Source organism: Pseudomonas syringae pv. coryli str. NCPPB 4273 (assembly GCF_000972175.1).
GTDB classification, from domain to species: domain Bacteria; phylum Pseudomonadota; class Gammaproteobacteria; order Pseudomonadales; family Pseudomonadaceae; genus Aquipseudomonas; species Aquipseudomonas syringae.
Window position 1 is genome coordinate 341634 of record NZ_AWQP01000004.1, and the last position, 57671, is coordinate 399304.

The 57671-nt window shown below is 60.2% G+C and carries 49 protein-coding genes, 1 tRNA gene, 1 pseudogene and 1 riboswitch (2 of these 52 cut by a window edge); of the genes and pseudogenes, 25 read left to right on the forward strand and 26 right to left on the reverse strand.

Annotated features, from left to right (window positions below):
* Positions 1–18, reverse strand: the start of a protein-coding gene (locus tag P406_RS03385; RefSeq protein WP_046235334.1) for an efflux transporter outer membrane subunit. 1455 nt of this gene lie to the left of the window's left edge; 18 of the gene's 1473 nt are visible here — the first part of the coding sequence; its start codon is at positions 16–18; the stop codon falls past the left edge of the window.
* A gap of 98 nt (positions 19–116) precedes the next feature.
* On the opposite strand from P406_RS03385, the gene P406_RS03390 reads away from it, so the two are divergent.
* Together P406_RS03390 and P406_RS03395 are read left to right on the forward strand one after the other, a co-directional pair.
* Entirely contained in the window at positions 117–806 is a 690-nt protein-coding gene (locus tag P406_RS03390; RefSeq protein ID WP_003411441.1) for a response regulator, read from the forward strand.
* A 5-nt stretch (positions 807–811) separates the two neighbouring features.
* Positions 812–1987, forward strand: a complete 1176-nt coding sequence (locus P406_RS03395) for a sensor histidine kinase (protein WP_046235335.1) — start codon at positions 812–814, stop codon at positions 1985–1987.
* 23 nt (positions 1988–2010) lie between these two features.
* Here P406_RS03395 and P406_RS03400 read toward each other — a convergent pair whose 3' ends face one another.
* Positions 2011–3498 carry a SulP family inorganic anion transporter gene (locus tag P406_RS03400; protein ID WP_003411446.1) on the reverse strand — a complete coding sequence of 496 codons (1488 nt, stop codon included), beginning with the start codon at positions 3496–3498 and terminating at the stop codon, positions 2011–2013.
* 427 nt (positions 3499–3925) lie between these two features.
* On the opposite strand from P406_RS03400, the gene mapR reads away from it, so the two are divergent.
* Positions 3926–5335 carry a GntR family transcriptional regulator MpaR gene (mapR, locus tag P406_RS03405; protein ID WP_046235336.1) on the forward strand — a complete coding sequence of 470 codons (1410 nt, stop codon included), beginning with the start codon at positions 3926–3928 and terminating at the stop codon, positions 5333–5335.
* A 373-nt stretch (positions 5336–5708) separates the two neighbouring features.
* Here the strand turns inward: mapR and P406_RS03410 are convergent.
* The 6 genes from P406_RS03410 to P406_RS03435 form a co-directional block, all read right to left on the reverse strand.
* A tRNA-Asn gene (locus P406_RS03410) sits at positions 5709–5784 on the reverse strand.
* A gap of 130 nt (positions 5785–5914) precedes the next feature.
* Positions 5915–6772, reverse strand: a complete 858-nt coding sequence (locus P406_RS03415; RefSeq protein ID WP_046235337.1) for an energy transducer TonB — start codon at positions 6770–6772, stop codon at positions 5915–5917.
* Positions 6769–7215 carry a protein TolR gene (tolR, locus tag P406_RS03420; protein ID WP_046235338.1) on the reverse strand — a complete coding sequence of 149 codons (447 nt, stop codon included), beginning with the start codon at positions 7213–7215 and terminating at the stop codon, positions 6769–6771. Before tolR ends, P406_RS03415 begins: the two co-directional genes overlap by 4 nt.
* A gap of 9 nt (positions 7216–7224) precedes the next feature.
* Entirely contained in the window at positions 7225–7935 is a 711-nt protein-coding gene (gene tolQ / locus P406_RS03425; protein WP_046235339.1) for a protein TolQ, read from the reverse strand.
* Positions 7936–7990: 55 nt separating this feature from the next.
* Positions 7991–9925, reverse strand: a complete 1935-nt coding sequence (locus tag P406_RS03430) for a phytase (protein ID WP_046235340.1) — start codon at positions 9923–9925, stop codon at positions 7991–7993.
* A 37-nt stretch (positions 9926–9962) separates the two neighbouring features.
* The gene (locus P406_RS03435) at positions 9963–12479 is read right to left on the reverse strand and encodes a TonB-dependent receptor (RefSeq protein ID WP_046235341.1); all 2517 of its coding nucleotides are present in this window, start codon (positions 12477–12479) and stop codon (positions 9963–9965) included.
* Between the two features lie 574 nt (positions 12480–13053).
* On the opposite strand from P406_RS03435, the gene P406_RS03440 reads away from it, so the two are divergent.
* Both P406_RS03440 and P406_RS03445 read left to right on the forward strand, forming a co-directional pair.
* A complete protein-coding gene (locus P406_RS03440) occupies positions 13054–13968 on the forward strand; it encodes a GGDEF domain-containing protein (protein ID WP_003411459.1) in 915 nt (304 codons plus the stop codon).
* Positions 13969–13977: 9 nt separating this feature from the next.
* The gene (locus tag P406_RS03445; protein WP_046235342.1) at positions 13978–15015 is read left to right on the forward strand and encodes an AraC family transcriptional regulator; all 1038 of its coding nucleotides are present in this window, start codon (positions 13978–13980) and stop codon (positions 15013–15015) included.
* A gap of 7 nt (positions 15016–15022) precedes the next feature.
* Here P406_RS03445 and P406_RS03450 read toward each other — a convergent pair whose 3' ends face one another.
* The 3 genes from P406_RS03450 to pmrG are packed head-to-tail and all read right to left on the reverse strand — an operon-like array spanning position 15023 to position 17282.
* Complete coding sequence (locus tag P406_RS03450; RefSeq protein ID WP_046235343.1) at positions 15023–15697, reverse strand: response regulator transcription factor; 675 nt, start codon at positions 15695–15697, stop codon at positions 15023–15025.
* Positions 15698–15717: 20 nt separating this feature from the next.
* The gene (locus tag P406_RS03455) at positions 15718–16620 is read right to left on the reverse strand and encodes a phosphatase PAP2 family protein (RefSeq protein ID WP_046235344.1); all 903 of its coding nucleotides are present in this window, start codon (positions 16618–16620) and stop codon (positions 15718–15720) included.
* A complete protein-coding gene (gene pmrG, locus P406_RS03460; protein WP_003411470.1) occupies positions 16587–17282 on the reverse strand; it encodes a lipopolysaccharide core heptose(II)-phosphate phosphatase PmrG in 696 nt (231 codons plus the stop codon). The genes P406_RS03455 and pmrG overlap by 34 nt, the downstream gene beginning before the upstream one ends.
* A gap of 314 nt (positions 17283–17596) precedes the next feature.
* Positions 17597–17796, forward strand: a riboswitch (cobalamin riboswitch).
* Between the two features lie 130 nt (positions 17797–17926).
* Between pmrG and P406_RS03465 the strand changes: the two genes are divergently transcribed.
* From P406_RS03465 to P406_RS03480, 4 genes are all read left to right on the forward strand, one after another.
* Positions 17927–18940: an ABC transporter substrate-binding protein gene (locus P406_RS03465; RefSeq protein WP_046235345.1), complete on the forward strand. Its 1014-nt coding sequence runs from the start codon at positions 17927–17929 to the stop codon at positions 18938–18940.
* Positions 18937–19959, forward strand: coding sequence for a FecCD family ABC transporter permease (locus tag P406_RS03470; RefSeq protein WP_004417354.1), 1023 nt, complete (start codon positions 18937–18939; stop codon positions 19957–19959). Before P406_RS03465 ends, P406_RS03470 begins: the two co-directional genes overlap by 4 nt.
* Complete coding sequence (locus P406_RS03475) at positions 19956–20747, forward strand: ABC transporter ATP-binding protein (RefSeq protein ID WP_046235346.1); 792 nt, start codon at positions 19956–19958, stop codon at positions 20745–20747. The genes P406_RS03470 and P406_RS03475 overlap by 4 nt, the downstream gene beginning before the upstream one ends.
* 106 nt (positions 20748–20853) lie before the next feature.
* Positions 20854–22860, forward strand: a complete 2007-nt coding sequence (locus P406_RS03480; RefSeq protein ID WP_046235347.1) for a peptidase U32 family protein — start codon at positions 20854–20856, stop codon at positions 22858–22860.
* A gap of 56 nt (positions 22861–22916) precedes the next feature.
* On the opposite strand, the gene P406_RS03485 is transcribed toward P406_RS03480, so the two are convergent.
* On the reverse strand, positions 22917–23411 hold the full coding sequence (locus P406_RS03485) for a GNAT family N-acetyltransferase (RefSeq protein WP_046235348.1): 495 nt from the start codon (positions 23409–23411) through the stop codon (positions 22917–22919).
* 536 nt (positions 23412–23947) lie between these two features.
* On the opposite strand from P406_RS03485, the gene nirB reads away from it, so the two are divergent.
* Positions 23948–26509, forward strand: a complete 2562-nt coding sequence (gene nirB, locus P406_RS03495; RefSeq protein ID WP_046235350.1) for a nitrite reductase large subunit NirB — start codon at positions 23948–23950, stop codon at positions 26507–26509.
* The gene (gene nirD / locus P406_RS03500) at positions 26509–26895 is read left to right on the forward strand and encodes a nitrite reductase small subunit NirD (RefSeq protein WP_003411481.1); all 387 of its coding nucleotides are present in this window, start codon (positions 26509–26511) and stop codon (positions 26893–26895) included. The genes nirB and nirD overlap by 1 nt, the downstream gene beginning before the upstream one ends.
* Positions 26896–26963: 68 nt before the next feature.
* On the opposite strand, the gene P406_RS03505 is transcribed toward nirD, so the two are convergent.
* Positions 26964–27962 (reverse strand): alpha/beta fold hydrolase, encoded by a 999-nt coding sequence (locus P406_RS03505; protein ID WP_046235351.1) that lies wholly within the window; start codon positions 27960–27962, stop codon positions 26964–26966.
* Positions 27963–28178: 216 nt separating this feature from the next.
* Here P406_RS03505 and P406_RS03510 point away from each other — a divergent pair, with 216 nt between their 5' ends.
* Positions 28179–29108, forward strand: a complete 930-nt coding sequence (locus P406_RS03510) for a LysR family transcriptional regulator (RefSeq protein ID WP_046235352.1) — start codon at positions 28179–28181, stop codon at positions 29106–29108.
* Here P406_RS03510 and pstB read toward each other — a convergent pair whose 3' ends face one another.
* The 4 genes from pstB to pstS all read right to left on the reverse strand — a co-directional run bounded on the left by pstB (position 29109) and on the right by pstS (position 32871).
* Positions 29109–29888, reverse strand: coding sequence for a phosphate ABC transporter ATP-binding protein PstB (gene pstB, locus P406_RS03515; RefSeq protein ID WP_002553918.1), 780 nt, complete (start codon positions 29886–29888; stop codon positions 29109–29111).
* Entirely contained in the window at positions 29888–30772 is an 885-nt protein-coding gene (gene pstA / locus P406_RS03520) for a phosphate ABC transporter permease PstA (protein WP_003396464.1), read from the reverse strand. Before pstA ends, pstB begins: the two co-directional genes overlap by 1 nt.
* Positions 30769–31764, reverse strand: coding sequence for a phosphate ABC transporter permease subunit PstC (gene pstC / locus P406_RS03525; RefSeq protein WP_003371940.1), 996 nt, complete (start codon positions 31762–31764; stop codon positions 30769–30771). The genes pstA and pstC overlap by 4 nt, the downstream gene beginning before the upstream one ends.
* Before the next feature lie 81 nt (positions 31765–31845).
* Positions 31846–32871 (reverse strand): phosphate ABC transporter substrate-binding protein PstS, encoded by a 1026-nt coding sequence (pstS, locus tag P406_RS03530; protein WP_046235353.1) that lies wholly within the window; start codon positions 32869–32871, stop codon positions 31846–31848.
* Between the two features lie 518 nt (positions 32872–33389).
* Between pstS and P406_RS03535 the strand changes: the two genes are divergently transcribed.
* Together P406_RS03535 and P406_RS03540 are read left to right on the forward strand one after the other, a co-directional pair.
* Positions 33390–33677 (forward strand): hypothetical protein, encoded by a 288-nt coding sequence (locus P406_RS03535; protein WP_032698735.1) that lies wholly within the window; start codon positions 33390–33392, stop codon positions 33675–33677.
* Positions 33678–33770: 93 nt separating this feature from the next.
* Positions 33771–34073 (forward strand): hypothetical protein, encoded by a 303-nt coding sequence (locus P406_RS03540; RefSeq protein WP_046235354.1) that lies wholly within the window; start codon positions 33771–33773, stop codon positions 34071–34073.
* Here the strand turns inward: P406_RS03540 and P406_RS03545 are convergent.
* Positions 34049–35752 carry a VRR-NUC domain-containing protein gene (locus tag P406_RS03545; RefSeq protein ID WP_046235355.1) on the reverse strand — a complete coding sequence of 568 codons (1704 nt, stop codon included), beginning with the start codon at positions 35750–35752 and terminating at the stop codon, positions 34049–34051. The genes P406_RS03540 and P406_RS03545 overlap by 25 nt on opposite strands.
* A 169-nt stretch (positions 35753–35921) precedes the next feature.
* On the opposite strand from P406_RS03545, the gene P406_RS03550 reads away from it, so the two are divergent.
* Positions 35922–36440: a nucleoside 2-deoxyribosyltransferase gene (locus P406_RS03550; protein ID WP_046235356.1), complete on the forward strand. Its 519-nt coding sequence runs from the start codon at positions 35922–35924 to the stop codon at positions 36438–36440.
* A gap of 10 nt (positions 36441–36450) precedes the next feature.
* Here P406_RS03550 and P406_RS03555 read toward each other — a convergent pair whose 3' ends face one another.
* Positions 36451–37353 (reverse strand): LysR family transcriptional regulator, encoded by a 903-nt coding sequence (locus tag P406_RS03555; protein ID WP_003417523.1) that lies wholly within the window; start codon positions 37351–37353, stop codon positions 36451–36453.
* 106 nt (positions 37354–37459) lie between these two features.
* On the opposite strand from P406_RS03555, the gene P406_RS03560 reads away from it, so the two are divergent.
* Positions 37460–38548 (forward strand): AbrB family transcriptional regulator, encoded by a 1089-nt coding sequence (locus P406_RS03560; RefSeq protein WP_046235357.1) that lies wholly within the window; start codon positions 37460–37462, stop codon positions 38546–38548.
* A gap of 48 nt (positions 38549–38596) precedes the next feature.
* On the opposite strand, the gene P406_RS03565 is transcribed toward P406_RS03560, so the two are convergent.
* The 5 genes and pseudogenes from P406_RS03565 to P406_RS03580 form a co-directional block, all read right to left on the reverse strand.
* The gene (locus P406_RS03565; protein ID WP_046235358.1) at positions 38597–39841 is read right to left on the reverse strand and encodes a D-mannose isomerase; all 1245 of its coding nucleotides are present in this window, start codon (positions 39839–39841) and stop codon (positions 38597–38599) included.
* Positions 39842–39966: 125 nt separating this feature from the next.
* Positions 39967–40833: a methyl-accepting chemotaxis protein gene (locus P406_RS30075; RefSeq protein WP_370683550.1), complete on the reverse strand. Its 867-nt coding sequence runs from the start codon at positions 40831–40833 to the stop codon at positions 39967–39969.
* Positions 40822–41592 (reverse strand): annotated as a pseudogene (locus P406_RS30080) (MCP four helix bundle domain-containing protein); the annotation flags it as partial. The pseudogene P406_RS30080 and the gene P406_RS30075, both read right to left, overlap by 12 nt.
* A gap of 173 nt (positions 41593–41765) precedes the next feature.
* Positions 41766–42905, reverse strand: coding sequence for a glycerate kinase (locus P406_RS03575; RefSeq protein WP_046235360.1), 1140 nt, complete (start codon positions 42903–42905; stop codon positions 41766–41768).
* Between the two features lie 111 nt (positions 42906–43016).
* Positions 43017–44108, reverse strand: coding sequence for a sugar diacid recognition domain-containing protein (locus tag P406_RS03580; protein ID WP_046235361.1), 1092 nt, complete (start codon positions 44106–44108; stop codon positions 43017–43019).
* A 230-nt stretch (positions 44109–44338) separates the two neighbouring features.
* Here P406_RS03580 and P406_RS03585 point away from each other — a divergent pair, with 230 nt between their 5' ends.
* A complete protein-coding gene (locus tag P406_RS03585) occupies positions 44339–45430 on the forward strand; it encodes an alpha/beta hydrolase (RefSeq protein ID WP_046235416.1) in 1092 nt (363 codons plus the stop codon).
* A 194-nt stretch (positions 45431–45624) separates the two neighbouring features.
* On the opposite strand, the gene P406_RS03590 is transcribed toward P406_RS03585, so the two are convergent.
* Positions 45625–46338 carry a FadR/GntR family transcriptional regulator gene (locus tag P406_RS03590; RefSeq protein WP_003411521.1) on the reverse strand — a complete coding sequence of 238 codons (714 nt, stop codon included), beginning with the start codon at positions 46336–46338 and terminating at the stop codon, positions 45625–45627.
* A gap of 458 nt (positions 46339–46796) precedes the next feature.
* On the opposite strand from P406_RS03590, the gene P406_RS03595 reads away from it, so the two are divergent.
* The 5 genes from P406_RS03595 to P406_RS03615 all read left to right on the forward strand — a co-directional run bounded on the left by P406_RS03595 (position 46797) and on the right by P406_RS03615 (position 53011).
* A complete protein-coding gene (locus tag P406_RS03595; protein ID WP_003396445.1) occupies positions 46797–48122 on the forward strand; it encodes an MFS transporter in 1326 nt (441 codons plus the stop codon).
* A 64-nt stretch (positions 48123–48186) separates the two neighbouring features.
* Positions 48187–49539 (forward strand): glucarate dehydratase, encoded by a 1353-nt coding sequence (gene gudD, locus P406_RS03600; RefSeq protein WP_046235362.1) that lies wholly within the window; start codon positions 48187–48189, stop codon positions 49537–49539.
* Between the two features lie 151 nt (positions 49540–49690).
* Complete coding sequence (locus tag P406_RS03605; RefSeq protein WP_003396441.1) at positions 49691–50344, forward strand: DUF1345 domain-containing protein; 654 nt, start codon at positions 49691–49693, stop codon at positions 50342–50344.
* Positions 50345–50386: 42 nt separating this feature from the next.
* Entirely contained in the window at positions 50387–51343 is a 957-nt protein-coding gene (locus P406_RS03610) for a D-2-hydroxyacid dehydrogenase family protein (RefSeq protein WP_046235363.1), read from the forward strand.
* A 420-nt stretch (positions 51344–51763) separates the two neighbouring features.
* Entirely contained in the window at positions 51764–53011 is a 1248-nt protein-coding gene (locus tag P406_RS03615) for a cellulase family glycosylhydrolase (protein WP_046235364.1), read from the forward strand.
* Positions 53012–53121: 110 nt separating this feature from the next.
* Here the strand turns inward: P406_RS03615 and P406_RS03620 are convergent, their stop codons facing one another.
* Positions 53122–55248: a TonB-dependent siderophore receptor gene (locus P406_RS03620; RefSeq protein ID WP_046235417.1), complete on the reverse strand. Its 2127-nt coding sequence runs from the start codon at positions 55246–55248 to the stop codon at positions 53122–53124.
* Positions 55249–55440: 192 nt separating this feature from the next.
* Between P406_RS03620 and pncA the strand changes: the two genes are divergently transcribed.
* The 3 genes from pncA to P406_RS03635 form a co-directional block, all read left to right on the forward strand.
* Positions 55441–56085, forward strand: a complete 645-nt coding sequence (pncA, locus tag P406_RS03625) for a bifunctional nicotinamidase/pyrazinamidase (RefSeq protein ID WP_046235365.1) — start codon at positions 55441–55443, stop codon at positions 56083–56085.
* A gap of 141 nt (positions 56086–56226) precedes the next feature.
* Positions 56227–57162, forward strand: coding sequence for a formate/nitrite transporter family protein (locus P406_RS03630; protein WP_046235366.1), 936 nt, complete (start codon positions 56227–56229; stop codon positions 57160–57162).
* Positions 57163–57248: 86 nt separating this feature from the next.
* On the forward strand, positions 57249–57671 hold the 5' portion of the coding sequence (locus P406_RS03635) for a response regulator transcription factor (RefSeq protein ID WP_003343378.1). Its footprint extends 261 nt past the window's final position; the window shows 423 of its 684 coding nt (coding positions 1–423); it begins with the start codon at positions 57249–57251; its stop codon lies off the right edge, out of view.

Sequence of the window (57671 nt, forward strand, 5' to 3'; positions counted from 1 at the left end):
CGGTGTACTCATCGGCATAGGATCTGTCCGCGACAGTGGGCTCTGGACAGCATCCTGAACGTCGACTTTCAACAAACCGTTCGTGAATTATCAAGATTTGATCAAGAGGCGCGCTCGTGTCAGGAAAACGCATTCTTATCGTTGAAGACGACGCCGACAGTGCCAGCATTCTCGAGGCTTACCTGCGTCGTGACGGTTTCAACGTCGGGCTGGCCGAAAACGGTCAGCGCGGTATCGATATGCACCGTCAGTGGAAACCCGACCTGATTCTGCTGGACGTCATGCTGCCGCTTGTCAGTGGCACGGACGTGCTGTCGGCAGTCCGGCGCTGCAGCGACACGCCGGTGATCATGGTCACCGCCATGGGCGACGAACCGGAAAAACTCGGTGCCTTGCGCTATGGGGCCGACGATTACGTGGTCAAGCCCTACAACCCTCGGGAAGTGGTGGCCCGCGTGCATGCGGTTCTGCGGCGCTCCCAGCAGAACGGCAACAACGAGCGTCATTTGCGCTACCAGAACCTGCTGGTGGAGCTGGATGCCGTCACCGCGATCATTGAAGGTCAGGATGGCGCAGAGACCGTACTCGACCTGACACCTACCGAGTTCAAGATCCTCTCAACGCTGCTGAAAACGCCGTCCAAGGCCTTCACTCGCGAAGAACTGCTGGAAATCTGCCTTCCCGACAGCGAGGCGCTGGCCAGGGTTGTCGATGCGCATGTGCATAACCTGCGGCGCAAACTGGAGATCCATGGCGTGGACAACGTGCTGGTCACCGTCCGTTCGGTCGGCTATCGGTTCAGGTGACCCTCATGCGACATTTTTTCAGGCACAGACAAAAACCGTTGTGGCACTGGGTCGGCATGCGCATGAGCATGCTCGCCGTCGGTGCGGTCATCGTCATCGCGTTCTGCATGTGGCTGCACGTCACGGTCTCTGACTGGCTCACCCTGCAGGCCATGCCGGCCGACGTGCGCATGGAGTTCCTGCGGCTGCAGGCCGAGCCCACTCTGGACATGGTCAAGCTGCGCGAACTGTTCTTCGAGTATTACCCGATCGAAAACCTGCTGCCGGGCATTGCCAACAAGGAATGGTGGGTGCTGGCAGCGCTGGTGTCGATCGCGATCCCAATCATCATATTCTTCGGCTTTCTGTTTTCCCGTCCGCTTTCCAGCCAGTTCTCCTCGATTGCCAGGGGCGCACGTCAGGTCGCCCAGGGTGACTTCAAGACGCGCCTGCCGATGAGCACCAACGGCCCGGACGAATTGCAGGCGCTGGTCAGCGACTTCAACACCATGACCACTCAGCTCGGCCGTTACGAACTGGAAGTCAGCGAATCCAGCGCCATGATTGCCCATGAGTTGCGCACGCCACTGAATGCGGCCATGGGACGCATACAAGGCATGATCGACGAAGTGTTCCCGCGTGACCTGGCACAACTGGAAATGGTCCACCGCCAGCTCGGCCAGTTGAACAAGCTGGTGAGTGATCTGCACCTGCTCTCGCTCGCCAGCGCGGGTCAGCTGACCCTGGACAAGACGGAGTTTTCCCTTGAGAAACTGGTGGTCGAACGTCTGAGCTGGTTTGCCACGCCGCTCGATGAGGCAGGTGTCGCCGTGACGATCGATATCCCGCGGAAATTGACCGTCAACGCCGACCGTGACCGGATCGGTCAGGTGGTGAATATTCTCGTCGATAACGCGCTGCGCTATTCGGCGATGGGCAGAGAGCTGCTGATTGTCGGCAAAACCAGCGCTGGGCGCATGGAACTGACCGTCTCGGACCGCGGCCCCGGCTTTGATTCGGAGAACCTCGAACAGGTCTTCGACCGTTTCTGGCGTGCCGAACGTTCGCGGGCGCGCTATTCGGGAGGCAGCGGCCTTGGCCTGTCCATCGCCAGAGCCATTTGCCTTGAGCATGACGGCACTATCGAGGTCCGCAACAGGCCAGGCGGAGGATCCGTCATCCGCCTGGAGATTCCGGGCTGAGCCTGCCTGCCCGGCCCCGCAGATCAGTGCCCCATCAACGAGTCGATGCCGTCCGGCTTGTCATGCACACCAAACCGGTCCACCAGCGTGGCGGTGGCCCGGTTCATGCCGATAACGTCGACGCTGATGCCTGCCTTTCTCAGTTTCAAAACCACCTTGTCCAGTGCGGCCACAGCGGTGATGTCCCAGAAATGCGCCTCGCGCAGATCGATGACCAGTGTCTCGAGGCTTTCACGCAAGTCGAATGAGGCCATGAAACGGTCAGCGGAGGCGAAGAATACCTGGCCGGTTACGTAGTAGGTGCGATGGCTGTGGAAGGGATCACGGTGCGACGTGACGTCAAGGAAGTGAGCGATCTTGCTGGCAAAGAACATTGAGGCAAGCAGAGAACCGACCAGTACACCGTAGGCAAGGTTGTGGGTCGCCACGACCACCACCACGGTGACCACCATCACGATGTTGGTCGAGAGCGGGTATTCCTTGAGGTTGCGGATCGATCCCCAACTGAAGGTACTGATCGACACCATGATCATCACCGCCACCAGCGCCGCCATTGGGATACGCGCCAGCCATTCGCCCAGAAACAGCATCATGATCAACAGCAGCAAACCTGCGCTGAGGGTTGAAAGACGTGTTCTGCCTCCAGACTTCACGTTTATCATCGACTGGCCGATCATGGCGCAGCCAGCCATGCCGCCGATCAGACCCGTGGCGATATTGGCAATGCCCTGCCCTTTGCACTCACGGTTTCGGTCACTGGTGGTATCGGTCAGGTCATCGACGATGGTCGCGGTCATCATCGACTCCAGCAGGCCCACCACGGCCAGCGCGGCGGAATACGGCAGGATGATCAGCAGCGTGTCGAGATTGAGCGCGACGTCCGGCCACATGAAGGTCGGCAGGCTATCAGGCATTGCGCCCATGTCACCCACGGTTCGTACATCGAGCCCCATGTAAATGGAAATTGCGGTGAGTACCAGAATGCACACCAGCGGCGAAGGCAGCAGCTTGCCCAGCACCGGCACACGCGGGAACAGGTAGATGATTGCCAGGCCCGCTGCGGTCATCGCGTAAACCGGCCAGGTCACATGGGTCAATTCCGGCAACTGGGCCATGAAGATCAGAATCGCCAGTGCATTCACGAACCCGGTAACCACCGAGCGTGAAACGAAGCGCATCAACTCACCCAGGCGCAGATAGCCGGCGATGATCTGCAGTACGCCGCAGAGCAAGGTGGCGGCCAGCAAATACTGAAGCCCGTGCTCTTTGACCAGATTCACCATCAGCAAGGCCATCGCACCTGTAGCTGCAGAAATCATCGCCGGGCGTCCGCCCACGAAAGCGATGACCACGCAGATACAGAACGACGCGTAAAGCCCGACTTTCGGGTCTACTCCGGTGATGATGGAGAACGCGATGGCCTCTGGAATCAGGGCCAATGCAACAACCAGCCCGGCCAATACATCGGCACGAACGTTGGAAAACCACGTAGCTTTGATTTTTTCGAGCATGGAAATACCTGTGACAGACGCAGCAAGACGCACGGCAGCAGTTGCCGGACGAGCAGGAGCATCGGTTTTCGATTGAGTAGTCAGAGTGGGAGTGGCGGCGACCAAAAAACGGGCGCAGCAACGGGCGACTGCAGCAAGAAGGCAGTCAGGTGTTGCGAGGGGGGCGTAGCGCTAAGGCGGCGTAGGCAGCCAGTTGGAACGGGACACGTCTATTTCCTTCGATGGGTCGTAAGGCGCTGGCATCATAGACCTATCCGTTTGAGTGATTCAAGGGCAAGTCATCTCCCCGAACGACCTGAGTGACGGATGGCGCAACACCCTGAAACACGCAAAAAAGCCATCTGATACTGTTTTTTACAGCTGTTGTGTCTCTGTTCGTTATGACCTGTTTCGCTCATGATGCAGCCTTGCTCATTTGAAGCCGCTTATGAAACGCTACGAAAAATTCGCCGCCGACATTTCGGAAATGATTCGCAGCGGCGTCCTGCCCGCCGGGGAAAAAGTCCCGTCCGTACGCGTCGCGAGTCGCACATGGTCCGTCAGCCCCGCGACGGTCTTCAAGGCCTATTACATGCTGGAAGACAAGGGACTGATTCAGGCCCGCGCACGCTCCGGGTATTACGTGCGCGAGCATGCCGCCAATGCACTGACCGAGCCTGAACTGATCAGACACACCAGCGAAGGCACCGAACTGGGCGTCAGCGACCTGATCTTTTCAGTGCTCGGCTCGCTCAAGGACCCGGACACCGTGCCGTTCGGCTCGGCGTTTCCCAGCCCGCACCTGTATCCGCTGGCGAGCCTGGCAAAGTCAATGGCGTCAGCTGTGCGTGCGCTGACGCCTGCGGGCATCGTCAGCGACATGACCACCGGGAATCCCGAACTGCGCCGACAGATCGCCCTGCGCTACATGATCAGTGGCGTGCGCTTGCCGGCGGACGAACTGGTCATCACCAATGGTGCGATGGAAGCCCTGAACCTGTGCCTGCAGTGCGTCACCGAGCCCGGCGACCTGGTCGCCATCGAAGCCCCGGCGTTCTATGCCTGCCTTCAAGTGCTGGAGCGTCTGAAGCTGAAAGCCGTCGAAATCCCCGTGCATCCGCGTGACGGCGTGGACCTCGACTCGCTGCAGGACAGCCTGACACGCCTGCCGATCAAGGCTTGCTGGTTCATGAGCAGCTTTCAGAACCCATTGGGCGCGAGCATGACTCAGGAAAACAGGATCAGGCTCTACGACCTGCTGGAACAGCATCAAATCCCGTTGATCGAGGACGATGTGTACGCCGAACTGTATTACGGCGCCAAGGCGCCTCACCCGGTGAAAAGCCTGGACCGCAGCGGACTGGTGATGCACTGCAGCTCGTTTTCCAAAACCCTCGCACCCGGCTATCGGGTCGGCTGGGTGGCAGGCGGGCGTTACACCGAGCAGATTGACCGCCTCAAGCTCATGACCACCCTCTCCCCTTCGGTCCCCGCCCAGGCCGCGCTCGCCGACTACCTCAAGCACGGTGGCTATGACCGCCATCTGCGTAAACTGCGCGACACCCTCGAACTGCAACAAGGCGCGATGCTCGCCGCTGCCGCCCGCTATTTCCCGGCGGCGACACGCGTCACCCGCCCCGTCGGCGGCTACTTTCTGTGGTTCGAACTCCCCGAGCAGGTTGATTCGCTGCAGCTCTTTCAACTCGCGCTAGCACAGGGCATCAGCCTGGCACCCGGCCCGATCTTTTCCGCGTCACAGCGCTTCAAGAATTGCGCGCGTCTGAACTACGGCACGCCCTGGGACGAACGCAGCGAGCAGGCCATGGCGATGCTGGGCCGTATCATCGCGTCGTTCTGAGCGTTTTCATGCCTTGCATAAAGGCAACTGATCCGTATTTTTAAGCCGTTTCTGAATCTGTACCAGAATCTGTATGAGCACGATAATGGCAGCGCTTTCAAACGCGCAGGCCAACCGCCAGAAGCGGCGCCTGCGGCTCGTTACAGACGGATCGATCAGCAGGAGACGCTCATGGGCAAGCTCGGACTTTCTTTGATAGGTTTTTTATTGTTGGCAATCGCGGTGGGTTTGTTGGGGACTATTTCGCCGTATTGAGGCGCCGCGAGCCAGGAATGCTGAAGCCGCGTTGCATTAGCGCCAAAACGAAAAAACCCGCCATTAGGCGGGTTTTTTCTTGTTCAAAGGCTTTACACATCGCCTTTGAAATATCGTCTGGCTCCACGACCTGGACTCGAACCAGGGACCCAGTGATTAACAGTCACTTGCTCTACCAACTGAGCTATCGCGGAATGAGCGCTATGTTACTGATTCGGAAAAGGAAGTCAAGCAGAGCAGAAAAAAATCCTGCTCGTTCATCCGGATGCCATTTCCGGCCATACAGGGCACAGTTCGATAGACTGCCTGCCAGACACGGTAGTCCTACTTGATCCGGTAGTGAAAGGTATTCTTCACCCTGGACACTGTCACCGCCCTGCCCTCGACGATCCTTGGCTGATAACGAAAGGTCTGCGCTGCGGTCAGTGACGGGCGCATGAACAAAGGGTGGCAGGCACCCTGCACTTGCGGGTTGACCACTGTGCCTTGCGGTGACACGTCGTAGACCACCGTGCAATCACCCTCGATGCCTTTGTCCAGTGCCCGTTCGGGATAGTCCGGGGCCTCCTTGCTCAGCGGCTGGTACTGGCTGCTGTCGGCAGCGGCAGCCTGTTGCTGTGCTGACTGCTGCGCCTGACGGGCACGCTCGGCGGACTGGCGTGCCTGTTCAGCCTGACGCTGCTGCTCGATCTGCTGACGTTGCTGTGCGGACAATTGCTGTTCCTGTTGCTTGCGCTGCTCGGCCTCGCGCAGGCGTTGGGCATTCTGCAGTCGCTCGCGCTCGTGCTTTTGCTCTTCAACGCGCTTGCGGGCCACTGCAGCCTGTTCAGGTTGACGCTGCGGCTCTGCCTGCGGTTTCGCAGCTTCGAGCGGTTTGCTGACCGGCAACGATGCCGGTGCAGGGGGTAACGGCGCCTGCACCGGCTCGGTTACCGGTGCCGCCGCCACCGCGACTGGCTCAGGTGCGGGCGCTGGCGCTGGCGGCAGAATCAGTAATTGGGTGGTCAGGGTTCTGACCTGTTCGGGCGGTTTTTCCCGGGCGCTCCAGCCGAGCATCAGACCGCTCAGCAGTGCGCCATGCAACGCCAGCGCGAACGCCGCCGCGAGGCCATTGCGGCGCAGCCAGGGCCCGGTCACCCATTCGCGGCGCGGCGGCTGATAGTCGAGGGTCAGGGTGTTCATTGCGGCGCCTCGGTCACCAGCCCCAGTTGCGCCACGCCACTGCGTTGCAGAGCCGCCATGGCAGCGACCACACGACCGTAATCGGCTTTATCATCCGCACGGATGAACACTTGCGTGTCGTTGCGCTCGGCCACCAGTTGAGCAATGCGCGCCTGCATGTCCTCCAGGCTCGCGGCCTGATCGGTCTGCGCCTGAGTGTCGACGGTGTCGCCCAGGTTCCAGTAGTAGCCGCCCTGCGCCTTGACGGATAACGTCACGATACGCTGCCGGGTGTCGGTGACGAGCGCTTCGCTGGCGACTTTCGGCAACTCGATTTTCACGCCTTGGGTGAGCATCGGCGCCGTCACCATGAAAATCACCAGCAGCACCAGCATCACGTCGATGTAAGGCACGACATTCATTTCGGCCTTCGGGCCATGTTTGCGTTGCGGTTTGACCAGCATGACAAGTCCTCAGGCCGCAGCGGCCATGTTGCGTGTCAGGCCTTGCAGGGTGCGGTTCAGGCGCACCTGCAGTTCGTTGCCGAAGCTGTAGTAACGCGCCGTGAGGGTCTGGCCACGGGCGGCAAAGCGGTTGTAGGCGATCACCGCCGGAATGGCCGCGAACAGGCCGATGGCGGTGGCGATCAGCGCTTCGGCAATACCCGGCGCCACCGTCGACAGCGTAGCCTGCTGCACCTGCGACAGGCCGATGAACGAGTTCATGATCCCCCAGACGGTGCCGAACAGGCCGATATACGGACTGACCGAGCCTACCGTGGCGAGAAACTGCAGGCCTTTTTCCAATTGCAGCTCTTGCTCGCTGATGGCGACCTGCAGCGAGCGCTCGACGCCGGAGAGCACCACATCAGGCTCGATGCCCGGCCGCTGCTTGAGCTGCATGTATTCGGCGTACCCCGCCTGAAACACGTCCTCGATCCCGCCCGCATCGCGCTGCGCAGCGGATGCCTGGGCCTGCAGCGGCGCCAGGTCGGCGGCACTGCGAAAGCGTTGCTGGAAGGCATCCAGTGAGCGTTCGTAATGACGCAGCGCAAGGCTGCGCTGGATGATCAGGAACCAGCTGACCAGCGAGGCGAGCAGCAAAATCAGCATCACGGCCTTGACCAGCAGGCTGGCATCACTGATCAGGCCCCAGATGGTCATGTGTTCGAGAGTGGCGTGCATCGGGGTAGTCCTCTGTAATGGAACGAATGATTAGCACCGCTTGATGACAAACGACTTACGGCAGCTTCAAGGTCTTCATGACCTCGGCCCACGGCACAAACTTGAAGTTCTGCGCCTGCTCGGGCATGCGCTTGCGTCCGTCCTGAACCACCAGCATGCCTTTGCTCCAGGGGCCGCCGAGGTTCATGGCAGTCACTTCGATGCCGTCGGTTTCCGAGGTGCCGTCGATCCCCGCCTTCGCGTTCAGGCCGACCCGAAAGGCGCCGCGCAGTGCATAAGGCGGCTCGGCATCCACCACCACATAGCTGTCGTTGCCCTGGCTGGAAATCAGCAGATAGTCATGGCCATCACTCTGGTACAGCGCCAGCCCCTCGACGTCGGCGTGCACCACTTCACCCACCTTGATCACACTGGACAGCGTCGCAGGCTGATCCGCCCGCGCATCGACTTCCCAGACGCCAACGTCTTCTTCACCGAGAAACAGGCGCTGACGCTGGTCATCGGCCACGCAGCCTTCCGGTTGGGTGTCGACCTTGAAGCGGCGCACCAGCTCGCCTTTGGCTTTGCCGTCCGGTGCACTGAGCCGGTACTGGAGAAAGCTGCCGTCCTTGCCATTGGCGAAGGCATACAGCTCGCCACTGGCTGGCTTGAACAGGCAGACGCCGTAGATTTCCGCCAATGGCGTGGCAATTTCCCCCGCCTCATGAAGCGTGCCGCTGGCCCGATCGATGCTGAACAGACTCAGGCTGTTGCGATCGCGATTACTCGCCACCGCCAGATCGACGTTCTTGCTACCCAGCATGAAACCGGGGCGCACATCGACATTGTTCAAACGCCCGACCGGCAGCTCCTGTAACTGCTTGCCGCTCAGGTCGTAGGCCAGCAGACCCTGCTTTTTGTTGGTGCCCAGCACCCGGCTGAGCGCCGGATTTTTCGGGTTGACCCAGATCGCCGGGTCGTCGGCAGCGTCACCCTGACGCCCGACCGACTGGCTCTGGCTGGCCGGCATGACACTCGGCAGCGGCGCAGCAACCGCGACCGGTTTAGGCGCCCAGTTCAGCGCCCCCTGATACAGACGCTCGCCGTCTTTGTCGTTGACCAGCACCTGCAAACCGCCCTGGTCCTGATGCACCGAGAAACCTTCGGGCTTCTTCAGGTTCATCAATGACAGATCGGCCACCGGCGTCCAGGCTGCCTGCTGTTCATCATCCTGCTGCTGATAGAGATGCAACGACTTGCCCTTCGGATCCAGCGCCAGCAGACCGCCAGGCACCACGGCCATCGCCCCGGCGGCCTGTTTCAGCTCGCCAAACGGCTCGCGCAATGCCACCGGCTGCCGGGCGACATCGGCCTCGGGATGCGCCGGGTAGGCCCACCAGCCGATGTTCGCTTCATTGACGAACAACCTGTGCGCGGCATCGTCGACCTGACAAAACTCGGCGTCGGGAGGCAGCGGCAGATTGCGCACCAGGCGCGGCTCGCCGTTGAGCCGGTTGTTCGCACCAATCAGCCATTGCTCGCCCTTGCCCTCTTCGCCCACCAGGAACACAAACAGGTTGCTGGCATCATCGCGGTACAGACACAGGCCGGCCACTGAATAGTCGCGTGTCGGCAGGTAGACCGGCTTCGACCAGTGCATGTTCGTCGGATCGAGCTGGGTCAGCAGTGCCTGTTGACGTGTGTTGTCCAGCGTCGCGACCAGGACGTTGTCGCCCGTTGAGCGACTGTCGAGCCCTTGAAATGAACCCGGCATTTTTGCCAGTTCGCGGCCCTGTTCATCCAGCAGCAACAGGCCGGCCTTGACGCTCGCGGCCAGACGCCGACTGCCGTCACTGTCCGGCAAGAAGGCGACAGACTGAGCCTTGAACGAGGCGTTTTCAGCCCAGCGCGTCAGGTTCAGGTCCATCGGCGACGCGGCCTGCGCAGTCCCGGCTGCCAGGCAAAGCAAGAGCGCCAGGCACACTGGCTTGGGTGATAGCGAAATCATCATGAACGGTTGAATCCTTTGAATGAGCGCTTCAGATCGATCAGAAATGGGTGAAGGTCAGGCCGACCTTGTAAGTCGGGCCGTACTCTTCGTACTGGCCGTTGTAGGCACGATGGCCGCTGTAGACGAAGTACGGCTGATCGGTGAGGTTCTGCGCCTCGAAGCTGACCTTGAGGTTCTTCGTCAGTGAGTAGCGCGCGCTGAAATCAACGAAGGTCTGCGCGTCCACGTACTGGTCATGGTCCTTGTCGCCGATCGCCGCCAGCTCGTAGAGGTAGGCCGACTTGTAGTTGGCGGACAGACGCAGGCTGAGCTTGTCGTTCTCCCAGCCGAGCATGACGTTACCGACGGTTTTCGACTGGCTGGGCAGGTCGATATCGCGTTTGCGATTGGTGCCGGTGCTCTGGTCGAAACCGTTGATGCTGGCGTCGGAACGGCTCAACGTGGCGTTGGCGCCCAGCAGCAAACCGTTCCACGGCGAAGGCAGCCAGTCGAGCTTCTGCGAGTAGGCCAGCTCCAGGCCATACAGCTTGGCCTTGTCGCCATTGGCAAAGGTGTTGGCTTCGGAGAAGTTCGCCCACTGCCCGGTGCCTGCCAGGTCGGTGTTGTAGACGAAATTCTGGATGTCCTTGTAGAACACGAACGCCGACACCGTGCCGGCGCGGCCCATGAAGTGTTCGATGCCCAGGTCCAGATTGCTCGACTCCAGCGGCTTGAGATTCGGGTTGCCGAAAGACGCTTCGTCATCGTCGATCACAAAACCCGGTGCCAGTTGCCCGAAGGTGGGACGTACCACGGTTTTGGTCCACGCGGCGCGCAGTTGGGTACTCTTGTCGATCTGATAACGGGCATGCAGGCCCGGCAGCCAGTGGTGATAGCGACGGTTGGTGGTACTGGACTCAAACGCGCCATCACGCACACCGGTGCCCTTGGCGTCCATTTCCGTGCCTTCATAGCGCAGGCCGGCGATGAAGCGCCACTTGTCGACATCCAGGGTATTCATGAAGTAACCGGCGTTGATGTCTTCGTTGATCTTGAAGTCATTGGCCCGGCTTTCCGCCTCGTCGTAGGCATCGGCAGCGTTCAGGCCACCGATCAGCCCCTTGATTGCACCGGGGCTGATGCCGCTGCCAAAGTTACCCAGTCGGTAGTCGATGTTGCCTTTCTGGAACTGCGTCAGGTTGAGTTGCTGGTCGCTGAAACCCAGGTCATCGAAATCCTCGTATTTCCAGACTTCCAGGTCGTTGCTCTTTTCGCGGCGGCTGACCTTGCCGCCAAACTTGAACTGCGAGGCATAGCCCTTGAAATCGTAATCGCGGGCCAGGTCCAGACGCAGGTTCTTCTCGGTGTCCTTGGTGTACTGCTTTTCCCAGTCGACCTTGTCCAGGGTGAAGTTCGAGTTGTCGTAGAACGCGGAGCCGACAATAGGCCGCGGCTTGTCGCGGTCATAGAAACCGCTGTCGGCAAAATCATCGTTGCCGACGAACGTGGCGCCTGCGATATGGCCAGGGCTGTCCTCGCTGGATTCGCTGTAACCGGCCTGTCCGCTGAGGGTCCACAGGCCGACCATGCGCTCGCCACCGAACACGTAGGACTGGATTTCCTGGGTTTCCGTACGCGCCTTGAGCTTGCGCGTGCCCTCGGCATCGCCTGTCTGCCCTGCGCTCTGCGCATCGGCAAACTCGAAACCGTTGGTGGTGCGGACCTCGTCGTCCTTGAAGCGGCTGTACAGGGTGCGCAGGTAATACTTGCTGACGTCATCGGGCCGGTAATCGAAGTTCAGCCCGCCACCGGCGCGCTCGCGACTGATGTCGTAGTCGCGCTGTTCGAAGGATTGCAGCCGTGCGCCATCCCAGTCACCGCCGGTTTCGACGTTGTCGGAGCCGAAGTCACGCTTCTGCCAGCTCAGCGCTGCCGCCACGCCGAAGTTGTCGATGCCGTCGCCGAGGCTGAAACGATTGCTTGCCGCGCCGGAAAACTTGGGGCTGGTCTGAAGGGTGTTCTTGTCGTAGCTGGCCTCGCTGCTGCCGGTGTAGAACAGACCCTTGTGGTCGAAGGCCGAGAGGCTCTCGACATCGATGGTGCCGCCCAGTGAATTGGCGTCCATGTCCGGGGTCAGGGTCTTGATCACTGACAGGGACTGCACCAGTTCGGCGGGCAGAACATCCAGTGCCACGGCACGTCGATCACTTTCCGGGGCGGGCACCATGGTGCCGTTGATGGTCACGCTGTTCAGGTCGGGGGCCAGGCCACGAACGGTGACAAAGCGCCCCTCACCCTGATCGCGCTCGACGCTGACGCCCGGCAGGCGCTGCACCGCTTCGGCGACGTTCTGGTCCGGTAACTGCGCAACACCGTCGGCATGCACCACGCTCTTGATGCTGTCGGAGCTGCGTTGTTCCTTGAGCGCGTTGTCGATGCTCGCCGCCTGCCCGACCACTTGCACGTGCTCGGTGGTATCGGCTTCGGCGGCCTGCAAACGTTCGCTGCCGATTGCAAACGCCAGCGCGCTGAGTGTGAAACCGACCAGTTGGGCCCTGCTGCGACGCCTGTGCATGTAAGTCCTCCCCCATAAACCCGACAGACCAGGCAAATGGCCCGGCAACTGGAGGCGCAAGCTAGAGTCGTGCAGTGACGGTTCTGTGACAGGTAACGGGCTCAGGGGCTGAAAACAGGGGGTTTGACGGGAATGGGGCAAGTAAATGAGCTGATTTGACTTTCCGGCGGGGCTGGAGCTGTAGGTCTTACTGAGGCTCGGTGTGTCTGGCACATCGTATGCGCCGATTCCACTGTCGGTTCCCGACAGATCGCGAGCAAGCTCCCACGGCCGCTGGCCAGAATCAAACGCCGACATGTAGGTGACTCTGATGCGACACAACCTCATGCGTTAACCGCAACCGCTGCCAAGGCAGTATTTTTCGAACGCGATGGCACTGACGACGCAGAGTGCGACGTAAGTGACGGCTGAGTCCTCGCGCTGATCCGGGGTGGCGTACACGTCAGATGCGAAGCAAAAACCTGCAACACACGTGAGCTGATTCGACCTTTCGCGGTCCGCGTTACCCGTCACCTAAGTGTCATGTGCATCTGTTCTGCTGGCCGATAATCAGCACCTCGGGAGCCGTCTGTTCATGTTCAGGATCATCCAACCTCATCGCTGGAAACTCGCCGTGCTGATGGTCGCCTCCAATCTCGGCCTGCTGGCGTTTCTGGCATTCGGCACGCTCAAACATGTCAGCGAATGGCAATGGCTGGACATCGTCGGTGAAGGTGGCTCTGCCCTGCTATCGCTGGTCTGGCTGTTTCTGGTGTTCAAGAGCAGACCGGCCGGCCGGGTGACCAATTACCTGTCGATCGGCCTGAGCTGCGTGTTCTTCTCGTGGTGGATCGACGCGCTCGATGAGTTCATCCGCCTGCCCGCCGCGATCGAATGGGATCATTGGCTGGAATCCGGCCCGATGCCGGTCGGCCTGATCCTGCTGACCCTGGGCATCTACCACTGGCATCGCGAACAACTGGCGATCAGCGCACAAATGGAAAAACGCGAGCGCGGCTTCCGGGAACACCGGCTGTACGACAAACTCACCCCGCTGGGCAGCGCCGACTACCTGAAACGCCAACTGGTGGTCAGCCTGGAACAGAGTGTCTGCCAACAACAGCCGCTGTCGCTGCTGGCGCTGGACGTGGATGGTTTCAGCGCGATCAACAATGCCTTCGGGCATGCCGAAGGCGACGAGGTGCTGTCGGCGCTCAGCCACTTGCTGGTACTCAATCTGCGCCGCCAGGACCTGCTCTGCCGTCTGGCTGGCGACCGCTTTGTGGTGTTATTGCCCAACACCGGAGAAAGCCAGGCAAAGCTGCTGGCGCTGGAGTTGCAGCAGGCGGTCGCCAGTCTGGCGCACAAGACCCGGCAACAGGGCGAACGCATTCACCTGTCGGCCAGCGTGGCGGTCGTCATGGCTCTCAATGAAACGCCGGACAACCTGCTGCGCCGCCTCAATCTGTCGCTGGCCCGCGCCCGACGCCCTCTGACCTGCACTGCCTGAGCGCCTGCCATGACGCTTAAAAGTGACTGGTATGAAATCGACAGCCGCTTCATCCCCGGCCACTACCAGCCGGCGACGCTGATTGATCTGGCTTTGTCGCGCGGCATTGACAGCCATCGTCTGCTCAAAGGCACCGGGCTGTTCTACGAGGACATCGTTGCGGGCAAAACGCGCCTGAGTCCGCAGCAGTTCTTCGTCCTGATCGGTAACGCGCAACGTCAGATGGAAGCCGACGACACCAGTTTCCTGTTCGGCCAGCGGCTGTTTCCCGGCCACTACGGCGCGGCCAGTCACGCGCTGCGGCATGCGCAAAACCTGCATCAGGCGCTGGAGATACTGATCCGCCAACAGGCGCTGCTTAGCCCGCTGCTGATACCGCGTCTGGAGCTGGACGAACAGTTCGCCTATCTCTACTGGCTGGACAGTTGTGGTGCAGGCGAGCAGCAGCGCTTCCTGCTCGAAGCCGGCATGACCGCACTGGTGGCGATGAGTCAGTCGCTGAGCGGCGAGCGTTTGCCATGGGAATGCAGTTTCTGTCACGAAGAGCCACGCTACATCGAGCAGTACTGGGTTCATCTGGGCGAAAACACGGCATTTGGCCGCCCGCTGGACATGATGCGCCTGCCCAGGCATTACCTCACCCATGCCTGGCCTGGCGCCTCCCCCATCGCCGTGCAGGTCGCGCAACAGGAAGCCGACGGGCAACTAGCAGCGCTGGGCATGTCGTTCAGTCTGCTGGACCGCTTGCACCAGCACCTGCGTGAACATGTGCGACAGGCCACCAGCCTGGAACAGGTCGCTCACGCTTTCGCCATGAGTCCGGCCACGCTGAAGCGCAAGTTGCACAAGCACGGCACGCACTTTCAGGCGCAGCACGATCTGGCCCGCAAGCACGTCGCGTTGTACCTGTATCAGATCAAGGGGATGAGCAATGAAGCTGTGGCGGACTACCTGAACTTCAACGATCCGGCCAATTTCCGCCGCTCGTTCAAACGCTGGACTGGCAGCACGCCGACCCTGATACAGCGCCTGTTCAATTTCGACTGAACGCGCCTCAGCGCTGCACGCACAGTTTGTAACCCAGGCCATGGGCGGTGTGCAGCAACGGCGTATCGTGACCGCCATCGAGTACCCGTCTTAGGACGTGGATGTTGCTGCGCAAGCTGCTGCTGTTCGGGGCATCACGGCCCCAAAGCGCCTCTTCCAGCTCGGCTCGCTTGACGATATGCGGGCTTTTGCGCATCAGCAGTTCCAATAGCTTCATGTTGGTCGGGTTGAGCTTCAAAGGCACGCCTTTGCGGGTGACCTCCAGGGTGTCCAGATCGAACTGCAGGTCCGCAACCACCATCGTCCGGTTGTCCTGGCGCTGCCGTCGGCTGACGATCGCTTCTACCCTGGCGAGCACTTCGGACATTGCAAACGGCTTGGTGATGTAGTCGTCGGCCCCCACCTTGAAACCGGTGAGCCGGTCATCCAGTTCATCGCGCGCGCTGAGCATCACAATCGCGACTTCCGACTTCGAATACTGGCGCAGGCTGTGGCAGATCTGATTGCCGTCGATGCCGGGCAGCATGATGTCGAGGATGATCGCATCGTAGCGTTTCGAGGCGGCCAGATGCAACCCGCTCAGGCCGTCCAGCGCCCCTTCTACTGCATGCCCCCTGAGCTCGAAGAACTCCAGCAGGTTGTCGTGGATATCACGATGGTCTTCAATAACCAGAATGTTCATTGCCGCGCCTTGTTATTTTTCTACCCGGCCGACCGGGCATCTGCTGCCAATGCGTCTGCAGGCCGAGTGCCGAATGCATCAGGTTTGTTGACGGCCACTGCCCGGCTAATCGGCTGTTGCAACCTCGATCGGCCATAGAAGCAGAGAGCAACCAGCAGCGTGCTCAGCCACACCACGATACCCGCCCAGAAGGTGTGCGACATAAAGTGCCAGCCTTGCAGCACCCGCGTGGTGCCGTAGATCATCCCGAGCAGAAGAATGGCCGCCAGCAGGATATTCGAGTGCCGCCAGCAATAGCGACGAGCCACGAAATACAGGGCCAGCAGACTGAACGCGCTTGACGCATGACCGCCCGGCCAGCATCGCCCGGCGCCGGCCTCGTGGAGCAGGTTGAAGTTCCTGAACCACTCGATGTGCGCCTGGCTGCCACCGTACAAGGTGGTCTCGACGGGGCAGTAAACGCTGGTATGGCTTTTCAGGTAATGGATCATGCCGGTGCTCAGCGCAAAGGCGACGATGACGAAAAAGAAGTCCAGCCGGTGCCTGCGCGCAAAACGCAAAAAGGTGCCCAACCGAGAGCCCGTCAGCCGCCTCGCGAGGCGCGAATCATCATATTTTTCCAGCAACGGCCAGACAAAGGACAGCATCGCACCGATGATCGCCAGTTCCCCGGTCCAGTTCGGAAGAATCCGCGCCCATCTGTGCGTGATGTTCTCAAACAGATGGCTCTGGCCGATGGGAAACACCCCGGCCGTTGAATCAAAAAACAGGTCAGTCAGTTGCCGGTCGATCGTAGTCAGGTCGAAAGTAACGAAGACCAGTAGAGCGAAAAACACCGGTACACCCAGGTTTATGCCATAAAACCGCAGCCTGGCGCTGGAAGATGTCGTCAATTGAATTGCTCGCTGTTGAGGTTTGCCCATTGCCCGGCATTCAGGGAGCCGAGAATTTTCGGCGGGTGGCTGCCGTCTATTTGTACGAAAAACGCCTGGGCGTACTCACTGGAGCGCTCGCCGCCAGGTACGCCGGCCTTGCGTTCGAACTGGTCGATGCAGCCACTGTGAGTGACCAGTACCATGTTCTCGCCGCTGACCTTGTGGGCCTGCACAGCCTTCATGAAGCCGCTGTCACAGTCGTTGATCCAGTCCTCAGCGACCACCGCGTGTCCTGCCAGCAGTTGCGCAGTCTGTTGCGTGCGAGTCTTGGGGCTGGCGATCATGCGTGCGTGGTCCATCCCCATCTTCTGCAACCCGGCACCCACCGCCAGCGCGGTATCGCGGCCGCTGGAGGTAATGCCGTCGGCGTCGCTCATGCACGGGTTGCTCGAGCGGTCACAGCGTTCGGCGTGGCGAATCATCACCACCACATTGCCTTGTCGCCAGTGCTCGCGAAGGCCGGATACGCTCAGGTTTCTACCGACCCCCAGGTCCACTACATGCACGCCGGAGAACGCCGAGTAGAACCACGCGCAGATAGCCATCAGCACGACGGCAACGGACATCGATACGATGTGCCGATGCAATTTGTAGCGCTGACTGATGCCCGAACGGGGAAGTACATTCTTGTTGATTATCGTGTTGGTCAAGGGACCACTCCTGCCATGAACCTATGTGTGGCGTTGACCCAGGGAGTGCCCGAGGTCTTCGCTGCTCCCATGCAGGCAAGATAGGTTCAGCATCGTCCCGATGCAGTGAAGAAGATGTGAAAAACGTGTTGTGGCCCAGCGCCATGTTTTTCACGCGAGCGCTCTGGAATGGGGGTTTGCGGTTTTACGGGCGTGAACATGAAGATAATTTAAGCGTTATTGCCGAAAGTTCCGTGCTCATCAGGACGATTTTGAACTGGCCGACCGTCTGCTGCAGCGGCGCTGCAAAGGATTAGCCACTAAAACGCTTATCGTTTACCATGCCGCGCGTCGGTTTCCGAGAGGAACTAACAGGGAATTCGCGCGCCTTTTTCCACCAGGCGAAAAACGAAACTGCCCCCGCAACTGTAGGCACCGAGCCTGCTCCATGACTGCCACTGGATCGTGATCCGGGAAGGCCGGAGCCTGGCGATGACGTGTCAGTCAGGAGACCTGCCGACCCGATTCAACCCACTAACCGGCGGGGTGTCCGGGAAGGACATCCGCACGCGTCGGCGTTTCCTGCCGTGCCCGGTTATCTTCCGGGGATGTGTTTCCTGATGTGCATTGCGCCCTGGCACCTGCTCCAAAGGAGACCGCATTTCATGTCGCTGCCCCGCCTCGCCGCACTCGCTGCCAGCCTGACGCTGTCCACCCTGGCCCTCGCCGCCCCTACTCAGTACCCGCTGACCCTTGAAAACTGTAGCGCGACCCTGACCTTCACGCATGCGCCAACCAAGGCTGTAACCATTGGCCAGGCCGGCACCGAAATGCTTTACGAGCTGGGTCTGGGTGACAGACTGGTCGGCACTTCGCTGTGGTTCAACAACGTATTGCCACGCTTCAAGGCGCAGAACGACAAGGTCGAACGCCTGGCCGACAACGAGCCCAGTTTCGAAGCAGTGATCGGCAAGCGACCGGAACTGGTGGCCGTGCAGCTGGAGTGGATGGTCGGCAAACAGGGCGTGGTCGGCACCCGCGAGCAGTTCCATGACCTGAAGATACCCACCTACATCCTGCCGTCCGACTGCGAAGGCAAGGACAATCTGGTCGGCGCCGATGGCACACGCATGGAGCCATTCCGCATCGAGACCATCTACAAGAGCATCGGGCAACTGGCGCAGATTTTCGATGTGCAGGATCGCGGCGACGCGCTGGTCACCGACCTCAAGGCCCGCCTGAGCGCAGCGATTGCCAACGTCAGGCAGAACAAGGCCAACGACGTCTCGGCGCTGTTCTGGTTCTCCAGCTCAGACCTTGCCAGCGACCCTTTCGTGGCAGGCCGCAAAGGCATTCCGGACTTCATGCTCAACAGCCTGGGCATGCGCAATATCGTCCAGTCCGACGAAGAGTGGCCAACCGTGGGCTGGGAAACCATCGCCAAGGCCAACCCGAGCATTCTGGTCATTGCGCGCATGGATCGCCGCCGTTTCCCGGCCGACGATTACCTGAAAAAAATCGAATTCCTCAAGACCGATCCGGTGACCCGCAACATGGACGCGGTCAAGCATGACCGGATCGTGATCATCGACGCCGAGGGCATGCAGGCCGGCCTGCGTCTGTTCACCGGGTTCGAGGAACTGGCTGACGCCGCCAACCGTTTCAACGCTGCCAAATGAGATTGCCGATAGCGTTGGTTCATGTGCTCTGGGTTTCGGCGGTGCTGGTGCTGGCGATCATGATCGGGGCCGCGATCGGCGAAACCTCGATCAGCCTGCAGGTGGTTTTTCAGGTGCTGGCCAACAAACTCTGGGCCGCCGGCTATGTGCTCGACCCTATCGACGAAGGCATCGTCTGGAACTACCGGCTGACCCGCGCCATTGTCGCAGCGGCCTGCGGGGCCGGGCTGGCGATCTGTGGCGTGGTGTTGCAGTCGCTATTGCGCAACCCGCTGGCAGACCCGTATCTGCTGGGGATTTCCGCAGGGGCCTCGACCGGTGCAGTACTGGTCGCCATTCTGGGCTTCGGTGCAGGTGCGATCTCGATGTCGGCGGGCGCTTTTGTCGGCGCCGTGGCAGCATTTTCGCTGGTCGCCCTGCTGGCGCACTCTTCACGCGGCACCACGGCAGCCGGGCAAATCATTCTGGCCGGGATCGCCGGTTCGCAACTATTCAATGCCCTGACCTCGTTTCTGATCACCAAATCGGCAAGCTCCGAGCAGGCACGCGGCATCATGTTCTGGCTGCTGGGTAACCTCAGCGGCGTACGCTGGCACTCTGTGTGGCTGGCTGTGCCGACGGTGCTGGTCGGTCTGCTGGTGTGCCTCTGGCACCGGCGAGCGCTGGACGCGTTCACCTTCGGCAGCGACTCGGCGGCATCACTGGGGATCGCGGTACGGCGCGTGCAGATCATCTTGATCGCTACCGCCGCGCTGGTCACCGCAGTGATGGTCTCGATTGTCGGCTCCATCGGTTTTGTCGGGCTGGTGATCCCGCACGCGGTGCGCATGCTGGTCGGTGTCCGGCACGCACGGCTGGTGCCGCTGAGCGCCTTGAGCGGCGCACTGTTCCTGATCGCTGCCGATATCCTTTCGCGCACACTGATCAAGGGGCAGGCGCTGCCGATCGGGGTGATTACCGCACTGATCGGCGCACCGGTCTTCGCTTTGATTCTTATCCGGGGCAACAGCACGCGATGAATGCCTCACCTCATCCGCTCAGTGCACCGGTGCTCGGTTGTTCCGGTCTGGGTTATTCGGTTCGTGGCGCGGCGCTGCTGCGCGATGTCGACCTGAGCATTGCCGCAGGTGAAACCCTGGCCGTGGTCGGTCCCAACGGCTCGGGTAAATCCACCCTGCTCAAGCTACTGGCCGGCATTCAGAAGCCGGTCAGCGGCTCGGTCAGCCTGGGCGGGCAAGCACTTGAGGCCTTGAGCCGCAGGGACGTGGCGCGCCTGCTGGCGGTGGTCGAGCAACAGGCTGAAACCAGCGACGCCGTGACCGTGCTGGATGCTGTCGAACTGGGCCGCACGCCCTGGCTGTCGGCACTCGAGCCGTGGAGTGCCGAGGACGATGCGATCGTTCGCCAGGCGCTGCAGGATGTGGACATGCTGCACCTGCAAAAACGCGCCTGGCACACCTTGTCCGGTGGCGAGCGGCAGCGCGTTCACATCGCCCGGGCGCTGGCGCAACGGCCGCAGATCCTTCTGCTGGACGAACCGACCAATCATCTGGACATCCAGCACCAACTGACCATCCTCGGTCTGGTCAGGGCGTTGCCGGTGACCACCGTGATTGCCCTGCACGATCTGAATCAGGCACTGGACTGCGACCGTGTGGCGGTCATGGAAAAGGGTCGGCTGGTCGCGCTGGGTGCGCCGCTCGAGGTGCTGACCCCGGAACGTCTGCTGAGCACCTTCGGCGTCGTGGCGCACTGGCTGACCGACCCCAGTGACGGGGCGAAGATTCTGCGCCTGCGCTCGCGCTGAAACCGCGCCGATGGTCAGTCCGGCACCTGCTGCAATCTGCAACAGGTGCACCGCGCGGTCTGTGGCACTACAATGCGCGCTTTGCCCGCAGCCGGATCCCGTTGCCATGTCGTTACCCAAGCACCACCTGGAATTGCTCAGCCCTGCACGGGATGTGACCATCGCCCGTGAAGCCATCCTGCATGGTGCCGATGCGGTCTATATCGGCGGGCCGAGCTTCGGTGCGCGGCACAACGCCTGCAACGAGGTCAGTGACATTGCCGAGCTGGTCAAATTCGCGCACCGCTATCACGCGCGGATCTTCACCACCATCAACACCATCCTCCATGACGACGAACTGGAGCCTGCGCGCAAGCTGATTCACCAGCTCTACGACGCCGGCGTGGACGCGTTGATCGTGCAGGACCTCGGGGTGATGGAAATGGACATTCCGCCCATCGAACTGCACGCCAGTACGCAAACCGATATTCGCACCCTGAGCCGGGCCAAGTTTCTCGATCAGGCCGGTTTCTCGCAACTGGTGCTGGCCCGCGAACTGAATCTGCAGGAAATCCGCGCAATCGCCGACGAGACCGACGCGGCCATCGAATTCTTCATCCACGGCGCGCTGTGTGTGGCGTTCTCCGGGCAGTGCAATATTTCCCACGCGCAAAACGGCCGCAGCGCCAACCGTGGTGACTGCTCGCAAGCCTGCCGCCTGCCGTACACCCTCAAGGACGATCAGGGTCGCGTTGTGGCCTTCGAAAAGCATCTGTTGTCGATGAAAGACAACAACCAGAGCGCCAACCTGCGTGCTCTGGTGGACGCCGGCGTGCGCTCGTTCAAGATCGAAGGGCGCTACAAGGATGCGGGCTACGTAAAAAACATCACGGCCTATTATCGCCAGCGTCTGGACGAGATTCTCGAAGACCGCACGGACCTGGCACGTGCTTCCAGCGGCCGTACCGCGCACTTTTTCGTGCCGGACCCGGAAAAGACCTTTCATCGCGGCAGCACCGATTATTTCGTCAGCGACCGCAAGATCGACATCGGCGCGTTCGACACGCCGACCTTCACTGGTCTGGCGGTGGGCACCGTTGAAAAGCTCGGCAAGCGCGATCTGATCGCTGTGACCCATGAGCCGCTGTCCAACGGCGATGGCCTCAATGTGCAGATCAAGCGTGAAGTGGTGGGCTTCCGTGCCAACATCGCCGAGCTCAAGGGCGAGTTCGAAGAAGACGGCCAGAAACGCTGGCGCTATCGCGTGGAGCCCAACGAGATGCCAGCGGCCCTTTCCAGCCTACGCCCCAATCATCCGCTGAACCGCAACCTGGACCACAACTGGCAACAAGCACTGCTCAAGACCTCGGCCGAGCGTCGTATCGGCGTTCAGTGGCAGGTCACGCTGCGCGAAGATCACTTGAGCCTGAAAGCCACCAGCGAAGAAGGCGTGAGCGTCACGGTCGGTCTTGATGGGCCATTCGGAACGGCCAACAAGCCCGAGCAGGCGCTGGATCAGCTGCGTGACCTGCTCACCCAACTGGGCACCACGATCTATCATGCTCAGGACGTCAGGCTTGACGCGCCACAGGCGTTCTTCGTGCCCAACTCGCAGCTCAAGACCCTGCGTCGCGACGCCATCGAGGCGTTGACCGAAGCCCGCATCAAGGCTCATCCGCGCGGCGGACGCAAGGCCGAGACCACCCCGCCACCGGTGTACCCGGAGTCGCACTTGTCTTTTCTGGCCAACGTCTACAACCAGAAGGCTCGCGACTTCTATCATCGCCACGGCGTACAGCTGATCGACGCGGCCTACGAGGCCCACGAAGAGACCGGCGAAGTGCCGGTGATGATCACCAAGCATTGCCTGCGCTTCTCGTTCAACCTGTGCCCGAAACAGGCCAAAGGTGTGACAGGCGTGCGCACCAAGGTCGAGCCGATGCAACTGGTGCACGGTGATGAAGTGCTGACCCTCAAGTTCGATTGCAAGCCTTGCGAAATGCACGTGATCGGCAAGATGAAAGGTCACATTCTCGACTTGCCGCTCCCCGGCAGCGCGGCGGCCAAATCGGTGGTCGGCCACATCACGCCGGAAGACCTGCTCAAGACTGCGCGTCAGCGTTCTCCGCACTGATCGGTACAAGGGGTTGGCGCCCTGCCAGCCCCTTTCTGTCTTCTGATAAAGGCCTCTTAAATAACGCGCTCCATATGAGTGGTGTTCCACACCGGATCGCTCTCCACATCGGTTACAGCAAAGCCCTGCTTCTCCCAGAAACGGATCGCGCCGGGCAGAAACGGATGGGTATGCGGGTACAAAACCTCTATGCCACCTGCCTCGGCATGGGCCCAGAGCGCCTGACACAAGCGGCTGGCCAGCCCGTCGCCACGAAACTCCGGCGTGACGAACAGACGTACGATCTCGACGGTTTTGCGCCCGCGGTAATCGAACTGCGGGAAACGATGATCGTATGGCAGGTAGCCCACAGCCGCGATGATCTGCCCTTCACTGCGGGCGATCAGAAACTTGCCGTCCTCACCGTTCAGATACACCTGCTCGAAACCGGCCAGATCGGGCGGAACGGTGACGGTGTCGAGCAAGGGGAAGATCCCGGCGCGCGCACGCATGACGAAATCGACGGTGTGCGGAATTTCGGAGGGGTGTACTTCGGTGATAGTGATGTTCATGAGCACGGACTTATTGGGCGAATTGCAGGGTGATACAAATGTTACGCCAGACTTGGGCTTCTGGACGCACGGCTTAACTATAGAGCAGGCGGCGCGGCGCAGAATTGTGACGCGGAGCGTCACGACAGGCATTCCCACCCGGAACGCTCAGCGTACAGCGCACAGCTTTACAGCGCAGCCCCCTTGATGCGCACCAATGCAAGGCAGGAAAAATCATGCGCCAGACGCCGCTGTAAATGCTGCGCAGCTTTGCAGGCGTTGCCCATTCGGGCTTGAAGCGCTGCCGGCGCAAGCTGGCACAACCTCTGCATAATCCTCAACAACCCCACCATGAATGTGGTCGGGCCGCCCCGGTTGATCGACGTGGATCGCCAGTCTCGCAAAGACCAGAGGGCTACTCGGGTGCTTCCGGCAACGTGGCTCGATGACACCCCCGAATACCCAATAAGACAACAGGCAAAGGCGCCTGGAACCGAACGGTTCCGGGCGCTTTTTTTTGCTTTGAAAAACCTGATTGGCCTCGGCCGGGACTCGCTATGAACACCACAGTCTTCCCCCTCAACGATGTAAAAACCCTGATCGTCGTCGGTAATGGCATGGTCGGGCATCATTGCGTCGAGCAGTTGATCGCAGGCGGCGCACTCGAACGCTATCGCATCCACGTCTTTGGCGAGGAAACACAGCGCGCCTACGACCGCGTGCACCTGTCCGAATACTTCACGGGCCGCGACGCCGAATCGCTGGCCATGAGTGAGATGTCTGTCTATGAACAACCCGGCCTGACGCTGCACCTCGGCGTACCGGTGCTGGAAATTGACCGTGATCGTCACGAAATCATCACTGCCGAAGGCTGCTTCAATTACGACAAACTGATCCTGGCCACAGGCTCCTACCCGTTCGTACCGCCTATCGAAGGCGCCCGGGGCAATTCCCGGCTGGTCTATCGCACACTCGAGGACCTGGACAGCATTCGCTATGCCGCGACTAAAGCCCGCCGTGGCGTCGTGGTCGGCGGCGGTCTGCTGGGGCTGGAAGCGGCCAATGCGCTTAAATCGCTGGGGCTGGAAGCCCATGTCGTCGAGTTCGCGCCGCGTCTCATGCCGGTGCAACTGGATGAGCTCGGTGGCGCTGCGTTGAAAGCGCGTATCGAAGCGCTGGGCGTCGGCGTGCATTTGTCCCGCGCCACGCAGTCGATCAGCGACGGCAAGCAGTACCGCTATCGCATGAACTTTGCCAATGACGAGTTTCTCGAAACCGACCTGATCGTGTTCTCCGCAGGTATTCGTCCGCAAGACGCCCTGGCCCGTCAGTGTGAACTGGCGCTCGGCCCACGCGGTGGCATCGCAATCGACGAGCATTGCCGCACCAGCGACGCCGATATCTATGCCATCGGCGAATGCGCAGCCTGGAACGGCAGTGTGTTCGGTCTGGTTGCGCCCGGTTATCAAATGGCCCGTGGCGTGGCAGCGCAGTTGTGCGAACAGGATACTGACGCGTTCTTCGGCGCCGACATGTCCACCAAGCTCAAACTGCTGGGCGTGGATGTCGGCTCCATCGGTGATGCGCACGGTGCGCTGGCCGGGGCCGTCAGTTATCGCTTCATTGACGAAGCCACCGCCAGCTACCGTCGCCTGGTGGTGTCGGCCGATGGCAAGCAGGTACTCGGCGCGGTGCTGGTCGGCGATAACAGCTATTACGACACGCTGCTGCAGTACGCGCAGAACGGCATCCCGCTGCCGGCCGACCCATCGAGCCTGATTCTGCCGCGTGGCGAAGGCGCTCCGACGCTGGGCGCCGATGCCCTGCCCGCCACAGCGACCATCTGCTCCTGCCATAACGTCAGCAAAGGCGCCGTCTGCTCGGCCATCGACAATGGCTGCACCGATCTGGCCGCAATCAAGTCCTGCACCAAGGCGGCCACCGGCTGCGGCGGTTGCACCGCACTGCTCAAACAGGTTTTCGAGCATGAACTGATGGCTCGCGGCGTGTCGGTCGACAAAAGCCTGTGCGAACACTTCGCTTATACCCGCCAGGAGTTGTACTCGATGGTGCGCGTCGAAGGCATCGAGACCTTTGACGAGCTGCTGACTCGCCATGGCAAAGGCGCGCATGGCTGTGACATCTGCAAGCCCGCAGTCGGCTCGATCCTGGCATCGTGCTGGAACCGCCCTATCACCGAGCCTTCGCTGGTGCCACTGCAGGACACCAACGACACCTTCATGGCCAACATGCAGAAAAACGGCACCTACTCAGTGGTGCCACGTATTCCGGGTGGTGAAATTACCCCGGACGGCCTGATTGCGATTGGCGCGGTGGCGAAAAAATACGACTTGTACACCAAGATCACCGGCGGCCAGCGCATCGACCTGTTCGGCGCGCAACTGCACGAGTTGCCGGATATCTGGAGCGAGCTGATCGAGGCAGGCTTCGAGACCGGCCATGCTTACGGCAAGTCGACCCGCACGGTTAAATCCTGCGTCGGCAGCACCTGGTGTCGTTACGGCGTACAGGACAGCGTCGCCATGGCGCTACGCATCGAAGACCGTTACAAGGGCCTGCGCTCGCCGCACAAACTCAAGTTCGCCGTGTCCGGCTGCACCCGCGAATGCGCCGAAGCACAGAGCAAGGACGTCGGCGTGATTGCCACCGAGAACGGCTGGAACCTTTACCTGTGCGGCAACGGCGGTATGCGTCCGCGTCACGCCGAGTTGTTCGCCACCGACCTGGATGATGAAACCCTGATTCGTTACATCGACCGCTTTCTGATGCTCTACATCCGCACCGCCGACAAGCTGCAGCGTACTTCGGTCTGGCGTGAAACGCTGGAAGGCGGCCTCGAGTATCTCAAGGCGGTCATCATCGACGACAGCCTGGGCCTGGCCGCAGAGCTGGAGTCGCAAATGCAACTGGTGGTCGACCGCTACGAATGCGAATGGGCCAACGCCCTCAAGGACCCGGAAAAACTCAAGCGCTTCCGCACCTTCGTCAACGACGGGCGTGCTGACCCCGACGTGCAGTTCGTCAAGGAACGCGCCCAGCGTCGTCCGGCAAAACCCGAAGAGCTGGCCCTTATCCCGTTGTTCCAGGAGGTGGTGTGATGAACGTGTCTCAGACGATACTCGCTGGCGAAAACGCGCCCACGGCAGCGCAGCCTCACTGGCAAACCCTGTGCGGACGCGCGGATCTGGTCGCCAATTCAGGCGTCGTGGCGTGGCTGGACGGCGCGCAGGTCGCGCTGTTCTACCTGCCCGAAACCGCGCAGGGCGAGCAGCTTTTTGCTATCGACAACCGCGACCCCAAATCGGGGGCCAACGTGATCGGTCGTGGTCTGATCGGGCAGATCGCGGGCGAGCTGGTCATCGCTTCGCCGCTGTACAAGCAGCACTTTCGTCTGCACGACGGCAGTTGCATCGAATACCCGGAACAGCGGCTCGACGTCTGGCCGGTAAGGCTCAAGGGTGATCAGGTAGAGATTGCCGTTTAATCGACAATGCCGGTCGCAGACAACCTGGTCGCTGTCGGACCAGGTTGCTGCGTGGCATTTCTTGCAGCTTATTGAAGCTCGGAGACCAACGACTTGTTGAAGCCCTGCGGGTCTTCCATCTGCGGGGCATGGCCCTTGCCCTTGAACTCCACCAGCCTGGCGCCTGGGATCATCTGCGCCACCTGCTTGCCCAATACCTTGTAATTACCGATCTTCGCCTTGACCTCAGGCGGCGCGATATCGCTGCCGATGGCAGTGGTATCGGCATCGCCAATCATCAGTACCGTCGGCACCTGCAACCTGGGAAACTCGTAGAAAACCGGCTGGATGAAAATCATGTCGTAGATCAACGCCGAGTTCCAGGCCACGATCTTGTGCCCCGGCCCTTTGTTCAGACCGGCCAGCATGTCGACCCACTTGTCATACTCAGGCTTCCAGCGGCCATCGTAGTAAGTCTTCTGCTCGTAGGCGCGAATGCCTTCGGCGGTGGTCTTCAGTTCCCGTTCATACCACTGGTCGACGCTGCGGTAAGGCACGCCGAGTGCTTTCCAGTCCTCGAGGCCGATAGGGTTGACCATCACCAGCTTCTCGGTCTGTTTCGGGTACATCAACGCGTAACGCGTAGCGAGCATGCCGCCCGTGGAGTGACCGATCACAGAGGCCTTGTCGATACCCAGCTTTTCCAGCAGCGCATGGGTATTCATCGACAACTGCTGGAAGCTGTACTGATAGTGCTCCGGCTTGGTCGAGGTGCAGAAACCGATCTGATCAGGTGCGACAACGCGATAGCCCGCGGCACTCAGTCCCTTGATGGTGTCTTCCCAGGTCGCAGCGCAAAAATTCTTGCCATGCAGCAGCACTGCGGTGCGGCCATTCGCCTTGCCGCTGGGCGCGACGTCCATGTAACCCATTTCCAGCGTCTGGCCCTGGGACTGGAAACTGAATTTGTGCAGCGCATGGGGGTACGTGAAACCTTCCAGTTGCTGGCCATAACCGGGCGTCTCAGCCAGTGCTGCGCCTGACAGCGTCAACGACATCAACATGCCGGCAATCTTTGCAGCCCGCATAAGGGGGCACCTCCTGTAGCTAGGGTTCGGGAATCTGCGGCGGTTTTACGTTAAACCGCAGGCCCGCCAGTAGACCCTGTTTCCCCCTACAGATTCGCCCTTTTCCTGCCTGAAGAACCGTAAGCAGACGTTTCATCATGCAGAGGCAAAATGCTGGACGCCTTCTGTGCGGACTGCCTAGACTTGGCCGTCCAGGTCTGATGCCAAGGAACAGCAATGAATCGAAATGAACTGCGCAAGGCCGACATCAACCTGATGGTGGTATTCGAAACATTGATGCAGGAGCGTAACGTCACCCGCGCAGCCGAAAAACTGTTTCTCGGCCAACCCACGATAAGCGCTGCCTTGAATCGCCTGCGCAGTCTGCTCAACGACCCGCTGTTCATCCGCGTCGGCCATCGTATGGAACCCACCGCACGCGCTCACGAGATTCTCAAGCACCTGACGCCCGCGCTGGACGCCATGTCCACGGCGCTCAGCCTGACCACCGACTTCGATCCGTCGGTCAGCAAGATGACCTTTCGCATCGGCCTGACCGATGACGTCGAATTCGGCCTGTTACCGGCGATGCTCAAGGCCATCCGCGAAGAAGCGCCCGGCGTGGTGATCGTGGTCAAGCATGTCGACTACCTGAATATTTCCGAGGTGCTGATGTCCGGCGACATCACCGTCGGCGTCTGCCTGACCCGTGAACTGCCGGCCAACGCCAAGCGCAAGACCCTGCGTAACGTGCAGCCGAGGCTGGTGCGCGCCGACAAGCCTGCCAGCCCCATGAGCCTGGACGAATACTGCTCGCGCCCGCACGTCGTGGTGTCGCACGTCGCGAGTGTCAGTAGTTTCGCCGATGAGTGGCTGACCGCGCTGGGGCGCAAGCGTCAGGTGGTGTTGTCGGTGCCGCAGTTCGCCACCCTGCCCGCCTTGATGGCCGGCACCGATATGATTTCGGGGCTGTCCGACTATGCGGCAAAGGCCATGGGCGCATTGGGTTTGCTGTATGACGAGCCACTGCCCTTCCGCACGCCGGGGCTGGACCTGTCGATGACGTGGCTGAGTGTGATGGACAGCGACCCTGCCGAGCGTTGGCTGCGCAGCAGGATCGAGGAGTTCATGGGCGAGCGCCAGGAAGCGCCCGCCCTGGCCGGATGATCAGCCGAAACGACCGGTGATGTAATCTTCGGTCTGGGTCTTGGAGGGCTTGGTGAAGATGGTATCGGTGTCGCCGTGCTCGATCAGTTCACCCATGAACATGAAGGCGGTGTAGTCGGAGCAACGCGCCGCCTGCTGCATGTTGTGGGTCACGATGATCACGGTGAACTGCTCTTTAAGCTCGGTGATCAGCTGTTCGATACGACCAGTCGAGATCGGATCGAGCGCGGAGGTCGGCTCGTCGAGCAGCAGGACCTGAGGACGCAGCGCGATGGTGCGGGCGATGCACAGACGCTGCTGCTGACCACCCGACAGGCCGGTCGCGCTCTGCTTGAGCTTGTCCTTGACCTCGTCCCACAAAGCCGCGCCACGCAGGGCCTGCTCGACGCGATCTTCCATTTCCCGACGCGACAGTTTTTCGTGGTGCTTGATGGCGTAGGAAATGTTGTCGTAGATCGACATCGGGAACGGCACCGGCTTCTGGAACACCATGCCCACATGACTGCGCAGGCGGTTCATCGAATAGCCTGGCGCCAGGATGTTCTCACCATTGAGCAGCACTTCACCGCGCGCTTCCTGCTTCGGGTACATCGCGTAGATGCGGTTGAAGACGCGCAGCAGGGTCGACTTACCGCAACCCGACGGGCCGATGATCGCAGTGATGCGCTTCTCGGGGATGGTCATGTCGATGGACTTCAACGACTTCTGGTTGTTGTAGAAAAACTCCAGACCGCGTACTTGGATCTTGGTTTTTTCGTTGGCCAGGGAAAGGTTGTTCATCAGGACGCCCTATTGCGCAGAAGAATTAAGCGAGACAGCAGACTCAGTATCAGTACGAACAACGTCATGACCAGCGCACCGGCCCATGCCAGGGAGTGCCAGTCATCGAACGGGCTCATGGCGTACTGGAAAACCACCACCGGAACACTGGCGATTGGTTTGAGCAGATCGCTGCTCCAGAACTGGTTGCCGAAAGCGGTGAACAGCAGCGGCGCGGTTTCGCCGGTGATGCGTGCCAATGCGAGCAATACGCCGGTTACCACACCAGCCTTGGCCGCGCGAAGGACGATTTGCAGGGTCAGCTTCCATTGCGGTACACCCAGCGCCAGCGCAGCTTCACGCATGGTCGAGGGTTGCAGTTGCATCATTTCGTCAGTGGTACGCACCACCACCGGGATCACCAGCAATGCCAGGGCCAGCGCACCGGCAATCGCCGAAAAGCCCACCTGATGGCCTGTCACCGCGTTGAGTGGCAGTACCACGACGGTGTAGACGAACAGGCCGAGCACGATGGACGGTGCCGACAGCAGGATGTCGTTGATGAAGCGAACCGTGTTGCCCAGTTTGGTGTAACGGGCGAACTCGGCCAGCCAGATGCCGGCCATCAGGCCGATCGGCGTACCGATCAGCAGGCCGATGCCGGACATCAGCACGCTGCCGTAGAACGCGTTGGCCAGGCCACCCTCGGTACCAGGCGGCGGAGTCATGCCGGTGAACAGTTGCAGGTTGAGCGCGTCGATGCCCTTGATGATGGTGGTCAGCAGAATCCACACCAGCCACAGCAGGCCGAAGGCAGTGGCACCACAGCTGAGCACCATCGCAATCTTGTTCTTGAAACTGCGAACCCGATACAGGTGCTCGCTGCCGGTCACATCCTTACTCATAACCCCTCCTTACGCGAAAGGCGCGACAGCATCAGGCGTGCAAGGGCCAGCACGATGAAGGTGACGACGAACAACAGGAAGCCAAGGGCAATCAGTGCCGAACGGTGCAAGTCGGTGTATGCCTCGTTGAACTCGTTGGCGATCACCGAAGCGATCGAACTGCTCGGCATCATCAGCGAAGCCGAGAACTGATGCGCGTTGCCCAGTACGAAGGTTACCGCCATGGTTTCGCCGAGCGCGCGTCCCAGCCCGAGGAACACACCGCCGACCACGGCCGAACGGGTGTAAGGCAGCACGATGTCCCAGACCACTTCCCAGGTTGTACCGCCCAGTGCATAGGCCGACTCTTTGAGGGCCACGGGCACGGTGCGGAAGACTTCCTGCATCACCGAGGTAATGAACGGCGTGATCATGATCGCCAGCACGATACCGGCAGTCAGCATGCCGATACCCAGCGGCGGCCCTTGGAACATCGGACCGATCAGCGGCAGTGCTCCGAGGTTTTCGGTGATCCACGGCGACAGGTGTTCAGCCATGAACGGGCCGAAGACAAACAGCCCCCACATGCCGTAGATGATCGAAGGGATACCGGCCAACAGCTCGATGGCCGAGGCGATCGGCATGCGCAACCACGGCGGCGCTACTTCGGTAAGAAAGATTGCAATGCCGAAACTCACCGGTACGGCGATCAGCAAAGCCAGAAAAGAGGTAACCAGGGTGCCGTAGATTGGAACCAGGGCGCCGAACTTGCCGGCGTTCACGTCCCACTCGGTGCTGGTCAGAAAGCCAAACCCGAAAGTCTGGAATGCCAGACTGCCGCCCCACAGGGTCGACAAGGCAATACAACCCAGCAAAGCAAGCACCAGCATCGCTGCAGCCTGCAATGAACGCTTGAACCACAGGTCATGACGATGATCCCGTTTGGCGCGCTTCTCGCCCTCGGACTCACCAGCGGAGACGTTAGCGGACAGGTATTGGGTGTTTTCAGTCATGTTGAGGCCACTCGCAAGGAAAAGCCCCTGTCACCGAGCCGATATCGCGGCTGATGACAGGGGTGGTACGGGTTGAATCACTTACTTGGTGAATTCCGTTTTCCAGTAGCTTTCCACGCGATCAACCAGCGATTTCGGCAATGCTACATATTCCAGTTTCTCGGCCTGCTTCTGGCCGTTTTCCAGGGACCATTTGAAGAAGTCGAAAGCAGCCGTGCTTTTCTCTTCGTTCTTGGCTTTCTTGTACATGATGATCCAGGTGGTCGCGGTGATCGGCCATGCATCCTTACCCGGCGCGTTGGTCATGATCAGGTTGAAGTCTTTGGCGCTTGCCCAGTCGGCAGTGTCAGCGGCAGCAGCAAATGCCTTGGCATCAGGCTTGATAAAGTTATTGGCAGCGTTTTTCAGCTGGGTGTAGGACAGCTTGTTGGTGGTCGCGTAGGAGTACTCGACGTAGCCGATCGAACCCTTGATCTGCTTCACGTAGGCCGAAACACCTTCGTTACCCTTGCCGCCCACGCCTGCTGGCCATTGTACGGTCGAACCGAACTTCAGCTCAGTGTTCCACTCCGGGCTGACTTTGCTCAGGTAGTTGGTGAAGTTGTACGTGGTGCCCGAACCGTCCGAACGGTGAACGACGGTGATGGCGACATCTTTCAGGTGATCTTTCAAGCTAGGGTTCAGCGCGACGATTGCAGGGTCGTTCCACTTCGTGATCTTGCCCATGAAGATCTTGGCGAGGGTTGGACCGTCCAGCTTCAGTGCGCCGCTTTCGATGCCTTCGACGTTGACGATCGGCACGATACCGCCGATCACGCTTGGGAACTGGCCCAGGCCGCCGGCCTGCAGGTCTTCTGCAGACATCGGGGCGTCGGATGCACCGAAGTCAACGGTCGCCGCCTTGATCTGGGCAATACCACCACCCGAACCGATGGACTGATAGTTGATACGGTTATCCTTGCTCTTGCTGTAGTCCTGGGACCACGCCGAAATAACCGGGTAGACGAAACTCGAACCAGCGCCTGTTACATCAGTCGCGTGAGCCACACCGCTAAGGCACAGCGATGCGATCAGAAGCGACAAGCGTTTTTTAGTCAGCAGAATCACGGTAATACCTCAGTCCAGGAGATTGTGTGGTGGTCCACTTAAGGAGGCCCGAGGCGGATTTAAAACCTCAAATGTTGCTGTTTAATGACAATCCAACGAATCGTGTCGGTAAGGGAACTTTTTTGTAAGTGATTTCCTACGTCGCTGGCGATGAAAACCCCTTTTAAAGCCAATGTTTACGGGGGATTCGCGTCGCGCCAGGCAAAATAGCGTTCTGCCACCACTCATCAGATAGCGGAGTGCCAGCTTCGTTATAAAAATGTAAGAAAGTGTGATTTTAAGAATCGTTGTAAATGACCGAGCGGTCACGTTATAGCTAAATCAACTTAAAACTTTGCTGTCGACAGTGCTAAGAGGTGCATGAATGACCGAAAAAAGCGCGCGATCACTCTCAAGGTGGATAGCAACGGCGTAAGCCTTGATGCATCGAAGATATCTACCGTTCGTCGGGTTCGACGGCACCTATGGCCACTGGCCAATGACCAACGTGAGTACTTTAAAACAACGGAGTAAGCACCATGATCAAGACCAAACTGACTGCCCTGACTCTTGCTGGCCTGATGGCTGTAGCTTCGGGTGCCGTCTTCGCCGAGTCGACCACCACCCCTGAAACCCCGATCAACAAGAATGCGACCAAGCTGCCGGGCACCAATACCCAGCCGATGGACCGCACTTCGTCCGAGACTCCAGGCGTGCAGACTGAAAGCAAGGAAGCGGCAGCCGAGCGTTCGATGAAGCACGACAACAAGGCGGCCCACGGTACGCACGACAAGAGCACCACTACAGAAAAGACCAAGACTCAGTAACCAGGCGTCTTACGCGGGCAGGACCATGCCCTGCCCGCGGGTCTACCCTTCTCGCGGCACCGTTTCAGTCACAGTACTTACGGAGGTTGCATCATGATCAGGAATAGATTGGGGGCAATAAGCCTCGCGGCATTTTTGGCCTTGTCGGGCACCAATGCATTTGCGGGTTCGACCGGCCCGACCAACCCGGTCAGCGACGGTCCGAAGGTGCCTGGCACCGGAACGGAAAAGAACGTCGATGGAACCAGCCCCGGCGCGCCAGGCACTAGCCCCGGCACCAAAGGCATGGACCCCTTGCCTGGAAAGAACGGCAGTGCGGATGACAAGCCTCATGATTCGAAACAACCTCATGATGCGGATCACCAGGACAGTCAGGACGGGCACAAGGCCCCTTGAAAGTCTGACAGGTCGCTACTGACACAGACACTGTCGTCAGCCGCCCATTGCACGTAACACACCTCCACCGGCATGCCATGCTCGGCACAGAAGTCCAGCCAGCGCAGTTGGTTGTCCTGGAGGCGGTCACCCGGCCCCTTGACCTCGATCATTCGATATCGACGCTGTTCCGGAAAAAACTGGATCAGGTCGGGCATTCCTGTCCGGTTGGCTTTTATGTCCTGCAGCAGCCGACGAAACCAGCGAAGCAGGTGCTCTGCCGGCAGGCAGTAGAGTGCCTGCTCCAGAAGCTCTGGCGTCAGCGCTCCCCAGAATACAAAGGGTGATTGCAGGCCGTATTTACTCTGAAAATGCTCACGAATGGTCGCCAGGTATTCATCCGACTCCAGTTGCATCAGACAGGCATCGAACAGCGTCGCCCTGCGCTGATAGAAGTCAGGGCTGTACAGGTCACTCGGCGCACTGTGAAACGGATGAAAGAATGCACCCGGCAAAGGCGCGAAAATGGCCCGCCAGCACAGCAGCCCGAACAGTGAATTGATCAGCGCATTTTCGACGTAATGCACCTCCCCGCCCTGCTCTTCTTCGAGGTGCAAGCGTATCAGACGCTCGACACTCATCCCCGACACCGGCGTGACCTGCACGTCCAGCCGCGCAATGGCCCGCACCGTGCGCTTGCGCGCGGCAGTCAGGCCGAGCTTGCGTTGCAGTCGTGGCAAGACGCGTGACAGGTGCTGGGCCTCCGCATCACCTTCCGGGGCGAGACGGGCCTGTTCCGCCAACGCCAGCGCCGCTGCATACTCGGCGTTGCGCTCCAGCACGCGGATTTGCCTCGAGCGCGCGCCGGGGTAACCCGACTGACGATACACCGCCATCGCCAGAGGCCAGTCCTGCATGCGCTCGGCCTGTTGCCCGATACGGAATAGCAGTTTGCCGCGCCGCATGAGCAACCACGGGTTGCCGCACTCGATGGCAATGACACGCTCGGCCAGCGCATGCAGTTCCAGGCAGGTTTCAAGCGCTTCCCGGCAGGCATGCAGTTGCAGGCACACGTCAATGTCGGCACGCTGGTTAATGCCGCGCGACTCCAGCGAAAACTCGACTTTTTCGTAGCGGTAGATGCCCAGGTCAGCCAGCACGAACTCAGACCATTCCTGGTAGAGATTGCCGAAGTACAGCAAGCGCAGGCGATCGCACAGCGGCATGATCTTCAGGCCGAATACGGCGTCGGACAAGGTCGGGTGCCATTGTTCGAGGGACTGCGGCGACGGGTACATCGGCTGCAGGCGCTCGAACCATTCCTGCTTGCGCTCAGGGCCCTTGACCGCGTGGTCTTTGAAGCAGTGGCTCAACTCATCCCGACGCAGCAGCTGGAACAGCTCGCTCAGGCCCAGCGGCGGAGCGCTGTCGACCCACTCCCGCGCCAGCAGCGGCAATACCGCGTCATGAGGGTCGCCAATCTCGACATAACCGAGTTTGCTGGCCCGAAACAACACGCCTTTGCGCATCACCATGCGCACCAGCAAACCCTGGGCGGGCACCGGCAGCTCGGCAAACTCGCTGATGAAGCGACGCTCGCTCGCATCGAGCAGGTCATCGTAGCGCCGGGCAATCCAGTCAAGGACCTGCCGGAAGTTTTCCAGGTAATAAAACGGATTGTCGAGGGGCGAAGTATTCAAGGCCAGCGTTCACATGAAAAATGAGCAGACTGAACAAGGATACTGGTTATCCGTACAGATTCCAGCGCAAACGCCTGCTGATCGTGTTTCGGCCGATCAATGGCATGTATCGCCGGCACGCGGTCAGCCTTAGAATCGGCGCGATAATATCTGCAGCCGAGAGACGAATATGCACGCGCCACTGGTTTATCTCGCAGGCTTCGACGTGTTCAGGACCGACGCCGTGGAACATGGACGCTATCTCAAGGCTCTGTGCGCCGCACACGGGCTTGAGGGTCTGTACCCGTTTGACAATGAGGTCACGCACGGACGAGCAGCGCATGAAACCGCGCAGCAGATTTACTCGATGAATGTCGCGATGATCCACCGCTGCTCGGCGATGCTGGTCAACCTCAACGTGTTCCGCGGCCTGGAGCCGGATTCGGGCACGGCCTTCGAAGTCGGTATGGCGGTCGCACTGAACAAGCCGGTGTGGGCGTACTTTGAACCGGTAGCGTCGCTGCGCGAACTGGTTCCCCACGATGAAAACGGTTTCGACGCCAATGGTTTTATGGTTGAGGACTTCGACTTGCCGCGCAACCTGATGCTCGCCTGCAGTTGGGCGGGCACCAGCTCGACCGTGGAGCTGGGCGCAGAGGCGCTGGCAAAGTACCTGAGTGGCTTTCAGGCCCTGCCGGCGAGCGGCTGAGCGCAGGCTGTCAGCCCCAACCCAGAAAGTCTCCGCCATTATCGCGCAGCATCTGCAACATACCTTCTGCCGCGGGTGACAGGTAACCGCCTTTGCGCAGCGTCACGCCAATGGTGCGTTTGAGGGTGGTTTGCTCCAGCGGCACTTCACGCAGGTGCTGCATGGTCTTGCCGAACTCCAGCGACTCGCGGGCAATGAAACTCAACAGGTTGCTGCGCGCAATCAGCCCCGGCAACAGCGAGATCGAGTTCGCTTCGATCTGCACCGTCGGCAGCGGCAGGCCGTGAGCGGCGAAGGTCGCGTCCAGCCATTTGCGCGATGAAACACTCACCGGCGGCAGTACCCAGCGATACGCGCACAGGTCACTCATTTTCAATGCCGGCTTGAAAATCGGATGATTCTTGCTGGCCACCACCACAGCTTCGTCCTGCAGTATGGCAAAGCTGGTGACGTCTTCACTGTCGGGTGCCAGCGCGCAAATGATCATGTCCAGCTGCCCCGAGCGCAATGATTCGCGCAGCAGGTCATCCTGGCCTATCACCAGTTTCAAAGTGACGTCGGGGGTACGCTGCAACAAGGCCGAAGTCAGTTTCGGCATCAAATATTCTGCCATGGTCGCGGCGCAGCCGACCCGTATGTTGCCTACCATGCCACTGGCGAAATCCCGGATCTCGCGCTGGGTCTGGGCGATGCTTTGCTGCAACTCCTTGCCACGCGCCTGCAGCAGCTCACCTACGGGGGTCAGCTTGATGCGTCGGCCGTCACGTTGAAACAGTCGCGTGCCGAATGATTCCTCGAGGCGCTGAATGCTTTTGGTCAGCGCTGGCTGACTGCGATTGAGCTTCTCAGCAGCGCGTCCGAGGTGCCCCAGCTCGGCAATGGTTTCGAAATAGGTGAGATCGCGCAAGTCCATATCTATCAACCAAAGTTATCAATTCATGATTATTAGAAAATAGACTTGATGGGTTGCGAAGTCGATACTGTGTGCATGTGATTTACCCCAATCAAGGAGAACGTCCTTGTCAAACGCTTCACGCTTTTCGCTTTCCTCCCTTTCCCCGCTGACGCAATGGGCGGGTCTGATCCTGATGGCCGGCATTGCCGGGCAACTGCTCAAACTGTTCGATATGCCTGCTGCGATGTTCCTCGGGCCCATGCTGGTCGCCATCGGCTTTGGCGTATCAGGGGCCAGCATCCGCATGCCCAAGCGGGCCTTTCAACTCGGTCAGGGCACGGTTGGCGTGCTGATCGCGCATGCCATGTCGGTCAGTGTGCTGCTCACCGCCCTTCATTCATGGCACGTCATGCTGCTGGCGACCATCCTCACGGTCGTGCTGAGCGCGGCGGTTGGGCTGGTGCTGGTGCGCTTTGCCGGTATCCCGAGCAACACCGCAGCCTGGGGCACGTCACCGGGCGCGGCCTCGGCAATGGTCGCGATGTCCGAGGATTACGGTGCCGACTCGCGCATCGTCGCCACCATGCAATATGTGCGCGTCGTCTGCGTGGTCACCATTGGCGCACTGGTCAGCCATTTCATCGGCGCACCGGATTCCGCTGCGGCCCTGCACACCAGCGCAGCGGCATTGCCCAGCCTGAACCTTGTCGACCTTGCGCTGAGCCTGGCAGTGATTGCCGCAGGCGTGACCCTCGGCTCGCGCCTCCCGGCAGGTGCCCTGCTGGTGCCACTGATGCTGGGCGGCGCGCTGCAACTGAGTGGCGTGATGCAGATCACCGTTCCGGCCTGGTTGCTACCCATCGCTTACGGTGCCATAGGCTGCTACGTCGGCCTGCGTTTCGACCGGCCGACGGTGCAGTACGTCTGGAGACGGCTGCCGATGATGATTCTGGCCTCATTGCTGTTGATCGTGCTCTGCGCCGTGTCGGCCTGGCTGATTGCCGTGATGCTGGGCAAGGATTATCTCTCGGTGTACCTGGCGACCAGCCCGGGCGGCCTGGACACCATGGCCATTATTGCCATCGATACACATGCCGACGTCGGTTTCGTACTGGCGATGCAGACCTTGCGCCTGTTCGGCGTGATCCTGACCGGCAGCTTCCTGGCCCGGCAGATCATCCGCCTGACCGACAAACGCATCCCTGCGCTTTGAGTTGCCGATTTCAGGCTTGAGGCGACAGCCCAGGCTTGACCCAGTGGTTTATTCCAGTCCCGCCAGAGCGCTGGCCAGGCTTGGCGCCAGCGGCAACACCGGCAATAACGTGGCCTGATAGGCGTGATAAAGGTCCGGCTTGCCGGGCCATATGTCTGCGCTGGGCTCGTTGCGCTCGTTCAGCTCATGGCGCCAGCTGCCATGTTCCTGATCGATGAACAGGGTCTCGTTGAACTCCCAGAAACAGCGATACCAATCTTCATACTGCTGCTCGCCGGTACGTTGCAGCAATGCGGCAGCAGCAGCGGCCGCTTCGCAGTGGGTCCAGTGCAGGCGATGACGGACCACCGGTTCGTTCTGCCAGTCGAGGGTGTAGACGATACCCGGGGCACCGTCGACATCCCAACCGTACTGGCAGGCATTGGCAAACAGTTGGCGGGCGTCGTCCAGCAACCATTCGGGGTTGGCGCGTCCGGCCTGACGGCGCGCAGCCTCCAGGTGCAACACCAGACGCGCCCACTCGAAGGCATGCCCCGGCGTGGTACCGAAGGGCCGAAAACCGTCGGCGGGGTTATCGCGGTTGTAATCCGGCAACGGCTGCCAGTTCTGGGTGAAATGCTCGATGACCTGAAAGTTGTTGGCACCGGCATGCTCGTGGATAACCCGCTCGACAATGCTCAGCGCCCGGTCGAGCCACTGCGCGTCACCCGTCACATCGGCCAGCGCGAGGAACGCTTCGGTGCTGTGCATGTTGCTGTTGGCGCCGCGATACGACTCTTCATGGCTCCAGTCCCGCGCGAACGACTCACGCATGGCGCCTTCCTGATCGCTCCAGAAATGCGTCTGGATCACCTGGATGGCGTCGGACAGCAATGCCTGCGCGCCAGGCCGCCCCGCCACCACGGCAGAACTGGCCGCCAGTGCGACGAATGCATGCAGATAAGCCTGTTTGTCGGTCTTGCCGCCGTCTTCGAGCGCGGCACTGAACCAGCCGCCGTGCTCGGCATCGTGCAACGGTCCGCGCAGTGCGGCGATACCGTGATCGACAAGCGCAGCACAGCCGGGAATGCCCTGCGCATGCGCCATGGCAAAACAGTGGGTCATGCGCGCCGTGTTCATGGCTCCTGCGGTGGCACCGACCATCAGCCGACCGTAGTCATCAAGACTGCCAAAGCCGTTGTCCAGCCTGGAAGCCTTGGCGAAGGTCAACAGACGATTGCCTTCCAGTGCCAGCCACTGGTGATGGGCTGGCGAGCGCAGCCAACTGCTGAAGGTTTGATTATTGTTATTCATGAAGCGATGCCGCCCCCTTCGATAAGGTTGTGCCCAGACTGTACCGGAGGTCATTTCGACCGAGGGCATAATGCGCGTCCGGTCGATCGTCGGCAAGCGGACACAACCTGTATCAATGTAGGGTTTTACACCTTGAAGCGTGAGACCACCTGGCTCAGATCGGCCGCCAGACGCGACAATTCGTGGCTCGACGCACTGATCTGGTTGGCACCCTGAGTCGACTGCATGGACAGATCGCGAATGTTGACGATATTGCGATCGACCTCACGCGAGACTTGCGCCTGCTCTTCCGCCGCGCTGGCAATCACCAGATTGCGCTCGGATATCTGATTGATCGACGAGGTGATTTCGCTCAAGGACTCGCCCGCGCCCTTGGCCAGCGCCAACGTCGAGTCGGCCCGATCGCGGCTGGTGTTCATCGAGTCGAGTGCCTGCGCCGAACCGCTGCGCATGGCACTGACCATCGAATCGATTTCCAGGGTCGACTGCTGGGTGCGATGCGCCAATGCCCGGACTTCATCCGCCACCACCGCGAAACCACGGCCCGACTCGCCTGCACGTGCCGCCTCGATGGCGGCGTTGAGTGCCAACAGGTTGGTCTGCTCGGCAATCGAGCGGATCACGTCCAGCACTTTGCCGATGTCCTGCGACTGATTGGCAAGGTTTTGCACCAGCGTCGAAGTGGCCTGTACGTTGTCGGTCAGCGTCTGGATCGACTGCACCGTCTCGATCACCCGCGTCTGGCCTGCCAGCGCCGAAGTGCTGGACTGGTTGGAGGCGTCCGACGTGGACACGGCGTTACGCGCAACTTCTTCTACTGCCGAGGTCATTTCGTTGATCGCCGTGGCGGCCTGATCGATCTCCGCATTCTGCTGGTTCAAGCCGCGATAGCTGTCTTCAGTGACCGAGTTGAGTTCGGTGGCGGCCGACGCCAATTGAGTGGCCGAACTGCCGATGTGGCGCATGGCTTCACGCAGATTGACCTGCATCATCGCCAGCGCACGCAACAGTCGGGTGACTTCGTCTTCGCCATCGACTTCGATGCTATGGGTCAGGTCGCCGTTGGCAACCTGCTCGGCAGCGGTTACCGCACGCTGCAGCGGACCGACGATACTGCGGGTCAGCCAGAGCGCCAGGCCGATGGTGCACAGCGCAGCAATCACCACGAAGATAATGACGATGTCGCGCGACTTGTCGTACTGGGCCTCGGCAGACTTGCCTTCCGCATCGACCTTGGTGACATAAAAGTCCGCCAGGTCACCGAGTTGCTTGCCGGAGCCGTCGACGATCTGCTTCATGTCGACCAGCAGCAGCTTGTTCAGCCCTACGCTATCACCCTGGCCAGCCAGCACAAAGGAACGGTCCAGCGCACTGCGGTATTGGCCCATGGTCACCATGAACTGGTCGGTCAGCGACTTCTCTTCCGGGGTGTCGACAAAGGTCTTGAGGACAGCCAGCTTCTTGTCCAGATCGCCCAGGCGTACATCCATCTGGCCACGGTAGGTCGGAATGCTCGCAGGATCGGTGTCCAGCGCCATGCGCAAGGAAATGGTCCGAATGCGCAGCATGATTTCGCGGATATCGTTGACCACTCGCATGCTGGGCAGCCAGTTGGTCTCCACCGCCACTTCACTCTGGCGAATGGTCGACATCTGCGCCAGCGCAAACCACCCCAGCAAAGCCACCAACAGGGAAATGAGGGTAAAACCCAGACCGGCACGACGAGCGATAGTGAGTTTGCGTAGATTCATGGCCAAGGCTCTTTATATTTTTTTGAGGGCAGTGTCCGACGCGAAGTTGTCAGACAACCGACAGCATATCGCCCTGATCAGGCAATTCTTTAGGACGGCCTGCGATCATTTGCAGGGTTACTTAAAATAACGGCCAATTGCCGGGCCGGTGTTCGCTGATCACAGCCCAGTCATCAGCCGCCCGAAGCCATCTGCCAGAGCCGCGCCACGTCACGCGCACGCTCGTGCAACAGGCGGCGGGTATCGCGGCAGGCCTGCTCAAGGCTCATCGGCCCGCTGACCAGAGCAAAGGCTGCGCCGATGCCGTGCGCATACATCTGCTCGTAGCCTTCGCCCAGGGTTCCCGCCAGCACAATCACCGGCACTTGCCGACGCTGGGCGACTCGCGCAACCCCAAGCGGGGTCTTGCCACGCAGGGTTTGCGCGTCGAAACGGCCTTCGCCGGTGATGACCAGATCGGCACCTATCAACGCCTGCTCCAGCCCGGTCAGATCGGCCACCACTTCCACCCCGGCACGAAACGAGGCCTTCAAGTAGGCCTTGGCGGCAAAGCCCATGCCCCCTGCCGCACCGCTGCCGGGGCTATCGCGCAAGTCCTGACCGAGGACCTGAGCCGTATGGTCGGCAAAACGGCCGAGTGCGGCGTCCAGCGCCATGACCTGCTCGGGCGATGCGCCTTTTTGCGGGCCGAAGACAGAGGAGGCACCATTCGGTCCGCAGAGTGGATTATCGACGTCGGCGGCGATTTCGACGCACACGTCAGACAAGCGTGGATCGAAACCGCTCAGATCGATACGCGCCAGGTCGGCAAGCGCGAGCCCACCCGGCGCGAGAGTCTGATCGTCAGCATTCAGAAAGCGCGCGCCCAAGGCTGAAAGCATGCCGCTGCCGCCGTCATTGGTTGCGCTGCCGCCGATGGCCAGGATCACCCGACGAGCCCCCGCATCAAGTGCCGCCGAGATCAATTGGCCGGTGCCTTCCGTGCTGGTCACACAGGCGTCGCGTTGTGCCAGGGTCAGCAGTTGCAAGCCACTGGCCATGGCCATTTCGATGATTGCGGTCCTGCTCTCCGCCAGCCAGCCCCACTGGGCATTGACCGGGGCGCCCAGCGGACCGCTGACGCTGGCGCTCATCAGCTCGCCATTGCAGGCAGCCAGCAGCGCCTCGATGGTGCCCTCCCCGCCGTCTGCCATCGGGCATTTGATCAGTTCTGCGTGCGGCCAGACCTCGGCCAGACCACTGGCGATCGCGTCGGCAACTGCCTGGGCGCTGAGGCTGTCTTTGAACGAGTCGGGGGCGATGACTATTTTCATTGTTGTTCTCCAGATCCGGTACTCGAATGCTCTCATTCCAAACCGTGCTTTCCGCCTGCCGCTCGCACAATGATCCGTCGCTATCATCGGGCGTTTGAACAAAACCCGGTTTCAGGTCTGGCGAGTGATCATCTGCGCCCCCAGGTACAGCCGCAGCAGGTCGTCGGTCTTGTAGGGATCGCAGCCCGTCAGCTCGCCAATCTTCTCCAGCCGGTAGCGCAGGCTGTTGCGATGGATACCCAGCGCTTCGGCGCAGGCCTGACTTTCGCCGCTGTACTCGAACCATTTGCACAAGGTGTCGAGCAGTTGCGTGTGCGTGTGCAGACGCTCCAATGGCTCGGCGACGTGTTCCGCCAGCCAGTCATGCCGGTAGCGCCAGAACAGCACCGGCAACCGATACGCTTCAAGACGCAGCAAGCGCTGCGCCGGCCTTGCCTGGCTGGCGTAGTCGAGCAGATCCCGCGCTGCGGCGCAGGCTTGGCGCAGGGTGGGCAGGTCCGCCGATTGCGCCACGGTGGCCATACGCTGCACTGGCCAGTGTTGTTCATCGAACTGCTTGAGCAGCAGCGCATCGTCACGCTCCTTGCCCGTGGCGCGGCACCAGTACAGCAACGTGGGCTCACGCAGCACGCACCAGCTGTCGGCGTAGCGCGTGCCAAGCCATTTGGCAACCTGGCTGGCAGCCAGCCCCTCCTCGCCAAACTGCAGCAGCACCACCTGACGCGCCATGTGCGGCTGCAAACCCAGCTGTCGTGCTTCATCCACCAGGCTGTCGGGGCACTCCGGCAACAGCAGGCGAGCGAGCAGGTCTTCGCTGCGCTGCGCCCGCCATTGAAGATCAGCCTGCTGACGACGCTGCTCCATGAGCATCTCGGCAGTCATCTTCACCAATTCGCCATACACCCGGACCTCGTCCGGCTCGCCAGTGATACCGAGCACGCCCACCAGTTGATGGTCGAGCATCAGCGGCAGGTTGACGCCGGGCTTGACACCCCCGAGTTGCGACGCCGCCAGGGAATCGATTTCCACCACCTGCCGGTTGGCCAGCACTCGCTGCGCGCCTTCATGACGGTTACACAATCGCTCGGCATCACCGCTGCCGATGATGATGCCCAGGTAGTCCATGACATTGACGTTGTACGGCAGGATGGCCATGGCCCGGTCGACGATGTCCTGAGCCAGCGCTCGATCAAGGGCGAACATGAACGACTCCTGACGCGTGGCGAGGCTTGCAATGCTTGAGCATATGGATACATTTTGTTGAAGTTATAGAACGCCCGAGTGTGCCTGAAAGTAGGCACGGGCGCGACGTACATGGCAGAGTGCCCGTGTCGACCTTTTGAATCCTCGAATATGTGTGCACAGGCCCCCTTTTGATCAAATTCCGACTCGCCAGCCTGCTGTCGCTATTGACCCTGCAAGCCTGCACGTCGATGGCGGAAAGCGATGAGCCGAAACAACGCTTTGAAGACTACCGTCAGCAGACCCTCGAACTGATCCGCAACCAGCGCAACTTCCAGACCGCCGACCACCAGGCCGAACTGGACTGGAACGCGCCGCGCCAGTGGACCCCGAGCGGGACACCCAAGGGCGGCGTGCTGCTGGTGCACGGCCTGGGGGATTCGGCGTGGTCGTTTCATGACGTGGCACAGACGCTCGCCGCTCAGGGCTATCTGGTCCGAACCGTGCTATTGCCGGGGCATGGCACCAAGCCCGAAGACATGCTCGACGTGCGCCTCGAACAGTGGCAGCAAGTAGTGCGCGAACAGGCGCAACTGCTCGGCCGCGAAGTGCCGAAGGTTTATCTGGGCGGTTTTTCGACCGGCGCCAATCTGGTCCTCGATTACGCCTATGGTCATGACGAAATCGCCGGCCTGCTCTTGTTCTCGCCGGCATTTCGCTCCAACAGCGGCTATGCCTGGCTGACCCCGTGGATCGGCTGGGCACGACCCTGGCTTGCCGCGCCGAACGAAGGCCTGCGCCCAATGCAGACGCCGGTTCGTTACATGAACATGCCCACCAATGGTTTTGCGCAGTTCTATCGCAGCAGCGCGCTGGCCCAGGACCGTTTGCATCAGCGTCGCTATGACAAGCCGGTGTTCATCGCCATCGCCGAGCACGACTCGGTACTCGACACTGATTACGTGCTGGATAATTTCAGCCAGCGCTTCAGTAATCCCGCCAGTCGCCTGATCTGGTACGGCGACCTGCCCGCCCGGGCGGCCAATACGCCGCGCGTCGAGGCGCGCAAGGACTATCTGCCGGAATACCGCATCAGCCGCTTTTCACACATGGGCCTGCTTTTTTCAACGGACAATCCGCTTTACGGCGTATCCGGCAGCCAGCGTATCTGCTGGAACGGCCAGAGCACGGCGGACACCGCCAAGTGCATGGCCGGCGAGCCGGTGTGGTATTCGGACTGGGGCTATAACGAGCCGGGCAAGATCCATGCGCGGCTGACCTTCAACCCGTATTTCGAGTGGCAGACCGAGGTGATGCTCGGCGTGCTGAACGCAACGCCGTAGTACGCAACCGCCGCCCTTGTATCGTCTATACCGGGGAGCCAGGCTTTTGCAGGAGCGAACTTGTTCGCTAAGGCGTCGTTTTGAACGCCAAATCTTCTGCGGCTGTGCGGGCCCTTTCGCGAACACGTTAGCTCCTACATTTTTACCCTACGCTCAAGCATGGGGGCCCCTTGTGCGAGCAAACACGTTCGCGGCTACTCCAGCGGAACCAGCCGCTCACGGCTGTTGCTCAGGTGCGTCCACATCGCTGCACGCGCGGCATCCGGGTCCTTGCGGCGAATGGCGCTGAGCAGTGCTTCGTGTTCGAGGTTGGCCAGGTAGCCCTGATGCGCAAGGTTGTTGCCTGCCCGCTCGCTCGATGCAATGCGGCTGCGCGGAATGACCGCGCTGCCCAGGTGTTGCATGATCTCCAGAAAATACGGGTTGCCGGTGGCTTCGGCGATCAACATGTGAAAGCGTTTGTCAGCCTCGACGCAGCTGTCGTCGTTGGCCAGCAGGTCCTGATAATCATCCAGCGCCTGGCGCATGGCCGCCAGTTGCTCATCGGTACGGCGCACTGCTGCCAGCGCCACGGCCTGGGTTTCCAGGCCGATACGCAGTTCGATGATATCGCGCACTCTGGAAACGGTCTCGACCTTGAGGCGCAGCCCCGTCTGGTCACTGCGCTCGAGCACGAATGTGCCGATGCCGTGATGGGTCACCACCAGCCCGGACGCCTGCAACTTGGAAATCGCTTCACGCACCACGGTGCGGCTGACGCCATGCTCGCGGACGATCTGGTTCTCGGAAGGTAACTTCTGGCCGGGAGCGATCTTGCCAAGCAGGATGCGCTGGCTCAGTTCGGTGACCAGATCGGTGGCCAGGCTGTGCTGACGGCGTTTGGGCGCTGTGCTGGCAGGCTCTTGCATGATGAACGGATCCTGACTTGTCTGTTTATGCTGCCGTATCACGGCCTTGGCAGCGCGAATACAGGGCCGGGAGCGGCCAGAAGCCGGGTTTAACAGCCCTGCGCAGTTGTCTTACTTGTATTACAAGCATTCCCACCTGTCAAAGCGCCCGCTTCCGCCCACCCTGCCTTCCGTCAGCCATTGCGCTCAATGGCACCCGCCACCCTCAACTGATGCACGCAAGCAAAATCCCAGCATTTATTGGTCAAAACCTTAATTAAACGCGGTCACGTACGTCCGGCACACCTGCACAAAGGCGAGTGCCTCCGGTTTAATAATCTCGCAGATCATCACTGCGAAGGGATTGCACAACGGCTTTTTACTTGTATGATGACCGACAATGCGAAGGACACACTTCGCACATACCCGCATAAAAACAACGAGTGGGAGATTCAACTGTGAGCACATCCAATTCCAGGATGGCCGACGGCACAGGTTCGGTTCTGAATTCAGCCGTATCGAAGGTCAAACGTCACGTCCTGCCGCTTTTCGTCATCATGTTCATCGTCAACTACATCGACCGGGTCAACATCGGCTTCGTGCGTTCGCACATGGAGCATGATCTGGGTATTGGCGCTGCAGCCTATGGCCTGGGTGCCGGACTGTTCTTCATCGGCTACGCCCTTTTCGAAGTCCCTTCCAACATCCTGCTGCAGAAAGTCGGCGCGCGTATCTGGCTGACGCGAATCATGCTCACCTGGGGCATCGTCGCCGCCTGCATGGCCTTCATCCAGACCGAAACCCACTTCTACATCCTGCGCTTTCTGCTCGGTGTGGCCGAGGCCGGTTTCTTTCCAGGCGTGATCTACTACTTCACCCGCTGGCTGCCTGGCGTCGAGCGTGGCAAGGCGATTGCCATCTTCCTCAGCGGCTCGGCCATTGCCTCGCTGATCTCGGGCCCGTTGTCCGGCCTGCTGCTGCAAATCACCGGTTTCGGCCTGAAAGGCTGGCAGTGGATGTACTTCATCGAAGGCATGTTCTCGGTCGGTCTGTGCTTCTTCGTCTGGTTCTGGCTGGACTCCAAACCGCACGATGCCAAGTGGCTGACCCGCGAAGAACAGGATGCGCTGGTCAACGCCATCGATGCCGAACAGGCTGCCCGTGAAGCGGCGACGCCGGTCAAGGCCTCCATCGGCAAGCTGCTCAAGGACGGTCAGATCATTCTGTTCTGCCTGATCTACTTCTTCATCCAGCTGACGATTTACGCAGCGACGTTCTGGCTGCCGAGCATCATCCGCAAAATGGGCAGCCTGACTGACTTCGAAGTCGGCATGTTCAACTCGATTCCGTGGCTGCTTTCGATTATCGGCATGTACGTGTTCGCCACGCTGTCCGCCAAGTGGAAACGCCAGCAGGCCTGGGTAGCCATTGCGCTGCTGATTGCGGCTGCCGGGATGTTCATGTCGACCACCGGCAGTCCGATCTTCGCCTTCGTCGCCATCTGCTTTGCAGCACTGGGTTTCAAGTCGGCTTCTTCGTTGTTCTGGCCGATCCCGCAGGCCTATCTGGACGCGCGGATCGCCGCTGCGGTCATCGCGCTGATCAATTCGGTGGGCAACCTCGGCGGCTTCGTGGCACCCACAACCTTCGGCCTGCTGGAAGAACACACCGGTTCGATCCAGGGCGGACTGTATGGCCTGACAGCCACTTCGATCATCGCCGCAATCATCGTTTTCGCCGCGCGCAATAACCCCAAGCCTGGCGCGACGCCGGTCGCCGCCATTCAGACGCCGGCGACCCACTGATACACGTGCGCAGCCGCTTTTTCATCGGTCATATTTTCAAGGCCTTACGTTTAAAGGACCCGTCATGAACATTCAGCAATCCAATATCACCAGCAAGGCCCCCGTCATTACCGAAATGCAGGTAGTGCCCGTGGCTGGCCATGACGACATGCTGCTCAACCTGAGCGGCGCACATGGCCCCTACTTCACCCGCAACGTGGTCATTCTCAAGGACAATGCCGGGCATGTCGGTGTGGGCGAAGTGCCTGGCGGCGAGCTGATTCGCCAGACGCTGGAAGACGCGCGATCGCTGGTCGTCGGCAGCAGCATTGGCACTTACCAGAAGATTCTCAACGAGGCACGCAAGGCGTTTGCCGATCGGGACTCCGGTGGCCGTGGCCTGCAGACGTTCGACCTGCGCATTGCCATTCATGCGGTCACCGCGCTGGAAGCGGCGCTTCTCGACCTGCTCGGCCAGCATTTGGAAGTACCGGTTGCGGCATTGCTGGGCGAAGGTCAGCAGCGCGATCAGGTCGAAATGCTCGGTTACCTGTTTTATGTCGGCGACCAGCGCAAGACCGATCTGGCTTACCGCAGCGAACCCGAGGCCGATAATGACTGGTTCCGTATCCGCCATGAAGAAGCACTGACTCCAGAGGCCGTGGTGCGCCTGGCCGAAGCCGCGCATCAGCGTTACGGCTTTCAGGACTTCAAGCTCAAGGGCGGCGTGTTGAGCGGCGACCAGGAAATCGAAGCGGTGACCGCACTCGCCGAACGCTTCCCCGAGGCGCGCATTACGCTGGACCCGAACGGTGCCTGGTCGCTCAAGGAAGCGATCCGCCTGTGCCGCGATCAGCATCATGTGCTGGCCTACGCCGAAGACCCGTGCGGCGCAGAAAACGGTTATTCCGGTCGCGAAGTGATGGCCGAATTCCGCCGCGCTACCGGACTCAAGACAGCCACCAACATGATCGCCACCGACTGGCGGGAAATGGGTCACGCCATTCAGCTGCAGTCAGTGGACATTCCACTGGCCGACCCGCACTTCTGGACCATGCAGGGCTCGGTACGGGTGGCGCAGATGTGCAACGAGTGGGGCCTGACCTGGGGCTCGCACTCCAACAACCATTTTGATATTTCCCTGGCGATGTTCACCCACGTGGCCGCTGCAGCGCCGGGCACTATCACCGCGATCGATACGCACTGGATCTGGCAGGACGGCCAGCGTCTGACCAAGGCGCCGCTGCAAATCGTCGGTGGCAAGGTCGAGGTTCCGAAGAAACCAGGGCTCGGTGTCGAACTGGACATGGACCAGCTGGCCAAGGCTCACGAACTCTATAAAGGCATGGGCCTGGGCGCGCGTAACGACGCCGTGGCCATGCAGTTTCTGATCCCGGACTGGAAATTCAACAACAAGCAGCCTTGTCTGGTGCGTTGAATCGGTCTGACATTCGCAGTTGACTCGCCGCCTGTTCACTCTCTGGCTGGCACACGGCGCGCAACCCCCTTGCGCGCCGTTTTTTTAATCGAATTTGGCTTGCCGAAGCGGCATGCTACTGTCTGGTAATGTCCAGTAACGATTAGACCGTATGCGCCATCTCGCCCGCACCCGCCCTCGCCTCACCCTTGCCGCTCTGGTCGGCCTGACCGCAGGCATCGCCTGGTCCTGGCTCATCCCCCACTCGACGCTGACCCAGAGCCTGCTGACTGGCTGGGACACGGGGGTCTGGCTTTATCTGATCATGATTTTCATCCGCACGCTGCGCAGCGACGCCGACGATGTGCGGCGAGTCGCGATGAGGGAAGACGAAAACGCAGGCGTCATTCTGGTCACGGTCTGCGTCGCGGCGCTGGCCAGCCTGGCCGCGATCATTTTTGAAATCGCCAACAGCAAAGGCCTTTCCAACGACGCCAAGATGCTTCACCACGCCTTCACCGGCCTGACGGTCATCGGCTCCTGGCTGATGATCGGCGTGATCTTCAGCCTGCATTACGCACGCATGTTCTACACCTGGAAAGGCAAAGAGCCCGCACTGGCATTTGTGGGCGGTGAAAAGAACCCTGATTACTGGGACTTTCTGTACTTTTCGTTCACCCTCAGCGTTGCAGTGCAAACCTCCGATGTGGGCGTAGCGACGCGTGAAATGCGCAAGGTCGTGCTCGGCCAGTCATTGATCTGTTTTGTGTTCAACACCGCGATTCTGGGTTTTTCGATCAACATCGCCGCCAGCCTGTTCAATTAGCGTTGGCCTTGAAAAACAACCCCATCAAGAGGCTTTCAGACGATGACCCCATTGAAAATAGCGGTACTCGATGACTGGCAAAACGTCGCCAGCACTGTAGTGGACTGGTCCGTGCTCCATTCAGTGGGCAAGGTCAGTTTTCTGCATGACTACCCTGCCGATACATCGACCATGGCGCAGCGCCTGCGAGACTTCGACATCATTTGCGTGATGCGCGAGCGAACCCTGTTCGATGCGGCGCTGCTCAGCCAGCTGCCGACGCTGAAACTGCTGGTCACCGGCGGCATGCGCAATGCGGCGATTGATACCGCTGCGGCCAAGCGTCAGGGCATTGTCGTGTGTGGAACTGAAAGCTATAAGCATGCGGCACCGGAGCTGACCTGGGCGCTGATCATGGGCATCACCCGCAACCTGGTGGCCGAGGCCAACTCGCTGCGTGCCGGCAACTGGCAGGTCGGAATAGGCAGCGATCTGCATGGCAAAACCCTGGGCATTCTCGGTCTGGGCAGTATCGGTAAGTGGATCGCCCGCTACGGGCAGGCATTCGGCATGAAAGTCATTGCCTGGAGCCAGAACCTGACGCCAGAGGCTGCTGCCGAGTCCGGCGTCACCTATGTCAGCAAACAGCAACTGTTCGAGCAGGCCGATGTGCTGTCGGTGCACCTGGTGCTCAGCGATCGCAGCCGCGGCCTGGTGGACGCAGAAGCACTGAACTGGATGAAGCCCGGCGCTTATCTGATCAACTCGTCACGCGGCCCGATCATCGATCAGGCCGCGCTGATCGAAACACTGCAACAGCGCAGAATCGCCGGCGCAGCGCTGGATGTCTTCGACATCGAACCACTGCCGGCCGATCACCCGTTCCGCACGCTGGACAACGTGCTGGCGACCCCGCACATCGGTTACGTCACCGAGAACAACTACCGGACTTTCTACGGGCAGATGATCGAAGATATCCAGGCGTGGCATGCGGGGTCGCCGATCCGGGTATTTGGCTGAAGAGTCATGCAGCATCACGCTGTAACCTATGGGTGCCACGCTGCGTCCGGGCGTTGCGTGTCGCCCCCTGTAAAGCCTCACCACCAGTCTCGCGGTCGGCCCCCATTTCCAGGCCAGTAAACGACCAGTATTTCGGGCAAAAAAAAAGAACCGCATTAACCGTGAAGACTTTGCTGCACGGAAAATAAGTTCTATGCGAACCTGCTCGCCCGATGGACAATGCTCGGAATATAATTGCACCCTGATGAGCCCGAGTATCGATAAACAACAGAAACATGGAAACAGCTGCACAATCGTTATATTAAGTTTCCGACGTGCTCATATGAACATTGTCATTCCATACATTATCGCCTGCCTCGATATTCATTCTCCTGCTTTATCAGGCGCAGTCACTTTTCGCACAGACCACTGAGACATCCGATGAATATCCGCTCAGCCAGGCCACATGACAGCCTCATGGCAGCTAACGAGAAACCTGTCGTGGCAGACAGGCCCCCGGAACCGGCGAGCGCTGGCACGACGGGTGCAACTTCGGATACGCAGACGAAACTCGATACCTACACCCCTTCCGACAGGCGCTCCGCTGAAGCGGCGCAAACCTCTCCGGTCTATACCAGAGCAATGTTCAAGCGAAATGCTCAATCGCTGGAGAATGGAGCATCCTCGTCGGACACGGCGTTACTTGCCAGTCAAAAAACGCGCGTCAGTCAGGACGATACCAAGGCCGTGCTCAATGACGTGGCCACTGTCAAAGACAACACGACCTCTGCCGAGCCAGATACAAAAGTCAAAGACAAAGACAAGCTTTCCGCTTCCGAGCCCGTCAAAACCGCCGAGCCCGTCTTGCGCGGGGGAGCCAACGTCAATCCTGATGATATCGCCACACCTGCCGCTGCCACGAAGATGATTCAGGACCTGAAAGCGATTGGAGGCGGAACCTTGCGCTTTCAGATGACGCACGATCAGATCAAGGACAGCAGGCAGTTGGATAAGCTCAGGGCATTGCTCAGTGAAGGGGGCAAACAGGGTGTAAAAGTTCAGTTCACGTTCCGCGATGATGCGAACCAGGGTAGCGGAAACGTGCTGACGGGAGACAAATTGAAGCAGGCCTCGGCCGACATCAGTACCATTGTCAAAAGGTTTGGCAGTCGTACAGGCTTTGTACTGGATACCTTCCATCAGGGCGGTAAAAGCGCAAGTCAGGAATGGGCCGACATGCAGACCACGTTAATTAAATCCGCGCGCGATGCCGGTTATAAAGGAAGTATTGTTGTCGAGGACAGCAATTGGGGGGGTGGTCTGACCGCAGGTCCGCAAAGCGGCCTGGTCAAGTTTGCCGTTCAATTAAAGGCTGCCAATGGCGACGACAACCCAGCCTTGATTGGAAGTTTTCATGTGTATGCCAGAGAAAGCGAAGCCTCTTCGCGACTCGCCAGCCAGATCAAGGCATTGAAAGAGGCTGGCTATAAATTCCAGATTGGCGAAGTGGGTAATGCCAACCTGACAGCAAACAATACCTTCAAGCAAAAGGACGCCGCCACCAATGCCTTGCGGGATAATATGAGCGCTCTCAAAGCAGCCGGAGCGGATATTTTGCCCGGCAAGGAACAGTTCCAAGGGGGCAAACTTCGCCATCGTGCCGGTTTTTCAACGGCCGATCAGTACTGATGATGCAAGGCCGCGTGTGCGCAAGGGCCGGCGCCCATTACGCACGCTGCTGAACCTGCCCCTGAAAGGGTCAGGCTTTCTCCATCAGAACCCGATACCGGCACACGGCATCACAACGTATAGGCAATCCCCACCTGCACCGTCCGTGGTGCCCCCGGATAGGCATAGACATTGCCGAACGAGCCTTCCTCATAGTCCGTGTCGAACACATTCTTCAGGTCCAGATTGAGCTTCACGTGCGGGTTGACCTTGTAATAGGCCAGCAGGTCAAACACTGTATAGCTGTCCATCGAGAAAGAAGTGTTGGCCGTACGCCCGGCGCGCTGGTCGACATAGCGACCGCCGCCGCCCAGGCCCAGACCACGCAGGGCGCCGTCCTGAAACTCGTAGACGTTGAGCAGGCTGAACGTTTGCTCGGGGATGTTCATCAGCCGTGTACCGGACCGCAGCGTGTTGTCCTTGGTAACCTCGGCGTCCACGTAGGCGTAGCTGCCCATTACCCGCCACTCGGGCGTCAGGTTGCCGACCACGTTCAGGTCCAGGCCGCGACTGCGCACCTCGCCCGCCGCCACACTGAAGGTTGAATCGACCGGGTCGGTGGTCAGCACGTTACGCTTTTCGATCTGATAGATCGCCGTGTCGACACTCAGTTGCCCGTCCAGCGCCTCCCACTTGGTTCCGATTTCATAGGATTTTCCCTCCTCCGGCTTGAACCCGCCGCCCAGTCGGCTGGCGCCGCTGTTGGGCTTGAACGAGCGAGCGGTGGTGGCGTAGACGGCAAGGTCGTCGGTCAGGTCGTAGCTCAGGCCAAGGCGCGGTGTGACCGCGTTATCGCTGGCAGTCCAACTGCTGGTGCCGGGCAGGAAAGAATCGTAATCGTGTTCGAAACGCTCCAGACGCACACCGCCCAGCAGCTTCAGGCGCTCGGTCAGGGCCACCTGATCCTGCACGAAGGCAGCCCAGGTCTTGAGGTTCTCCTTGTCGTGGGTTGTCGTTCGGGTCAGTGCCGGACGAGCCTGGCTGTAGACCGGATTGAAGATGTCGATCGGGTAGGCACTGACTGCACCGCTGGAGCGTTGAATGATCGACTTGTAGTCATAATCTTCGTACTCGACACCGGTCAGCAGCGTGTGCTCGAAACCGCCCGCCGAAAAATGCCCGGTCAGATTCAGCTGCACATCGCGATCGGTCCATTCCAGCTTGCGATAGTTGAAGTTGCGCCCGAGGGTGCGACCGTCCGCCGCCAGCCCGTTGGCCTCGATGGCATCGCCTTGCAGGGAACCATCAAGGATCTGCACGCCACCGCCCAGCGTCCAGTCCGGGTTGAGGTCATGCTCGAAGCGCAGTTGTGCCATGTTGTTGTCGTTATGCAGCTTGCCCACACTCTTCTCGCCGAAGAACGTGTCGCGGGAAGCGGTACCCGTCTGATTGGCATACCGCGTCAGGCCACGATCCAGCGGCGCGTTGTTGCGCATGAAGTCGCCTTCGAAGGTGATGCGCGTGGCGTCGTTGACCTGCCAGCTCAATACCGGCGCCACGCCATAGCGCTCGGTTTCGACGTGGTCACGGAACGTATCGCCGCCCTCACCCACCACATTCAGCCGATAGGCGAAACGCCCTTCGTCATCCAGTTGCCCTGAGGCATCCAGCGTTCCGCGCTTCATGCCCTGATCATTGAGCTGACTGCCCAGCGTTACGGAAGGCTCGGCCAACGGCTGTTTGGAAACCACATTGAAGGTGCCGCCCGGATCGCCGCGACCATAGAGCGTGGTGGCCGGACCACGCAGCACCTCAAGGCGCTCGATGGTGTTGGCGTCCGGCATGTTCGGATAACCACGATTGATCGGGAAGCCGTTGCGGTAGAACTCGCCGGTGGTGAAGCCACGCACCGTAAAGGTGGTCAGCCCCTGGCCGCCGAAGTTGTTGGCTCGCCCGACGCCACCCGCGTAGTCGAGAGCATCCTGCAAACGTGTGGAACCGATGTCCTCGACCGCTTCGCGGGTCACGACGCTGACCGATTGCGGGGTTTCGTGCAGCGAGGTATCGGTACGCGTTGCGCTGGCAGACCGTGTAGCCCGATAACCATCGACCGGCCCTTGCGCCGTTTCGGCATTGGCGGCGCCCTGGATATCGATATTCTGCAACTCCATGGCAGGCTGGACGCCAGCCACCTGATCAGCCCAGGCCCCTTGAGAGATAGCCTGGATAACGCAAAATGAAACGAGAGTACGACGCATCGACATGCAGCCCTTGGCAAGAAACCAGGCCTCTTGGGACCCGGCAGGATTTTTTTGCGAATAGTACAGATTCGTATTAACGCCTGATACGAATTCCCAAAAAATACTCTCGCACAGGCCAGACATGACGCTTAGCCAATGTGGCGATAAACAGGCAAACTGCGCTTATTGCTCCTTACCAGAGAACCCACGATGCCCCTTTCCCACAAGCCTGCCGATCCTCGTTGCGCCTTGCTGGTAATCGACATGCAATACGACTTCATGCCCGGAGGGCAACTGGCGGTGGCTGACGGCGATGCGTTGCTGCCGTTGATCAATCGCCTGGGTGCGCGCTTTCCCCAGGTGGTCATCACGCAGGACTGGCACCCTGCCGGGCACATTTCCTTTGCGTCCAGCCATGCGCAGCGCCTGCCGTTCGAGAGCATTAGCCTGCCCTACGGTCCGCAGACGCTGTGGCCGGATCATTGCGTACAAGGCAGTCGCGGTGCGCAGTTACATGCCGACCTCGATCTGCCTCACGCGCAACTGGTCCTGCGCAAGGGCTGCAATGCGCACATCGACAGTTACTCGGCATTTCTGGAGGCAGACCGCACGACCCGCACCGGGCTGGCCGGGTACCTGACAGAGCGCGGCATCGACACGCTGTTCGTGGTCGGGCTGGCGCTGGACTTCTGTGTCGCCTGGTCCGCGCAGGATGCACGCAGTGCCGGTTTCAACACCTTTGTGGTCGAAGACGCCTGTCGCGCCATCGATATGAACGGCTCGCTGGAGCAGGCCTGGAAGACCATGCTGGGCATGGGTATCGAACGCGTGCAGAGCGCCGATCTGCTGGGCTAGACCGACACATTCTGCTAACTGGCTCAAACATTTCTCGATACGCTCCGCCGCTGGCGAACGACAGCGCGCGGCGCCTGTCTGAACCATCGGCCCGACATTGCCCCCGTCGGTCCATTTCATCACTGGCGCTGAGGACGTTGTATGGATCACGAAGTAGATGGCAAGACCCCCGGCCTGTCAGCCGAGGAAGAGCGCGAGATTGATGAGAATCAGCCGCCCCGCGCGGCGGTGTTGCACGAAACCATTCGCATGCAGGGCGACCATGAACTGGAGCGCAGCGTAGCCGCGCTGTGGTGGTCGGCACTGGCTGCAGGGCTGACCATGGGCCTGTCGCTGATGGCGATGGGGCTGTTGAACTCGCGCCTCGAAGGCATCCCCGGCAGTCATGTGATCAGCAGCCTCGGTTATTCGGCAGGTTTTCTGGCGGTGATCCTGGCGCGCCAGCAACTGTTCACTGAAAACACCATCACGGCTGTGCTGCCGGTCATGAGCAAGCTGAACCTGGCCAATATCGGGCGGCTGCTGCGTTTGTGGGGTGTGGTTCTGACCGGCAACCTGGTCGGTACGCTGACGGTGGCCTATGTCATGCTCAATCTGCCGATTTTCGATACCAGCACAGACAAGGCGTTTCTGGAAATTGGCCACAAGGTCATGGAAAACGACATGGCCCAGATGTTTTCCAAGGGCATCGTCTCGGGCTGGATGATTGCGACCATGGTCTGGATGATCGCGTCGATGGAAAACGCCAAGATAGCGATCATTGTGCTTATCACTTACCTGATGGCGCTCGGCGACTTCACGCACATCGTGGTGGGTTCGGCCGAAGTATCCTATCTTGTGTTCGCGGGTGAGCTGGGCTGGAAGGATTTCTGGTTTGCGTTCGCAGGCCCCACGCTGGCGGGCAACATTATCGGTGGCAGTTTTATTTTCGCTTTGATCAGCCATGCGCAGATCCGCAGTGAAAAAGACACCACAGAGAAAATGGAGCGTGATCGCAAAAACAAGGAAGAAAAACGTCGTCTGGAGAAAGCGCAGAAGCTCAAGGAAGAGGATTCCGCGGCAAAGCGAGAAATATGATCCCTATCATTAAACTTTCTTTCAGGAAACGCGGCGGATTTTAAAGGCAGAATGACTCTTTGAACGCATCTATTCAGGCAGGGACCATGACCCGAATTCTGGCAATCGAAGACGATGCCATCACTGCAAAGGAAATCGTGACCGAACTCAGCAGCCACGGGCTGGAAGTGGACTGGGTCGACAACGGCCGTGACGGCCTGGCGCGTGCAGTGAGTGGCGATTATGACCTTATTACTCTGGACCGCATGTTGCCGGAGATGGATGGTCTGACCATCGTCACCCACTTGCGCGCCCAGGGCATTTCCACGCCGATCCTGATGATCAGCGCCCTCTCCGACGTGGACGAGCGCGTTCGCGGCCTGCGTGCCGGAGGGGACGACTATCTGCCAAAACCCTTCGCGTCGGATGAGATGGCCGCACGCGTCGAGGTGTTGTTGCGACGCAGCAACCCGGTCAGCGCCGCCAAGACGGTCTTGCAGGTTGCCGACCTGGAACTGAACCTGATCACC

Excerpts from the sequence above, each read along its gene's own strand:
- P406_RS03470 (WP_004417354.1), top strand. The coding sequence starts at position 18,937 with ATGAGATTGCCGATAGCGTTGGTTCATGTGCTCTGGGTTTCGGCGGTG.
- P406_RS03510 (WP_046235352.1), top strand. The coding sequence starts at position 28,179 with ATGAATCGAAATGAACTGCGCAAGGCCGACATCAACCTGATGGTGGTA.
- P406_RS03450 (WP_046235343.1), bottom strand. The coding sequence starts at position 15,697 with ATGAACATTCTGGTTATTGAAGACCATCGTGATATCCACGACAACCTG.
- P406_RS03590 (WP_003411521.1), bottom strand. The coding sequence starts at position 46,338 with ATGCAAGAGCCTGCCAGCACAGCGCCCAAACGCCGTCAGCACAGCCTG.
- P406_RS03435 (WP_046235341.1), bottom strand. The coding sequence starts at position 12,479 with ATGCACAGGCGTCGCAGCAGGGCCCAACTGGTCGGTTTCACACTCAGC.
- tolQ (WP_046235339.1), bottom strand. The coding sequence starts at position 7,935 with ATGCACGCCACTCTCGAACACATGACCATCTGGGGCCTGATCAGTGAT.
- P406_RS03485 (WP_046235348.1), bottom strand. The coding sequence starts at position 23,411 with ATGAACATCACTATCACCGAAGTACACCCCTCCGAAATTCCGCACACC.
- P406_RS03440 (WP_003411459.1), top strand. The coding sequence starts at position 13,054 with ATGTTCAGGATCATCCAACCTCATCGCTGGAAACTCGCCGTGCTGATG.
- nirD (WP_003411481.1), top strand. The coding sequence starts at position 26,509 with ATGAACGTGTCTCAGACGATACTCGCTGGCGAAAACGCGCCCACGGCA.
- P406_RS03605 (WP_003396441.1), top strand. The coding sequence starts at position 49,691 with ATGCGCCATCTCGCCCGCACCCGCCCTCGCCTCACCCTTGCCGCTCTG.
- P406_RS03465 (WP_046235345.1), top strand. The coding sequence starts at position 17,927 with ATGTCGCTGCCCCGCCTCGCCGCACTCGCTGCCAGCCTGACGCTGTCC.
- P406_RS03550 (WP_046235356.1), top strand. The coding sequence starts at position 35,922 with ATGCACGCGCCACTGGTTTATCTCGCAGGCTTCGACGTGTTCAGGACC.
- P406_RS30075 (WP_370683550.1), bottom strand. The coding sequence starts at position 40,833 with ATGATGCAGGTCAATCTGCGTGAAGCCATGCGCCACATCGGCAGTTCG.
- P406_RS03565 (WP_046235358.1), bottom strand. The coding sequence starts at position 39,841 with ATGAATAACAATAATCAAACCTTCAGCAGTTGGCTGCGCTCGCCAGCC.
- pncA (WP_046235365.1), top strand. The coding sequence starts at position 55,441 with ATGCCCCTTTCCCACAAGCCTGCCGATCCTCGTTGCGCCTTGCTGGTA.
- pstA (WP_003396464.1), bottom strand. The coding sequence starts at position 30,772 with ATGAGTAAGGATGTGACCGGCAGCGAGCACCTGTATCGGGTTCGCAGT.
- P406_RS03445 (WP_046235342.1), top strand. The coding sequence starts at position 13,978 with ATGACGCTTAAAAGTGACTGGTATGAAATCGACAGCCGCTTCATCCCC.
- gudD (WP_046235362.1), top strand. The coding sequence starts at position 48,187 with ATGAACATTCAGCAATCCAATATCACCAGCAAGGCCCCCGTCATTACC.
- tolR (WP_046235338.1), bottom strand. The coding sequence starts at position 7,215 with ATGCTGGTCAAACCGCAACGCAAACATGGCCCGAAGGCCGAAATGAAT.
- P406_RS03475 (WP_046235346.1), top strand. The coding sequence starts at position 19,956 with ATGAATGCCTCACCTCATCCGCTCAGTGCACCGGTGCTCGGTTGTTCC.
- P406_RS03555 (WP_003417523.1), bottom strand. The coding sequence starts at position 37,353 with ATGGACTTGCGCGATCTCACCTATTTCGAAACCATTGCCGAGCTGGGG.
- P406_RS03595 (WP_003396445.1), top strand. The coding sequence starts at position 46,797 with ATGGCCGACGGCACAGGTTCGGTTCTGAATTCAGCCGTATCGAAGGTC.
- P406_RS03585 (WP_046235416.1), top strand. The coding sequence starts at position 44,339 with ATGGCGGAAAGCGATGAGCCGAAACAACGCTTTGAAGACTACCGTCAG.
- pstB (WP_002553918.1), bottom strand. The coding sequence starts at position 29,888 with ATGAACAACCTTTCCCTGGCCAACGAAAAAACCAAGATCCAAGTACGC.
- P406_RS03400 (WP_003411446.1), bottom strand. The coding sequence starts at position 3,498 with ATGCTCGAAAAAATCAAAGCTACGTGGTTTTCCAACGTTCGTGCCGAT.
- P406_RS03430 (WP_046235340.1), bottom strand. The coding sequence starts at position 9,925 with ATGATGATTTCGCTATCACCCAAGCCAGTGTGCCTGGCGCTCTTGCTT.
- P406_RS03620 (WP_046235417.1), bottom strand. The coding sequence starts at position 55,248 with ATGCGTCGTACTCTCGTTTCATTTTGCGTTATCCAGGCTATCTCTCAA.
- P406_RS03630 (WP_046235366.1), top strand. The coding sequence starts at position 56,227 with ATGGATCACGAAGTAGATGGCAAGACCCCCGGCCTGTCAGCCGAGGAA.
- P406_RS03415 (WP_046235337.1), bottom strand. The coding sequence starts at position 6,772 with ATGAACACCCTGACCCTCGACTATCAGCCGCCGCGCCGCGAATGGGTG.
- P406_RS03580 (WP_046235361.1), bottom strand. The coding sequence starts at position 44,108 with ATGTTCGCCCTTGATCGAGCGCTGGCTCAGGACATCGTCGACCGGGCC.
- P406_RS03395 (WP_046235335.1), top strand. The coding sequence starts at position 812 with ATGCGACATTTTTTCAGGCACAGACAAAAACCGTTGTGGCACTGGGTC.
- P406_RS03615 (WP_046235364.1), top strand. The coding sequence starts at position 51,764 with ATGAATATCCGCTCAGCCAGGCCACATGACAGCCTCATGGCAGCTAAC.
- P406_RS03610 (WP_046235363.1), top strand. The coding sequence starts at position 50,387 with ATGACCCCATTGAAAATAGCGGTACTCGATGACTGGCAAAACGTCGCC.
- pstC (WP_003371940.1), bottom strand. The coding sequence starts at position 31,764 with ATGACTGAAAACACCCAATACCTGTCCGCTAACGTCTCCGCTGGTGAG.
- mapR (WP_046235336.1), top strand. The coding sequence starts at position 3,926 with ATGAAACGCTACGAAAAATTCGCCGCCGACATTTCGGAAATGATTCGC.
- P406_RS03455 (WP_046235344.1), bottom strand. The coding sequence starts at position 16,620 with ATGGGCAAACCTCAACAGCGAGCAATTCAATTGACGACATCTTCCAGC.
- P406_RS03480 (WP_046235347.1), top strand. The coding sequence starts at position 20,854 with ATGTCGTTACCCAAGCACCACCTGGAATTGCTCAGCCCTGCACGGGAT.
- nirB (WP_046235350.1), top strand. The coding sequence starts at position 23,948 with ATGAACACCACAGTCTTCCCCCTCAACGATGTAAAAACCCTGATCGTC.
- P406_RS03575 (WP_046235360.1), bottom strand. The coding sequence starts at position 42,905 with ATGAAAATAGTCATCGCCCCCGACTCGTTCAAAGACAGCCTCAGCGCC.
- P406_RS03540 (WP_046235354.1), top strand. The coding sequence starts at position 33,771 with ATGATCAGGAATAGATTGGGGGCAATAAGCCTCGCGGCATTTTTGGCC.
- P406_RS03535 (WP_032698735.1), top strand. The coding sequence starts at position 33,390 with ATGATCAAGACCAAACTGACTGCCCTGACTCTTGCTGGCCTGATGGCT.
- P406_RS03505 (WP_046235351.1), bottom strand. The coding sequence starts at position 27,962 with ATGCGGGCTGCAAAGATTGCCGGCATGTTGATGTCGTTGACGCTGTCA.